At 64.5% G+C, this 42,565-nt stretch carries 42 protein-coding genes and 1 tRNA gene; 32 read left to right on the forward strand and 11 right to left on the reverse strand.

Annotation, left to right across the window (positions count from 1 at the left end):
* Window positions 1-94 precede the first annotated feature (94 nt).
* Window positions 95-1,639, forward strand: coding sequence for a 2-isopropylmalate synthase (locus tag O1Q03_RS22305; protein ID WP_269506159.1), 1,545 nt, complete (start codon window positions 95-97; stop codon window positions 1,637-1,639).
* Between the two features lie 73 nt (window positions 1,640-1,712).
* On the opposite strand, the gene O1Q03_RS22310 is transcribed toward O1Q03_RS22305, so the two are convergent.
* From O1Q03_RS22310 to O1Q03_RS22320, 3 genes are all read right to left on the reverse strand, one after another.
* Window positions 1,713-3,263 (reverse strand): SulP family inorganic anion transporter, encoded by a 1,551-nt coding sequence (locus tag O1Q03_RS22310; RefSeq protein ID WP_269506160.1) that lies wholly within the window; start codon window positions 3,261-3,263, stop codon window positions 1,713-1,715.
* 39 nt (window positions 3,264-3,302) lie between these two features.
* Entirely contained in the window at window positions 3,303-3,950 is a 648-nt protein-coding gene (locus O1Q03_RS22315) for a carbonic anhydrase (RefSeq protein ID WP_269506162.1), read from the reverse strand.
* 371 nt (window positions 3,951-4,321) lie between these two features.
* Window positions 4,322-4,834, reverse strand: coding sequence for a hypothetical protein (locus O1Q03_RS22320; RefSeq protein ID WP_269506164.1), 513 nt, complete (start codon window positions 4,832-4,834; stop codon window positions 4,322-4,324).
* Between the two features lie 190 nt (window positions 4,835-5,024).
* On the opposite strand from O1Q03_RS22320, the gene O1Q03_RS22325 reads away from it, so the two are divergent.
* The 28 genes from O1Q03_RS22325 (at window position 5,025) to O1Q03_RS22460 (ending at window position 31,784) form a co-directional block, all read left to right on the forward strand.
* On the forward strand, window positions 5,025-6,284 hold the full coding sequence (locus tag O1Q03_RS22325) for a branched-chain amino acid ABC transporter substrate-binding protein (protein ID WP_269506166.1): 1,260 nt from the start codon (window positions 5,025-5,027) through the stop codon (window positions 6,282-6,284).
* A 117-nt stretch (window positions 6,285-6,401) separates the two neighbouring features.
* Window positions 6,402-6,671, forward strand: a complete 270-nt coding sequence (gene rpsO, locus O1Q03_RS22330; RefSeq protein WP_006398792.1) for a 30S ribosomal protein S15 — start codon at window positions 6,402-6,404, stop codon at window positions 6,669-6,671.
* 291 nt (window positions 6,672-6,962) lie between these two features.
* A complete protein-coding gene (pnp, locus tag O1Q03_RS22335; protein ID WP_269506167.1) occupies window positions 6,963-9,110 on the forward strand; it encodes a polyribonucleotide nucleotidyltransferase in 2,148 nt (715 codons plus the stop codon).
* 142 nt (window positions 9,111-9,252) lie between these two features.
* A complete protein-coding gene (locus O1Q03_RS22340) occupies window positions 9,253-10,272 on the forward strand; it encodes an NAD(P)H-quinone oxidoreductase (protein WP_269506169.1) in 1,020 nt (339 codons plus the stop codon).
* Window positions 10,273-10,423: 151 nt separating this feature from the next.
* Window positions 10,424-11,179 (forward strand): triose-phosphate isomerase, encoded by a 756-nt coding sequence (gene tpiA, locus O1Q03_RS22345; protein WP_269506170.1) that lies wholly within the window; start codon window positions 10,424-10,426, stop codon window positions 11,177-11,179.
* 72 nt (window positions 11,180-11,251) lie between these two features.
* Entirely contained in the window at window positions 11,252-11,638 is a 387-nt protein-coding gene (gene secG / locus O1Q03_RS22350) for a preprotein translocase subunit SecG (protein WP_269506172.1), read from the forward strand.
* Window positions 11,639-11,748: 110 nt separating this feature from the next.
* Window positions 11,749-11,833 (forward strand) — tRNA-Leu (locus O1Q03_RS22355).
* 155 nt (window positions 11,834-11,988) lie between these two features.
* Window positions 11,989-12,348 carry an NADH-quinone oxidoreductase subunit A gene (locus O1Q03_RS22360; RefSeq protein ID WP_096507621.1) on the forward strand — a complete coding sequence of 120 codons (360 nt, stop codon included), beginning with the start codon at window positions 11,989-11,991 and terminating at the stop codon, window positions 12,346-12,348.
* 62 nt (window positions 12,349-12,410) lie between these two features.
* Window positions 12,411-12,890 (forward strand): NuoB/complex I 20 kDa subunit family protein, encoded by a 480-nt coding sequence (locus tag O1Q03_RS22365; RefSeq protein ID WP_004186402.1) that lies wholly within the window; start codon window positions 12,411-12,413, stop codon window positions 12,888-12,890.
* Window positions 12,891-12,911: 21 nt separating this feature from the next.
* Complete coding sequence (locus tag O1Q03_RS22370) at window positions 12,912-13,514, forward strand: NADH-quinone oxidoreductase subunit C (RefSeq protein WP_269506174.1); 603 nt, start codon at window positions 12,912-12,914, stop codon at window positions 13,512-13,514.
* 9 nt (window positions 13,515-13,523) lie between these two features.
* Window positions 13,524-14,777, forward strand: a complete 1,254-nt coding sequence (locus tag O1Q03_RS22375; protein WP_269506175.1) for an NADH-quinone oxidoreductase subunit D — start codon at window positions 13,524-13,526, stop codon at window positions 14,775-14,777.
* Between the two features lie 177 nt (window positions 14,778-14,954).
* Window positions 14,955-15,440 (forward strand): NADH-quinone oxidoreductase subunit NuoE, encoded by a 486-nt coding sequence (gene nuoE / locus O1Q03_RS22380; protein WP_269506177.1) that lies wholly within the window; start codon window positions 14,955-14,957, stop codon window positions 15,438-15,440.
* Window positions 15,437-16,747, forward strand: coding sequence for an NADH-quinone oxidoreductase subunit NuoF (nuoF, locus tag O1Q03_RS22385; RefSeq protein WP_269506179.1), 1,311 nt, complete (start codon window positions 15,437-15,439; stop codon window positions 16,745-16,747). Before nuoE ends, nuoF begins: the two co-directional genes overlap by 4 nt.
* An 85-nt stretch (window positions 16,748-16,832) precedes the next feature.
* Window positions 16,833-19,163, forward strand: a complete 2,331-nt coding sequence (nuoG, locus tag O1Q03_RS22390) for an NADH-quinone oxidoreductase subunit NuoG (protein ID WP_269506180.1) — start codon at window positions 16,833-16,835, stop codon at window positions 19,161-19,163.
* Window positions 19,164-20,231: an NADH-quinone oxidoreductase subunit NuoH gene (nuoH, locus tag O1Q03_RS22395; protein ID WP_269506182.1), complete on the forward strand. Its 1,068-nt coding sequence runs from the start codon at window positions 19,164-19,166 to the stop codon at window positions 20,229-20,231.
* A gap of 10 nt (window positions 20,232-20,241) precedes the next feature.
* On the forward strand, window positions 20,242-20,730 hold the full coding sequence (nuoI, locus tag O1Q03_RS22400) for an NADH-quinone oxidoreductase subunit NuoI (RefSeq protein ID WP_006478270.1): 489 nt from the start codon (window positions 20,242-20,244) through the stop codon (window positions 20,728-20,730).
* Window positions 20,731-20,834: 104 nt separating this feature from the next.
* A complete protein-coding gene (locus O1Q03_RS22405; RefSeq protein ID WP_269506184.1) occupies window positions 20,835-21,485 on the forward strand; it encodes an NADH-quinone oxidoreductase subunit J in 651 nt (216 codons plus the stop codon).
* Between the two features lie 19 nt (window positions 21,486-21,504).
* Window positions 21,505-21,810 (forward strand): NADH-quinone oxidoreductase subunit NuoK, encoded by a 306-nt coding sequence (gene nuoK / locus O1Q03_RS22410; protein ID WP_004185739.1) that lies wholly within the window; start codon window positions 21,505-21,507, stop codon window positions 21,808-21,810.
* 17 nt (window positions 21,811-21,827) lie between these two features.
* Window positions 21,828-23,882, forward strand: coding sequence for an NADH-quinone oxidoreductase subunit L (nuoL, locus tag O1Q03_RS22415; RefSeq protein ID WP_269506187.1), 2,055 nt, complete (start codon window positions 21,828-21,830; stop codon window positions 23,880-23,882).
* Between the two features lie 15 nt (window positions 23,883-23,897).
* Window positions 23,898-25,388: an NADH-quinone oxidoreductase subunit M gene (locus O1Q03_RS22420; RefSeq protein ID WP_269506189.1), complete on the forward strand. Its 1,491-nt coding sequence runs from the start codon at window positions 23,898-23,900 to the stop codon at window positions 25,386-25,388.
* Between the two features lie 36 nt (window positions 25,389-25,424).
* The gene (nuoN, locus tag O1Q03_RS22425) at window positions 25,425-26,879 is read left to right on the forward strand and encodes an NADH-quinone oxidoreductase subunit NuoN (RefSeq protein WP_269506220.1); all 1,455 of its coding nucleotides are present in this window, start codon (window positions 25,425-25,427) and stop codon (window positions 26,877-26,879) included.
* Window positions 26,879-27,175 (forward strand): DUF2818 family protein, encoded by a 297-nt coding sequence (locus O1Q03_RS22430; RefSeq protein WP_269506190.1) that lies wholly within the window; start codon window positions 26,879-26,881, stop codon window positions 27,173-27,175. The genes nuoN and O1Q03_RS22430 overlap by 1 nt, the downstream gene beginning before the upstream one ends.
* A gap of 43 nt (window positions 27,176-27,218) precedes the next feature.
* Window positions 27,219-27,809 carry an NUDIX domain-containing protein gene (locus tag O1Q03_RS22435; RefSeq protein WP_269506191.1) on the forward strand — a complete coding sequence of 197 codons (591 nt, stop codon included), beginning with the start codon at window positions 27,219-27,221 and terminating at the stop codon, window positions 27,807-27,809.
* A gap of 135 nt (window positions 27,810-27,944) precedes the next feature.
* Window positions 27,945-28,367: a DUF1178 family protein gene (locus O1Q03_RS22440; RefSeq protein ID WP_096507607.1), complete on the forward strand. Its 423-nt coding sequence runs from the start codon at window positions 27,945-27,947 to the stop codon at window positions 28,365-28,367.
* 54 nt (window positions 28,368-28,421) lie between these two features.
* Window positions 28,422-29,618, forward strand: a complete 1,197-nt coding sequence (locus O1Q03_RS22445; protein WP_269506194.1) for an acyl-CoA dehydrogenase family protein — start codon at window positions 28,422-28,424, stop codon at window positions 29,616-29,618.
* A 63-nt stretch (window positions 29,619-29,681) separates the two neighbouring features.
* On the forward strand, window positions 29,682-30,815 hold the full coding sequence (locus tag O1Q03_RS22450) for an acyl-CoA dehydrogenase family protein (RefSeq protein ID WP_269506195.1): 1,134 nt from the start codon (window positions 29,682-29,684) through the stop codon (window positions 30,813-30,815).
* Window positions 30,816-30,849: 34 nt separating this feature from the next.
* On the forward strand, window positions 30,850-31,311 hold the full coding sequence (locus O1Q03_RS22455; protein ID WP_269506196.1) for a MaoC family dehydratase: 462 nt from the start codon (window positions 30,850-30,852) through the stop codon (window positions 31,309-31,311).
* Entirely contained in the window at window positions 31,308-31,784 is a 477-nt protein-coding gene (locus tag O1Q03_RS22460) for a MaoC family dehydratase (RefSeq protein WP_269506197.1), read from the forward strand. Before O1Q03_RS22455 ends, O1Q03_RS22460 begins: the two co-directional genes overlap by 4 nt.
* Window positions 31,785-31,835: 51 nt before the next feature.
* Here the strand turns inward: O1Q03_RS22460 and O1Q03_RS22465 are convergent, their stop codons facing one another.
* Together O1Q03_RS22465 and O1Q03_RS22470 are read right to left on the reverse strand one after the other, a co-directional pair.
* Window positions 31,836-32,528, reverse strand: coding sequence for a glutathione binding-like protein (locus tag O1Q03_RS22465; RefSeq protein ID WP_269506198.1), 693 nt, complete (start codon window positions 32,526-32,528; stop codon window positions 31,836-31,838).
* Window positions 32,529-32,702: 174 nt separating this feature from the next.
* On the reverse strand, window positions 32,703-33,494 hold the full coding sequence (locus O1Q03_RS22470) for an oxepin-CoA hydrolase, alternative type (RefSeq protein ID WP_269506199.1): 792 nt from the start codon (window positions 33,492-33,494) through the stop codon (window positions 32,703-32,705).
* Window positions 33,495-33,704: 210 nt separating this feature from the next.
* On the opposite strand from O1Q03_RS22470, the gene O1Q03_RS22475 reads away from it, so the two are divergent.
* Window positions 33,705-34,361, forward strand: a complete 657-nt coding sequence (locus O1Q03_RS22475) for a glutathione S-transferase (RefSeq protein WP_269506200.1) — start codon at window positions 33,705-33,707, stop codon at window positions 34,359-34,361.
* A 40-nt stretch (window positions 34,362-34,401) separates the two neighbouring features.
* Here O1Q03_RS22475 and O1Q03_RS22480 read toward each other — a convergent pair whose 3' ends face one another.
* Together O1Q03_RS22480 and O1Q03_RS22485 are read right to left on the reverse strand one after the other, a co-directional pair.
* A complete protein-coding gene (locus O1Q03_RS22480) occupies window positions 34,402-35,574 on the reverse strand; it encodes a pyridoxal phosphate-dependent aminotransferase (protein ID WP_269506202.1) in 1,173 nt (390 codons plus the stop codon).
* A gap of 32 nt (window positions 35,575-35,606) precedes the next feature.
* Window positions 35,607-36,110, reverse strand: a complete 504-nt coding sequence (locus O1Q03_RS22485) for a putative toxin-antitoxin system toxin component, PIN family (protein WP_269506204.1) — start codon at window positions 36,108-36,110, stop codon at window positions 35,607-35,609.
* Window positions 36,111-36,167: 57 nt separating this feature from the next.
* On the opposite strand from O1Q03_RS22485, the gene yaaA reads away from it, so the two are divergent.
* Together yaaA and O1Q03_RS22495 are read left to right on the forward strand one after the other, a co-directional pair.
* The gene (gene yaaA / locus O1Q03_RS22490; protein ID WP_269506206.1) at window positions 36,168-36,950 is read left to right on the forward strand and encodes a peroxide stress protein YaaA; all 783 of its coding nucleotides are present in this window, start codon (window positions 36,168-36,170) and stop codon (window positions 36,948-36,950) included.
* Between the two features lie 133 nt (window positions 36,951-37,083).
* Window positions 37,084-38,238 carry a M14 family metallopeptidase gene (locus O1Q03_RS22495; RefSeq protein WP_269506208.1) on the forward strand — a complete coding sequence of 385 codons (1,155 nt, stop codon included), beginning with the start codon at window positions 37,084-37,086 and terminating at the stop codon, window positions 38,236-38,238.
* An 83-nt stretch (window positions 38,239-38,321) separates the two neighbouring features.
* Here the strand turns inward: O1Q03_RS22495 and O1Q03_RS22500 are convergent, their stop codons facing one another.
* The 4 genes from O1Q03_RS22500 to O1Q03_RS22515 all read right to left on the reverse strand — a co-directional run bounded on the left by O1Q03_RS22500 (window position 38,322) and on the right by O1Q03_RS22515 (window position 42,118).
* On the reverse strand, window positions 38,322-38,969 hold the full coding sequence (locus O1Q03_RS22500) for a BspC domain-containing protein (protein WP_269506209.1): 648 nt from the start codon (window positions 38,967-38,969) through the stop codon (window positions 38,322-38,324).
* Window positions 38,970-39,108: 139 nt separating this feature from the next.
* Window positions 39,109-39,783 (reverse strand): energy-coupling factor ABC transporter permease, encoded by a 675-nt coding sequence (locus O1Q03_RS22505; protein ID WP_269506211.1) that lies wholly within the window; start codon window positions 39,781-39,783, stop codon window positions 39,109-39,111.
* Between the two features lie 70 nt (window positions 39,784-39,853).
* A complete protein-coding gene (locus O1Q03_RS22510) occupies window positions 39,854-40,690 on the reverse strand; it encodes a LuxR C-terminal-related transcriptional regulator (protein WP_269506213.1) in 837 nt (278 codons plus the stop codon).
* Between the two features lie 210 nt (window positions 40,691-40,900).
* A complete protein-coding gene (locus tag O1Q03_RS22515) occupies window positions 40,901-42,118 on the reverse strand; it encodes a DUF2863 family protein (RefSeq protein ID WP_269506214.1) in 1,218 nt (405 codons plus the stop codon).
* Window positions 42,119-42,565 lie beyond the last annotated feature (447 nt).

Here is a 42,565-nt window from a genome sequence, read left to right on the forward strand (position 1 = left end):
GCCCTCCGTCAAGCCTCGTCTGTTGTTGAGCGTCGCCAGCGGTGGCGCGATCTCATTACGTTTGACTTCCATATAAAGCCCCCTGGAGCTCCCCATGACAGACAAGCTGATCATTTTCGATACGACGTTGCGTGACGGCGAACAATCGCCCGGCGCGTCGATGACGAAGGAAGAGAAAATCCGCATCGCGAAGCACCTCGAGCGGATGAAGGTCGACGTGATCGAGGCCGGCTTCGCGGCCAGCTCGAACGGCGACTTCGACGCGATCCACACGATCGCCGGTCTCGTGAAGGACAGCACGATCTGCTCGCTGGCGCGCGCCAACGACAAGGACATCCAGCGTGCGGCGGACGCATTGAAGCCGGCCAACAGCGCGCGGATCCACACGTTCATCGCGACGTCGCCGCTGCACATGGAGAAGAAGCTGCGGATGACGCCGGACCAGGTGTTCGAGCAGGCGCGTCTCGCGGTGCGCTTCGCGCGCAAGTTCACCGACAACGTCGAATTCTCGCCGGAAGACGGCAGCCGCTCGGATCTCGACTTCCTGTGCCGCGTGCTGGAAGCGGTGATCGCCGAAGGCGCGACGACGATCAACATCGCCGACACGGTCGGCTACGGCGTGCCGGAACTCTACGGCAACCTCGTGAAGACGCTGCGCGAGCGCATCCCGAATTCGGACAAGGCGATCTTCTCGGTGCACTGCCACAACGACCTCGGGATGGCGGTCGCGAACTCGCTCGCCGGCGTGAAGATCGGCGGCGCCCGGCAGGTCGAGTGCACGATCAACGGTCTCGGCGAGCGCGCGGGCAACACGTCGCTCGAGGAAATCGTGATGGCCGTGAAGACGCGCAAGGACTACTTCGGGCTCGACGTCGGCATCGACACCACGCAGATCGTGCCGACGTCGAAGCTCGTGTCGCAGATCACCGGGTTCGTCGTGCAGCCGAACAAGGCCGTGGTCGGCGCGAACGCGTTCGCGCACGCGTCGGGCATTCACCAGGACGGCGTGCTGAAGGCGCGCGACACCTACGAGATCATGCGCGCGGAAGACGTGGGCTGGACCGCGAACAAGATCGTGCTCGGCAAGCTGTCGGGCCGCAACGCGTTCAAGCAGCGCCTGCAGGAGCTCGGCGTGTCGCTCGACAGCGAAGCCGAATTGAATGCCGCGTTCATGCGCTTCAAGGATCTGGCCGACCGCAAGGCCGAGATCTTCGACGAAGACATCATCGCGATCGTGTCCGAGGAATCGGCGCTCGCGCACGAGCAGGAGCACTTCAAGTTCGTGTCGCTGTCGCAGCGTTCGGAGACGGGCGAGCAGCCGCAGGCGAAAATCGTGTTCGCGGTCGAAGGCAAGGAAGTGACCGGTGAAGCGCGCGGCAACGGCCCGGTCGACGCGACGTTCAATGCGATCGAAGGCGAAGTCGGCAGCGGGTCCGAACTGCTGCTGTACTCGGTGAACGCGATCACGACCGGCACGCAGGCGCAGGGCGAAGTGACCGTCCGGCTGTCGAAGAGCGGGCGGATCGTCAACGGCGTCGGCACCGATCCGGATATCGTCGCCGCATCCGCGAAGGCGTACATTTCCGCGCTGAACAAGCTGCACTCGAAGGACGACAAGGTCAACCCGCAGCGCTCGTAAGCGCCGCGCGTCAAGCAGCCCCGAAACGCCCCGTGCGGCCCTGCGCCGCCCGGGGCGTTTTTTCATTGGCCGCTCATTCCGCGGCCGGCGCGCGGAACAGCCAGCGACGCGCCGCCGCGCGTGGCGCCGGATTGCGCCGGCGGAACTCGACCGCGATCCCGCGCCGCGGCGCATCGGCGACGAATGCATCGAGCAGTTCGAGCACGTCGTGATCGATGTAGTCGGCGCGCGTCGCGTCGATGATCACCGCCGCCCGGTCCGGAATGTGCCGCAGGTGGTGCTTGACCTGCACCTTGCCGATGAACGACACGTCCTTGCGGAACGACAGCAGGAAGTGGTCGTCGTGCTGCGCGAGTGTGACGGGGCTCTTCAGGTTGGCAACGGCGACCGCGAGCACGCTGCACGCAAGGCCCAGCGCGATGCCGAACAGCAGGTCGACGGCGAGCACGCCGACGATCGTCGCGGCGAACGGCACGAACGCGGCCGGCCCCTGTTGCATCACCGAGCGGAACAGCGCCGGTTTCGCGAGTTTCAGGCCGGTGTGGATCAGGATCGCGGCCAGGCTCGCGAGCGGGATCAGGTTGATCAGGCCGGTGAGCGCGAACACGCTCGCGAGCAGCAGGATGCCGTGCACGATCGCGGACATCCGGCTTTGCGCGCCGGCGTTGACGTTGGCCGAACTGCGCACGATCACCGACGTGATCGGCAGGCCGCCGACGGCGCCCGCGACGAGGTTGCCGACCCCCTGTGCCTTCAGCTCCCGATCGGGTTGCGTCGGCCGCCGCTTCGGATCGATCTGCTCGACCGCTTCGAGGCACAGCAGCGTCTCGAGGCTCGCGACGACCGCAAGCGTGATCGCAACGCGCCATACGTCGGGGTTGACCAGTTGCGCGAGGTTCGGGCCGAGCTCCGCATGCTTGAGCGATGCCGCGAGCGCCGCGAACGAGTCGAATTCGGGCAGCGTGACGCGATGCGCGGCGCCCGGTGCAGCTGCCGGTGCGATCACGCCGAGCACGAGCGTCGCGCCGATGCCGAGCACGACGACCGCGAGCGGCGCGGGTACCGAACGTACCCACGCGAAGCGCTTGAGTGCCGGCATGTCCCACGCGATCAGCAGCGCCAGCGACACCAGCGCGATGGCCGTGGCGGCCCATGCGGTCGGCAGCGCCGGCCAGTTCGCAAACGATTGCGAGGCCTGGCCGCCAATGCCGAAGGCGAATGGGATCTGCTTGACGATCAGCAGCAGGCCGATCGCGGCGAGCATGCCCTTGATGACGGGCGACGGCACGTACGCGGCGAAGCGGCCGGCGCGCAGCATGCCGAAGCCGAACTGCAGCACGCCGGACAGCAGCACCGCGAGCAGGAATGCGGAGAAGCTGCCGAGTTGCGCGATCCCTTCGACGACGATCACGACGAGGCCGGCCGCCGGCCCGCTCACGGACAGCGACGAGCCGCTCAGCAGCGCGACGACGATGCCGCCGACGATGCCGGATACCAGCCCGGCAAACGGCTCGACGCCGGATGCATTGGCGATGCCTAGGCATAGCGGCAGCGCGACGAGGAAAACGACGATGCCGGCGACGATGTCGCGCGGCAGGGTGGACAGGCGCTCGTTCAGTTTCATGGTTGGGGCGATTTCATGGGCGTTGGGGTAGGGCGCGGGTCAGCCGAATGCGACGGCCGCGGCGGCGTGCTCGGGGTCGGCCGCGGCTGCGGCGGGTGGCGCCGTATAGCCGGAATCGAGCTCCGTCAGGCGGCCGTCGGCGACGGAGAAGATCCAGCCGTGTACGAGGGGCGGCCGCGGTCGGCCCTGCACGATCGGCGACGCGCGCAGCAGTTTCACTTGTTCGAGCACGTTCAACTCCGCGAGGCGGTCGGCCGCGGCCGCGTCGTCGAGTTCGCCCAGCGTGTCGCGATGGCGCCGTGCCAGCGCGCACAGCGGTGCGATGCGGCGCGCGACGTGCGGCAGGTCGGTCGGCGGCGGCAGCAGCGATGCGCGTACGCCGCCGCAACCGTAGTGGCCGCACACGATGACGTGATCGACCTCGAGCACGCGCACCGCGTACTCGAGCACGCTCGCCGCGTTGTCGTCGTCGGGATGGAACAGGTTCGCGATGTTGCGATGGACGAACAGTTCACCCGGCGCGCAGTGCGTGATGGTTTCGGCCGGCACGCGGCTGTCGGCGCAGCCGATCCACAGCACGCGCGGATTCTGGCCGCGCGCGAGCGCGTCGAAGAAGCCGGGCGTGTGTTCGCGTGTCTCGCGGGCCCAGGCGATGTTGGCGACCAGCATGCTCTTGGGGCGGTTCATGAGGACTCCTTTTAAATAAGGACGGACAACGATCGCTCGAAATGGCGTCGTCGAATACTTTCTGAATTGAAAGGTTTATTCCGCCCGATATTAGGGGTATGCCCTAGCGCCCGGTGCCACTGATACAAATTGTTTCAACTGGGAATATCGAGGTGCAGCGCATGCACCAATGCGACGCATGACATGCATCGCGCATGCCGGTTACCCGTCCGGTAAGGGATTCCGCGCGACAGCGTCGTGACGGGCACGGATCGGAACGAATTGCCGCCCGCTTTCCGGATCAGCCGAATAGGGCGGCAAAAACGAAATGGCCATTCACGCGCTTATTCGTGAATGGCCATTGAGAAATTGCGCGGAAATCGCGCAATCGGTCAGAACAGGTTCCGGCGGTCGGGGTCGTGCAGCGGGTCCGGCGTCTTCTGCGTGGTGCGCAGGATCCCCTGCGGATCGAAGTAGAAGCTGTACATCATGTACCAGACGTTGTCTTCCAGATACCGGTAGGTCCACACCTCGCGCTTCATCAGCGGGAAGTAGGACGTCTCGACCGGCCGGCCGAAATTGACCAGCACGTCGGTCTTCGTCCACGTGCCGATCTCCGCGCGATAGAACTCGCTCGGCTGCAGCACCTGGCGCACGTTGACGATCCTGTGCGCTGCATCGACATCGGCCGCGATGGTGATCTCGCCCATTGGCTGGGTCGGCCACATCAGGCGCTTGCCGCCGCCGGGCAGATCGTAGATCTCGCGCGGCGGGCCCATGCGCGCGACGATCGCCGACTCGTCCTGGCCGGCCTGGTATTGCTGCCACGGTTGTGCGCAACCGGCGAGCAGCGCCGCCGCACTGGCGACCAGCACCGGCAGGCGCACGGGAATGCGAATGCGCATGGGATCCTCCAGAACTCTCTGACTGTTCAGTTGTATCACGGACGGCGCACGGCAGCGCATCGCGCCGAAAAAATCGGTGCGGATCGCAGCCGGCGGGTCGCGTATGTGTCGTGTGTCGCCATGCTTGCGGGCGGCGGGGCCGGCGGCCTATGATCCGCGCTTCTCGAACGAATCGAAGGGCAGGTAGCCGATGCAGCTGTGGAAGCGATGCGCGCTCGCGTTGAGCGCGGGGTGGATGCTGGCGTCGTCCGCGTACGCGGCAGGCGAGCCGGTGCGGATCGCGCTCATCGAGGGCATGTCCGGCCCGTTCGCGAACGCGGGCGCGGCCGTCGAGCGCAACCTGCGCTTCGGCGTCGAACAGGTCAACGCGGCGGGCGGCGTGAAGCTGCGCGACGGCGCGCATCCGCTGGAGCTGGTCGTGCTCGACAGCAAGGGCAGCCCGGAAGAGGCGCTCGTGCAATTGCGCATCGCCGCGGACCGGCACATCGGATTCGTCGCGCAGGGCAACAGTTCGGCGGTCGCGGCGGCGCTCGTCGCGGCGCTCGACAAGCTGAACGCGCGCAATCCCGACAGTCGGATGCTGTTCCTCAACTATTCGGCCGACGACCCGGCGCTGACCGGCGCGCATTGCAGCTTCTGGCATTTCCGTTTCGACGCGCACGCGGGGATGCGGATGGCCGCGCTGGCCGACGTGATGGCGCGCGATCGTACCTTGCACAAGGTCTATCTGCTGAACCAGGACTACAGCTTCGGCCACGACGTCAGCGCGCTGGCGCGGCAGGCGCTGGCCGAGCGGCGCCCCGACGTGGCGATCGCCGGCGACGAATTCCATCCGATCGGCCGGATCAAGGATTTCTCGCCGTATATCGCGAAGATCCGCGCGAGCGGCGCGGACGCGGTCGTGACCGGCAACTGGGGCAACGATCTCACGCTGCTCGTGAAGGCGGCGCGCGAGCAGGGGCTCAACGCGAAGTTCTATACGTTCTACGGCAACAGCCTCGGCGCGCCGGCGGCGCTGGGCGACGCGGGCGTCGGGCGGGTCGTCGCCGTCGCGGACTGGCATCCGAATGCGGGCGGCGCGAAATCCGACGCGTTCTATCGTGCGTTCCGAACCCGTTTCCCGGCGCCGCAGGACGACTATCCGGTGCGCCGCATGAGCCTGATGGTCGAGATGCTCGCGGCCGCGATGAACCGGGCCGGCTCGGCCGACCCCGTCGCGGTGGCGCGCGCGCTGGAGGGGCTGTCGTTCGACGACGGTTTCCATGCGTCTACCCTGCGCGCGCAGGATCACCAGCTGTTCCAGCCCCTTTACGTGATGGAAATGGACAAGGTCGGCACGGCGGGCGTGCGTTTCGACAACGAGGGCTCGGGCTTTGGCTTCCGGACGGTTCTCGCGGTTCCGGCGCAGCGCACGCAGATGCCGTCGACCTGTTCGATGACGCGCCCGTGACAGGGACGGTAGGAACGCCGTGCAGTTGTGCTACAATGCCCGCCGGTTGTAAGTCACGGCACGGCCATTCTTCCGTGTCCGCCTGTTAGCTAGCAATTAGGAAACCAAGGAAATCACATGTCTGTTGCAGATATCAAGAAGTCGGAAGTCGTTGCTCAGTTCGCCCGCGGTACCAACGACACGGGTTCGCCCGAAGTCCAGGTCGCGCTGCTGACCGCACGTATCGTCGAACTGACGGGTCACTTCAAGACCCACGCGAAGGATCACCACAGCCGCCGCGGCCTGCTGCGCATGGTGAGCCGCCGCCGCAAGCTGCTCGACTACCTCAAGGGCAAGGATGCCGACCGTTACCGCGCATTGATCGAGAAGCTGGGTCTGCGTAAGTAATCGAGGCGATTGCCGCCAGCAAGATGCCTGTGTCAGTCCGCTGATGCAGGCATTTTGTTTTTGCGCGGTGCGTAGCGTCACGCGCACCGCAGGTCGTTCGGCACGTGGATGCCGGACTGCCGGAACGGCTGATGCCGGGGTCGGGATTTGTGTCATTCCAGCGCGCTGCTCGGCGAGCGACGCACTGGAATGGCATAAAAAACACACCTTGCTCCGGGTGATTCAGTCGGGACGCCGCCGCGCGGGATGGCCCGGGCGGCGAATGAAATGAATGAATTCAAAGGAGCAACCATGTCCATGTTCAACAAGGTCGTGAAGGAATTCCAGTGGGGCCAGCACAAGGTGCGCCTCGAAACCGGTGAAGTCGCCCGTCAGGCGAGCGGTGCCGTGATCGTCGACGTGGAAGATACCGTCGTGCTGGCAACCGTCGTCGGCGCGAAGTCGGCGAAGCCGGGTCAGGATTTCTTCCCGCTGACCGTCGACTACCTCGAAAAGACCTACTCGGCCGGCAAGATCCCGGGCGGCTTCTTCCGTCGCGAAGGCCGTCCGTCGGAGCACGAGACGCTGACGTCGCGCCTGATCGACCGTCCGCTGCGCCCGCTGTTCCCGGAAGGCTTCTACAACGAAGTGCAGGTCGTGATCCACGTGCTGTCCGTGAACCCGGAAATCCCGGCGGACATCCCCGCGCTGATCGGCGCATCGGCTGCGCTCGCCGTGTCGGGCCTGCCGTTCAACGGTCCGGTCGGTGCCGCGCGCGTCGCATACATCAACAACGCATACGTGCTGAACCCGACGCGTGACCAGATCAAGGCATCGAGCCTCGACCTCGTCGTCGCCGGTACGGAGCGCGCGGTGCTGATGGTCGAATCGGAAGCCGACCAGCTGCCGGAAGACGTGATGCTGGGCGCCGTGGTGTTCGGCCACGAGCAGATGCAGATCGCGATCGACGCGATCCACGAACTGGTGCGCGAAGGCGGCAAGCCCGAGTGGGACTGGCAGCCGGCCCCGAAGAACGAAGCGCTGATCGCGCGCGTGACGGAACTGGCGCACGGCGACCTGCTCGCCGCTTACCAGCTGCGCGACAAGCAGGCACGTTCGACGAAGCTGAAGGAAGTCTACGCAGCGACCTCGGCGAAGCTCGAGGAAGACGCACTGGCGGCCGGCACGGTCGCGGCCGACAAGGCCACGGTCGGCAACATCCTGTTCGACATCGAAGCGAAGATCGTCCGTTCGCAGATCCTGAACGGCGAGCCGCGCATCGACGGTCGCGACACGCGCACCGTGCGTCCGATCGAGATCCGCACGGGCGTGCTGCCGCGCACCCACGGTTCGGCGCTGTTCACGCGTGGCGAGACGCAGGCGCTGGTCGTCGCGACGCTCGGCACGAAGGGTGACGAGCAGATCATCGATGCGCTCGAAGGCGAATACCGCGAGCGCTTCATGCTCCACTACAACATGCCCCCGTTCGCGACCGGCGAAACGGGCCGCGTCGGCTCGCCGAAGCGCCGCGAAATCGGCCACGGCCGGCTGGCCAAGCGCGCGCTGGTCAAGTGCCTGCCGAGCGCCGACGAATTCGGCTACTCGATCCGCGTCGTGTCGGAAATCACCGAGTCGAACGGTTCGTCGTCGATGGCATCGGTGTGCGGCGGCTGCCTCGCGCTGATGGACGCCGGCGTGCCGATGAAGGCACACGTCGCGGGCATCGCGATGGGCCTGATCCTCGAAGGCAACAAGTTCGCGGTGCTGACCGACATCCTCGGCGACGAAGATCACCTCGGCGACATGGACTTCAAGGTGGCCGGCACGGAGCAAGGCGTGACGGCACTGCAGATGGACATCAAGATCCAGGGCATCACGAAGGAAATCATGCAGGTCGCGCTCGCGCAGGCGAAGGAAGGCCGCATGCACATCCTCGGCAAGATGACGTCGGCGGTCTCGGGTGCGAACACGCAGCTGTCGGAATTCGCGCCGCGCATGATCACGATCAAGATCAACCCGGAAAAGATCCGCGACGTGATCGGCAAGGGCGGTTCGGTGATCCGCGCGCTGACCGAAGAAACGGGCACGACCATCGACATCTCGGACGACGGCGTCGTGACGATCGCGAGCACGAACAGCGAAGGCATGGCCGAAGCGAAGAAGCGCATCGAGCAGATCACGGCCGAGATCGAAGTCGGCCAGGTGTACGAAGGCACGGTGCTCAAGCTGCTCGATTTCGGTGCGATCGTGAACCTGCTGCCGGGCAAGGACGGCCTGCTGCACATCTCGGAAATCGTCAACGAGCGCGTGAAGGACATCAACGACTACCTGAAGGAAGGTCAGCAGGTCAAGGTCAAGGTGATCCAGACGGACGAGAAGGGTCGCGTGCGCCTGTCGGCGAAGGCACTGCTGAACGAAGCCGCTGCCGCGTCGCAGTCCGATACGCCGCCGCAGCAGTAAGCGGACAGACATGAAAACGGCCGGCAGTGCGAAAGCGTGCCGGCCGTTTTTTCTGTAGCATCGTTGTGCGGCGCAGCAGCGCCGGCGAATTGCCCGTGCCGCGCACGGGTTCGTCCCCGATTCCGATCCTGGAGCGACTGCCATGAAAGCCATCGAAATCACCGAATTCGGCGCGCCCGACGTGCTGAAGCTCGCGGAGCGTCCGCGCCCCGAACCGAAGCGCGGCGAGGTGCTGATCAAGGTGTCGGCTTCCGGCGTGAACCGGCCCGACGTATTCCAGCGCAAGGGCGCATATGCGCCGCCGCCGGGTGCGTCGGACCTGCCCGGCCTCGAAGTGGCGGGCGAGATCGTCGGCGGCGACCTGTCGGATGCCGCGTCGAATCCGTTCGGCCTGAAGCTCGGCGATCGCGTCTGTGCGCTGCTCGCGGGCGGCGGCTATGCCGAGTATGCGGTAGCGCCGCTGCCGCAATGCCTGCCGGTGCCCGAAGGGCTCACCGACATCGAAGCCGCATCGTTGCCGGAAACGTTCTTCACGGTGTGGAGCAACGTGTTCGATCGCGCGCAGCTCGGCGCGGGCGAGGGCGGCGAGCAGGAAACGCTGCTCGTGCAGGGCGGCTCGAGCGGCATCGGCGTGACGGCGATCCAGATCGCGCACGCGCTAGGTTTTCGCGTGTTCGCGACGGCCGGCAACGCCGACAAATGCCGGGCATGCGAGGCACTCGGCGCCGAACGTGCGATCAACTACAAGACCGAGGACTTCGTCGGGGTCGTGAAGTCGCTGACGCACGATCGCGGCGTCGACGTGATCCTCGACATGGTGGCGGGCTCATACGTGCCGCGCGAATTGTCCGCGCTCGCGGACGGCGGCCGGCTCGTGCTGATCGCGCTGCTCGGCGGTGCGAAGGCCGAGGTGAATCTCAACGAGATCCTGCGCCGCCGGCTGACGGTGACGGGTTCGACGCTGCGTCCGCGTCCGGTCGAGTTCAAGGCACGGATCGCTGCGCAGTTGAACGCGCGCGTGTGGCCGCTGCTCGCCGACGGGCGCATCAAGCCGGTCATCTACCGCGTGCTGCCGGCCGGCGAGGCCGCGCAGGCGCATGCGCTGATGGAAAGCGGCGAGCACATCGGCAAGATCGTGCTCGATTGGGGCGCGAACGCGTGAGGGCCCGTGCAGCGGGCTTGACATGCGCGGTTTGACCGGTTCAAGCCGTGCGCAGTAAAATCGCGGGTTTGCTTCGCCAGATCAAACCTGACGGCCGTTGAGCGGCGCGTTAATGACACGTTAGTGACACGATAGTGACGAGACAGACACGATGTCGAAACAAAGAACAAAGCGAGTGATCGGCAACTGGAAGATGCACGGCCGGCTGGCCGGCAACCAGGCATTGCTGAACGAAGTGGTGCAGGGTGCGGGCGCGGTGGTGGCGGAAACGTCGATCGGCGTGTGCGTGCCGTTCCCTTACCTCGCGCAGGTTCAGGCGCAACTCGGCGATGGCCGTGTCGTGTTCGGCGCGCAGGACGTGTCCGCGCACGAGCAGGGCGCGTTCACCGGTGAAGTGGCGGCTGCCATGGTTGCGGAGTTCGGCGCGCGTTATGCGATCGTCGGTCACTCGGAGCGTCGTGCGTATCACGGCGAAAGCAGCGAGACGGTTGCGGCGAAGGCGCAACGCGCGCTCGCGGCGGGCCTCACGCCTGTCGTGTGCGTCGGCGAGACGCTCGACGAGCGCGAAGCGGGCGCGACCGAGCAGGTGGTCGGTGCGCAGCTCGACGCCGTGCTGGCCGTGCTGACGGCCGACGAAGCGGCGCGCATCGTCGTCGCATACGAGCCGGTCTGGGCGATCGGCACTGGCAAGAGCGCGACGTCGGCGCAGGCGCAGGACGTCCACGCATTCCTGCGTGCGCGTCTGGCGGCGAAGGGCGCGGCCGACGTGTCGGTGCTGTACGGCGGCAGCGTGAAGCCGGACAACGCGGAAGAGCTGTTCGCGCAGCCGGACATCGACGGCGGCCTGATCGGCGGCGCGTCGCTGAAGGCGGAAGATTTCCTGGCGATCTGCCGGGCTGCACGTTGAGCGGCTCGGGATCGAATTGAACCATGATGGCGGCCGGTCGGTCCGGTTGCCTGATCCAATCGGATGGATGTGATGCTGTTATTCAAGACGCTGATTATTGTGGTGCAGGTGCTGTCTGCACTCGGTGTGATTGGTCTCGTGCTGCTGCAGCACGGCAAGGGCGCCGACATGGGCGCCGCATTCGGCAGCGGCGCGTCGGGCAGCCTGTTCGGTGCGACGGGCTCGGCGAACTTCCTGTCGCGCACGACGGGCATTCTCGCGACGATCTTCTTCGTTGCGACGCTCGCGCTGACGTATCTCGGCTCGTACAAGTCGACGCCGTCGGCGGGCGTGCTGGGTGCGGTCGCGACCGCACCCGCATCGGCGTCTGCCGCGTCGGCACCGGCTGTCGCCGCGTCCGCCGCTGCGTCGTCGGGTGCTTCGGCCGCGAGCGCGCCGGGCCAGGACGTCCCGAAATAAAAGCTGAAATATTTCCCGTTGTGCGTTGAACAATTCTGAAAGACAGGTTAGAATTTAATTCTTGAAGCGATTCGCGGGAAACAGGCAGTACGACCCGAGTTGCATGCAGTGCCGACGTGGTGAAATTGGTAGACACGCTATCTTGAGGGGGTAGTGGCGAAAGCTGTGCGAGTTCGAGTCTCGCCGTCGGCACCAAAGTTACTCAATGCCAGCCGCTTCCGAGTGGCTGGCATTTTTCATTTCTGGGGTGTGTCTTGCGATTGTCTTGTGATCGCAGGCACTCCGAAATGATTCCTTTCGCCGGAAGTGGTATTCTCCGGACGCTCAGAACTAACCGATAGAGGATTGCCTTGAACCTCGCAGCCTATTACCCCGTCTTGTTGTTCCTCCTCGTGGGCACTGGTTTAGGTATAGCGCTGATCAGCATCGGCAAGCTTCTTGGTCCCAACAAGCCGGACGTCGAGAAGAACGCACCATACGAGTGCGGCTTCGAAGCCTTTGAAGACGCCCGGATGAAATTCGACGTCCGGTACTACCTCGTCGCCATCCTGTTCATCATCTTCGATCTCGAAACCGCATTTCTGTTTCCGTGGGGCGTCGCGCTGCGGGACATCGGCTGGCCCGGTTTCATCGCAATGATGATTTTCCTGCTCGAATTCCTGTTGGGCTTTGCCTACATCTGGAAGAAGGGCGGCCTCGACTGGGAGTGATGGGCTAATCGCCGGTTTGCATGGGCGGCCACGCTGGGTCGCCCGTCTGGAGTGGAAAGCAAATGAGTATCGAAGGGGTCTTGAAGGAAGGGTTTGTCACCACGACGGCTGACAAGCTGATCAACTGGACGCGTACCGGCTCGCTGTGGCCGATGACGTTCGGACTCGCATGTTGCGCCGTCGAGATGATGCATGCGGGCGCCGCCCGTTATGACCTGGACCGGTTCGGTGTCGTGTTCCGTCCGAGTCCGCGTCAGTCCGACGTGATGATCGTTGCCGGCACGCTCTGCAACAAGATGGCGCCCGCACTGCGCCGCGTGTACGACCAGATGGCCGAGCCGCGCTGGGTGATCTCGATGGGGTCGTGCGCGAATGGCGGCGGCTACTACCACTACTCGTACTCGGTGGTCCGCGGCTGTGACCGGATCGTGCCGGTCGACGTCTACGTGCCGGGTTGTCCGCCCACCGCCGAGGCGCTCGTGTACGGCGTGATCCAGCTTCAGGCGAAGATCCGCCGCACCAGCACCATCGCCCGTCAATAAAGCCCCGAGCGTCCCCTCAATATGGCAAGCAAAATCGAGACCCTCAAGGCAAACCTCGAAGCCGCGCTCGGCGCGCGCGTGGTGAGCCTCACCGAAGCGATCGGTGAACTGACGCTCGTCGTGAAGGCGAGCGATTACCTCGAAGTCGCAAAGACGCTGCGCGACGATCCGAAGCTCCGTTTCGAGCAGCTGATCGACCTCTGCGGCGTGGACTACCAGACCTACGGCGACGGCGCCTACGACGGCCCGCGTTTCGCTGCCGTGTCGCACCTGCTGTCGGTCACGAACAATTGGCGCCTGCGCGTTCGCGTATTCGCGCCGGACGACGATCTGCCGATCGTGGCATCGGTCGTCGACATCTGGACCTCCGCAAACTGGTATGAACGCGAAGCGTTCGACCTGTACGGCCTGGTGTTCGAAGGGCACCCCGATCTGCGCCGCATCCTCACCGACTACGGCTTCATCGGTCACCCGTTCCGCAAGGACTTCCCGGTGTCGGGCTACGTCGAAATGCGCTACGACCCGGAAGAGAAGCGGGTGGTCTACCAGCCGGTGACGATCGAGCCGCGCGAAATCACGCCGCGCGTGATCCGCGAGGATCGCTATGGCGGTCTGAAACATTAAGGGGGCGTCATGGCAGAAATCAAGAACTACACCCTCAACTTCGGCCCGCAACACCCGGCAGCGCACGGTGTGCTGCGCCTGGTGCTCGAGCTCGACGGCGAAGTCATCCAGCGCGCCGATCCGCACATCGGCCTGCTGCATCGCGCGACCGAGAAGCTCGCGGAAAACAAGACCTTCATCCAGTCCGTGCCGTACATGGATCGTCTCGACTACGTGTCGATGATGATCAACGAGCACGGCTACGTGCTCGCGATCGAAAAACTGCTCGGCATCGACGTGCCGGAGCGCGCGCAGTACATCCGCGTGCTGTTCGACGAGATCACGCGCGTGCTGAACCACCTGATGTGGATCGGTGCTCACGGGCTCGACGTCGGCGCGATGGCGGTGTTCCTGTACGCATTCCGCGAGCGCGAAGACCTGATGGACGTGTACGAAGCGGTGTCCGGCGCACGGATGCACGCGGCGTACTACCGTCCGGGCGGCGTCTATCGCGACCTGCCTGACGCAATGCCGCAATACAAGGCGTCGAAGATCCGCAACGAGAAGGCGCTCGCGAAGATGAACGAAGCGCGCAGCGGCTCGGTGCTCGACTTCATCGACGACTTCTTCACGCGCTTCCCGAAGTGCATCGACGAATACGAAACGCTGCTGACCGACAACCGGATCTGGAAGCAGCGTCTGGTCGGGATCGGTGTCGTCAGCCCGGAACGTGCACTGCAGATGGGCATGACGGGCCCGATGCTGCGCGGCTCGGGTATCGCGTGGGACCTGCGCAAGAAGCAGCCGTACGAAGTGTACGATCGCCTCGACTTCGACGTGCCGGTCGGCGTGAACGGCGACTGCTACGACCGCTATCTGGTGCGCGTCGAAGAAATGCGCCAGTCTGTCCGTATCGCGAAACAGTGTATTGAGTGGCTCCGCAAGAATCCGGGCCCGGTGATGACCGACAATCACAAGATCGCGCCGCCGTCGCGGGTCGGCATGAAGACCAACATGGAAGACTTGATTCACCACTTCAAGCTCTTCACCGAAGGTTTTCACGTGCCGGAAGGCGAAGCGTACGCGGCAGTCGAGCATCCGAAGGGCGAATTCGGCATCTACCTCGTGTCGGACGGTGCCAACAAGCCGTATCGCCTCAAGATCCGCGCACCGGGCTTCGCGCATCTCGCGTCGCTCGACGAAATGGCGCGGGGTCACATGATTGCCGACGCCGTCACGATCATCGGTACGCAGGACATCGTGTTCGGCGAAATCGATCGCTAAAGGTCGCGCCGCCTGCGCGAGCGGGCGGCGAGCAGCAAGTCACGCGAAGTCACATGCGGTTGCGCTGAACCGGCGCGGCTTCGCAAGCTGTCAACAGTGAGCGCCAGGTCTGCCGTGCATGCACCGCAGTGCGGCAGGTTGTTCGTTCGGTAGGAATTGAAAGAGTCGTGTCTGAAAATGATCTCAGCTGAAGGCCTGAAGGAAATCGATCGCGCGTTGACGAAGTATCCCGCCGATCAGAAACAGTCCGCCGTGATGTCGGCGTTGGCCGTCGCTCAGGAAGAGCACGGCTGGCTGTCGCCCGAACTGATGCAGTTCGTCGCGAACTATCTCGGCATGCCGGCCGTCGCGGTGCAGGAAGTCGCGACGTTCTACACGATGTACGAGCTCAAACCGGTCGGCAAGCACAAGATCACGCTCTGTACGAACCTCCCGTGCCAGTTGGGGCCGCACGGCGGCGCCGAAGCGACGGCCGACTACCTGAAACAGAAGCTGGGCATCGACTTCGGCGAGACCACGCCCGATGGCAAGTTCACGCTGAAGGAAGGCGAATGCATGGGCTCGTGCGGCGATGCGCCGGTGCTGCTGGTGAACAATCACAGAATGTGCAGCTTCATGAGCCGCGACAAGATCGACCAGCTGCTTGAGGAGCTTTCGAAATGACGTCCCTCCACGACCGTCACATCAAACCGCTGATCCTCGCTGGTCTGAACGGCGAGAACTGGCACCTCGAAGACTACGTTGCGCGCGGCGGCTACAAGCAGCTGCGTCGCATTCTCGAAGAAAAGATCACCCCTGAGCAGGTCATTGCCGACGTGAAGGCGTCGGGCCTGCGTGGCCGTGGCGGTGCGGGCTTCCCGACCGGCCTGAAGTGGAGCTTCATGCCGCGTCAGTTCCCGGGGCAGAAGTACCTCGTCTGCAACTCGGACGAAGGCGAGCCGGGCACGTTCAAGGATCGCGACATCCTGCGCTGGAACCCGCATGCGCTGATCGAAGGCATGGCCATCGGCGCGTACGCGATGGGCATCACCGTCGGCTACAACTACATCCACGGCGAAATCTTCGAAGTGTATCGACGCTTCGAGGCAGCGCTCGAGGAAGCGCGCGCCGCGGGCTTCCTCGGCGACAACATCATGGGCTCGGAATTCTCGTTCCAGCTGCACGCGCACCACGGTTACGGCGCGTACATCTGCGGCGAGGAAACGGCGCTGCTCGAATCGCTCGAAGGCAAGAAGGGCCAGCCGCGCTTCAAGCCGCCGTTCCCGGCGAGCTTCGGCGTGTACGGCAAGCCGACCACGATCAACAACACCGAGACGTTCGCCGCGGTGCCGTTCCTGCTGTCCATCGGGCCGCAGAATTACCTCGAGATCGGCAAGCCGAACAACGGCGGCACGAAGATTTTCTCGGTGTCGGGCGACGTCGAGCGTCCGGGCAACTACGAAGTGCCGCTCGGCACGCCGTTCGCGACGCTGATGGAGCTCGCCGGCGGGATGCGCGGCGGCAAGAAGATCAAGGCCGTGATTCCGGGCGGCTCGTCGGCGCCGGTGATTCCGGGCGACATCATGATGCAGACGGATCTCGACTACGACTCGATCGCGAAGGCGGGCTCGATGCTCGGTTCCGGCGCGGTGATCGTGATGGACGAGACGCGCTGCATGGTGCGTTCGCTGCTGCGCCTGTCGTACTTCTACTACGAGGAATCGTGCGGCCAGTGCACGCCGTGCCGTGAAGGCACCGGCTGGCTGTATCGCGTCGTGAATCGTATCGAGCACGGCGAAGGGCGCCAGGAAGATCTGGACCTGCTGAATTCGGTGGCGGAGAACATCATGGGCCGCACGATCTGCGCGCTCGGCGATGCAGCGGCGATGCCGGTGCGCGGGATGCTCAAGCACTACTGGGACGAATTCGCATACCACGTCGAGCACAAGCATTGCATGGTCGGCGGTCACGCACACGCGGCAGCGGCCTGAAGCGAAGCACCGGGTTGCGGAATTTGAGCGCACGGTCGGGCCACGGCGCGAGCGGGCGAAAATAGGTTAAGGACCATTCACCATCATGGTTGAACTTGAAATAGACGGCAAGAAGGTCGAGGTGCCCGAAGGCAGCATGGTGATCCAGGCTGCACACAAGGCTGACACGTACATTCCTCACTTCTGCTATCACAAGAAACTGTCGGTTGCGGCCAACTGCCGGATGTGTCTCGTCGAAGTCGAGAAGATGCCGAAGGCCGTGCCTGCCTGCGCGACGCCCGTGTCGGCCGGCATGATCGTTCGCACGCAGTCCGAGAAGGCCGTGAAGGGTCAGCAGGCGGTGATGGAATTCCTCCTCATCAACCACCCGCTCGACTGCCCGATCTGCGATCAGGGCGGTGAATGTCAGCTGCAGGATCTGGCGGTCGGCTACGGCAAGTCGTCGTCGCGCTACTCGGAAGAAAAGCGCGTGGTGTTCCACAAGAACGTCGGCCCGTTGATCTCGATGGAAGAAATGTCGCGTTGCATCCACTGCACGCGCTGCGTCCGCTTCGGCCAGGAAATCGCCGGCGTGATGGAGCTCGGCATGCTGGGCCGCGGCGAGCACTCGGAAATCACGACGTTCGTCGGCAAGACGGTCGATTCCGAACTGTCGGGCAACATGATCGATCTGTGCCCGGTCGGCGCGCTGACCAGCAAGCCGTTCCGCTACAGCGCCCGGACGTGGGAACTGTCGCGTCGCAAGTCGGTGAGCCCGCACGATTCCGTCGGCGCGAACCTCGTCGTGCAGGTGAAGAACAACCGCGTGATGCGCGTGCTGCCGTTCGAGAACGAAGCGATCAACGAATGCTGGATCTCGGACAAGGATCGTTTCTCGTACGAAGGCCTGAACAGCGAAGAGCGCCTGACCAAGCCGATGCTGAAGCAGGGCGGCCAGTGGCTCGAAACCGACTGGCAGACCGCGCTGGAATACGTCGCGAAGGGGCTCAAGGGTATCGCCGCGGATCACGGCGCGAACGCGCTGGCGATGCTCGCGAGCGCGCACAGCACCGCTGAAGAGCTGTTCCTCGTGAAGCAGCTCGCCAACGAACTGAAGACGCCGAACGTCGACTTCCGTCTGCGTCAGCAGGATTTCTCGGCGCCGGTCCAGGGCGCACCGTGGCTCGGCATGCCGATCGCCGATCTGTCGAACGTGGATGCCGCGTTCATCGTCGGTTCGTTCCTGCGCCGCGACCATCCGCTGTTCGCCGCACGCCTGCGTCAGGCCGCGAAGAACGGCGCGAAGCTGCATTTCCTGCACGCGACCGCCGACGACTCGCTGATCCGTACCGCGAAGCGCATCGTTGCCGCGCCGTCGGCATGGCTCGACGAACTGGCCGGCATCGCTGCAGCCGTCGCGCAGCTGCGCGGCGTCGCGCTGCCCGACACGCTCGCGGGCGTCACGGCATCGGCGGCGGCGCAGGCTGTCGCGCAGTCGCTCGCGAACGGCGAGCGCCGCGCGGTGCTGCTCGGCAACGTGGCCGTCCGTCATCCGGAATTCGCGAAGCTGCACGCCGTCGCTCAGTGGATCGCCGAGAACACCGGCGCCACGTTCGGTTTCCTGACGGAAGCGGCGAACACGGTCGGCGCGCACGTCGTCGGCGCGCTGCCGGGCGATGGCGGCCTGAACGCTCGCGAAGCGTTCGCGCAGCCGCGCAAGGGCTACGTGCTGCTGAACGTCGAGCCCGAATTCGACACGGCCGATCCGGCGCAGGCGCTTGCCGCGCTGAACCAGGCTGAAATGGTCGTCGTGATGTCGCCGTTCAAGCACGGCCTCGATTACGCGGACGTATTGCTGCCCGTCGCGCCGTTCACCGAAACGGCCGGCACGTACGTCAACGCCGAAGGCTCGGTGCAGAGCTTCAACGGCGTCGTGCGCCCGCTCGGCGACACGCGTCCGGCGTGGAAGGTGCTGCGCGTGCTCGGCAGTCTCCTCGACCTGCCGAACTTCGAATACGAGACCGCGGAAGACGTGCGTGTCGCGGCGCTCGGCGACGCGGGCGTCGCGAGCCGTCTGTCGAACGCGACGTCGGTCGCGCCGGTGCGCGTCGCGGCGAATGCCGCAAACGGCAGCTTCGAGCGCCTCGCCGATGTGCCGATCTATCATGCCGACGCACTCGTGCGCCGCGCCGGTGCGCTGCACCTGACGGCTGCCGCGAAGGCGGCGAACGTCGCAGCCCTGCCGGCCGCGCTGTTCGACAAGCTGGGCTTGAAGGAAGGCGACGCGGTGCGCGTGCGCCAGGGCGAGCGTGCGGTGCAGTTGCCGGCCGTGCGCGACGCGAATCTTGCGGAGACGGTCGTTCGCGTGTCGGCGGCAACGCCTGCCGGCGCAGCGCTCGGCAGCCTGTTCGGTGAACTGGTGGTGGAGAAGGCGTAAATGAGCTTGTTCGATACGATCAACGCGGGCGGGACCCAGCTTCTTGGCTTCGCGTGGCCGACGGTGTGGGCACTCGTGCGCATCCTCGTCGTCGCCGTCGTCATCCTGCTGTGCGTCGCGTACCTGATTCTGTGGGAACGCAAGCTGATCGGCTGGATGCACGTGCGTCTCGGCCCGAACCGCGTCGGCCCCGGCGGCCTGCTGCAGCCGATCGCCGACGTGCTGAAGCTGCTGCTGAAGGAAGTCATTCAGCCGACCGCCGCGAGCCGCTGGCTCTACCTGGTCGCGCCGATTATGACCGTCGTGCCGGCGTTCGCCGTGTGGGCAGTGATCCCGTTCCAGGCCGAAGCCGTGCTCGCGAACGTGAACGCCGGCCTGCTGTACGCGATGGCGATTTCGTCGATCGGCGTGTACGCGGTGATTCTCGCCGGCTGGGCGTCGAACTCGAAATACGCGTTCCTCGGTGCGATGCGTGCCGCGGCGCAGATGGTTTCGTACGAAATCTCGATGGGCTTCGCGCTGGTGCTCGTGCTGATGACGGCCGGCAGCCTGAACCTGTCGGAAATCGTCGGCTCGCAACAGCACGGCTTCTTCGCCGGCCACGGCGTGAATTTCCTGTCGTGGAACTGGCTGCCGCTGCTGCCGGCGTTCGTCGTCTACTTCGTGTCGGGCATCGCCGAAACGAACCGTCACCCGTTCGACGTGGTGGAAGGCGAGTCGGAAATCGTCGCGGGTCACATGATCGATTACTCGGGTATGGCGTTCGCGCTGTTCTTCCTCGCCGAGTACATCAACATGATCGTGATCTCGGCGCTGGCTGCGACGCTGTTCCTCGGCGGCTGGGATGCGCCGTTCGAATTCCTGTCGTTCATTCCGGGCATCTTCTGGCTGGTGCTGAAGGTATTCGCGCTGCTGTCGGTGTTCATCTGGGTCCGCGCGACGTTCCCGCGCTACCGTTACGACCAGATCATGCGCCTGGGCTGGAAGGTGTTCCTGCCCGTCACGGTGATCTGGGTGGTCGTGGTCGGCTTCTGGATGATGTCGCCGCTGAACATCTGGGTGAAGTAAGGACGAAATCATGACGGCAATCCAACACTTCTTTAAGACTTTCTTCCTGACCGAGCTGCTGAAGGGGCTCGCGCTGACCGGCCGTTACACGTTCAAGCGCAAGTTCACCGTGCAGTTCCCGGAAGAGAAGACCCCGATTTCGCCGCGTTTCCGCGGGCTGCATGCACTGCGCCGCTACGAGAACGGCGAAGAGCGCTGCATCGCGTGCAAGCTCTGCGAGGCCGTGTGTCCCGCACTGGCGATCACGATCGAATCGGAAACGCGCGCCGACAACACGCGCCGCACGACGCGCTACGACATCGACCTGACGAAGTGCATCTTCTGCGGTTTCTGCGAAGAGAGCTGCCCGGTCGATTCGATCGTCGAGACGCAGATTCTCGAATACCACGGCGAAAAGCGCGGCGACCTGTATTTCACGAAGGAAATGCTGCTCGCAGTGGGCGATCGTTACGAGAAGGACATCGCAGCGGCGAAGGCTGCCGACGCGCCGTATCGTTGATTGTGTTTGCAGTGCCGGCCCGGCATCGACGGGCCAGCCGCCGCGACGGGTGCGGGCGTCCCGCAAGCCGCGCCTGACTATGGCCTAACGATGAACCGGTAATCATGGAATTCACGACCGTACTGTTCTACATCTTCGCGCTGCTCCTGGTGGTATCAGGGCTGAAGGTGATCACTTCGCGCAACCCGGTGGCGTCTGCGCTTTTCCTTGTGCTGGCGTTCTTCAACGCCGCCGCGATCTGGATGCTGCTGGAAGCGGAGTTCCTCGCGATCCTGCTGGTTCTGGTCTACGTGGGCGCGGTGATGGTGCTGTTCCTGTTCGTCGTGATGATGCTGGACATCAACATCGACTACCTGCGTCGCGACTTCAAGCGCTTCGTGCCGATGGCAACGGTGGTCGGCGCGATCATCGTGGTCGAGACCGCGCTGATCCTGTGGCGCGGCTACGGCGATACGCAATCGGCGCACGCGATGGCGACGGGCGCGATGGCCGACTGGTCGAACACGCGACTGATCGGCAAGGTGATCTACACCGACTACATCTTCGCGTTTGAAATCGCCGGCCTCGTGCTGCTGGTCGCGATCATCGCCGCGATCGGGCTGACCGAGCGCAAGGGCAAGGACAGCAAGCGCCAGCGCGTGTCGGATCAGGTCAAGGTGCGTCGCGCCGACCGCGTGCGCCTCGTGAAGATGGAAGCGGAAAAGCCGCAGCCGGAAACGGCGCAGAGCGAAGCCGATACGAGCACCAACGGCTAAGCGGAGGAAAAAGAAAACCATGTTGACTCTTGCTCACTACCTCGTGCTCGGCGCGATCCTCTTTGCGATCGCGATCGTCGGGATCTTTCTCAACCGCCGCAACATCATCATCATCCTGATGGCGATCGAACTGATGCTGCTGGCGGTGAACACCAACTTCGTCGCGTTTTCTCATTACCTCGGCGATGTGCACGGCCAGATCTTCGTGTTCTTCGTGCTGACCGTCGCAGCAGCGGAAGCGGCGATCGGTCTGGCGATTCTGGTGACCCTGTTCCGTAAGCTCGACACGATCAATGTCGAGGATCTCGATCAGCTCAAGGGCTAATTTCAGGTAACGCTGTTATGTCAACGACACTCAATGAAAACCTGCTGCTGGCGATTCCGCTCGCTCCGCTGGCCGGCTCGCTGATTGCGGGGCTGTTCGGGAACGCCGTGGGGCGTAAGGGCGCACACCGGATCACGATCCTCGGCGTATTGATCGCGTTTCTGCTGTCGGCGAAAGTCTTCGTCGACGTGATGGGGGGCGCGAGCTTCAACGCGACCGTCTATCAGTGGATGAACGTCGGCTCGCTGAAACTTGAAATTGGTTTCCTCGTCGATTCGCTGACCGCGATGATGATGGTCGTCGTGACCTTCGTCTCGCTGATGGTGCACATCTACACGATCGGCTACATGTCGGAAGAGGACGGCTACCAGCGCTTCTTCTCGTACATCTCGCTGTTCACGTTCTCGATGCTGATGCTCGTGATGAGCAACAACTTCCTGCAGCTGTTCTTCGGCTGGGAAGCGGTGGGCCTCGTGTCGTACCTGCTGATCGGCTTCTACTTCACGCGTGAAAGCGCGATCTACGCGAACATGAAGGCGTTCCTCGTGAACCGCGTGGGCGACTTCGGCTTCCTGCTGGGCATCGGCCTGCTGCTCGCGTTCGCGGGTTCGATGAACTACGGCGAAGTGTTCGCGAAGCGTGCGGAGCTCGCGAGCCTGCACTTCCCGGGCACCGACTGGGGCCTGCTGACCGTCGCGTGTATCTGCCTGTTCATCGGCGCGATGGGCAAGTCGGCGCAGTTCCCGCTGCACGTGTGGCTGCCTGACTCGATGGAAGGCCCGACGCCGATCTCCGCGCTGATTCACGCGGCGACGATGGTGACGGCCGGCATCTTCATGGTGTCGCGCATGTCGCCGCTGTTCGAGCTGTCGGACGCCGCGCTGTCGTTCATCACGGTGATCGGCGCGATCACGGCGCTGTTCATGGGCTTCCTCGGGATTGTCCAGAACGACATCAAGCGTGTCGTCGCGTACTCGACGCTGTCGCAGCTCGGTTACATGACGGTGGCGCTCGGCGTGTCCGCTTACCCGGTCGCCGTGTTCCACCTGATGACGCACGCGTTCTTCAAGGCACTGCTGTTCCTCGGCGCCGGTTCGGTGATCATCGGCATGCACCACGACCAGGACATGCGCAACATGGGTGGCCTGCGCAAGTACATGCCGATCACGTGGATCACGTCGCTCGTCGGTTCGCTGGCGCTGATCGGTACGCCGTTCTTCTCGGGCTTCTACTCGAAGGACTCGATCATCGACGCGGTGAAGCTGTCGCACCTGCCGGGTTCGGGCTTCGCGTACTTCGCGGTGGTCGCGAGCGTGTTCGTCACGGCGCTGTACTCGTTCCGCATGTACTTCCTGGTGTTCCACGGCGAAGAGCGCTTCCGCAAGCCGAAGCATCCGGAATCGCCGATGGGCATGGCGGCCGCTCACGGTCACGACGATCACGGCCATGGCCACGGTCATGACGATCACGCGCACGAGCCGCACGAGACCCCGTGGGTCGTGTGGGTGCCGCTCGTCCTGCTGGCGATCCCGTCGGTGATCATCGGTGCGATCGCGGTCGGCCCGATGCTGTTCGGCGACTTCTTCCAGCATGGTGTCGCGTTCGACAAGGTGATCTTCGTCGGCGCGAATCATCCGGCACTGGCCGAGATGGCGGAGGAGTTCCACGGCTGGGTCGGCATGGGTCTGCACTCGGTGTCGGGCCTGCCGGTGTGGCTGGCGCTCGCCGGCGTGGTCGTCGCGTGGTTCCTGTACCTGAAGCGTCCGGAGCTGCCGGCTTCGATCCGCCGCACGTTCGGCCCGATCTACACGCTGCTCGACAACAAGTACTACATGGACAAGATCAACGAGGTGGTGTTCGCCCGTGGTTCGGTGGCGATCGGCCGAGGCCTGTGGAAGGAGGGTGACGTCGTGGTGATCGACGGCCTCGTGAACGGCAGCGCCCGGTTCATCGGCTGGTTCGCCAGCGTGATCCGCTTCCTGCAATCCGGTTACATCTACCACTACGCGTTCGCCATGATCATCGGCATGCTGGGGCTCCTGACCCTGTTTGTGACGCTGGGCGGCAAATAAGACGGGGAATAACTAATGCACGCTTTTCCGATTCTCAGTACCGCGATCTGGCTGCCTATCGTTTTCGGCCTCCTCGTGCTCGTGGTAGGTAACGATAGAAAGCCGGCGACGGCCCGCTGGGTCGCACTGATCGGTTCGCTGCTCGGGCTCGCGGTCACGATTCCGCTGATCACGGGCTTCGACTCGAGCACGGCAGCGCTGCAGTTCGTCGAGCATTCGGTCTGGATCGAACGCTTCGACATCTCGTATCACCTTGGCGTCGACGGCCTGTCGATGTGGTTCGTGGTGCTGACCGCGCTGATCACGGTCATCGTCGTGATTGCCGCGTGGGAAGTGATTACGGAGAACGTCGCGCAGTACCTCGCGGCGTTCCTGATCCTCTCGGGGATCATGGTCGGCGTGTTCTCGTCGGCCGACGGCCTGCTGTTCTACGTGTTCTTCGAAGCGACCCTGATCCCGATGTACATCATCATCGGTGTGTGGGGCGGTCCGAATCGCGTGTATGCGGCATTCAAGTTCTTCCTGTACACGCTGGCCGGCTCGCTGCTGATGCTGGTTGCGCTGATCTACCTGTACACGCAGACGCATTCGTTCGACCTCGCGACGTGGCAGGACGCGAAGATCGCGATGACGCCGCAGATCCTGCTGTTCATTGCATTCTTCCTCGCGTTCGCGGTGAAGGTGCCGATGTGGCCGGTGCACACCTGGCTGCCGGACGCGCACGTGGAAGCGCCGACGGGCGGCTCGGTCGTGCTGGCCGCGATCATGCTGAAGCTCGGTGCGTACGGTTTCCTGCGTTTCTCGCTGCCGATCACGCCTGACGCAAGCCACTTCCTGGCGCCGGTCGTGATCACGCTGTCGCTGATCGCGGTGATCTACATCGGCCTCGTCGCGATGGTGCAGTCCGACATGAAGAAGCTGGTCGCGTATTCGTCGATCGCGCACATGGGCTTCGTCACGCTCGGCTTCTTCATCTTCAACCAGCTCGGCGTCGAAGGCGCGATCATCCAGATGATCTCGCACGGCTTCGTGTCGGGCGCGATGTTCCTGTGTATCGGCGTGCTGTACGACCGCCTGCACTCGCGCCAGATCGCCGACTACGGTGGCGTCGTGAACGTGATGCCGAAGTTCGCGGCGTTCGCGATGCTGTTCTCGATGGCGAACTGCGGCCTGCCGGGCACGTCGGGTTTCGTCGGCGAGTTCATGGTGATTCTCGCAGCCGTCCAGTACAACTTCTGGATCGCGTTCGGTGCAGCGTTCACGCTGATCCTCGGCGCCGCCTACACGCTGTGGATGTACAAGCGCGTGTACTTCGGCGCGGTTGCAAACGATCACGTTGCCAAGCTGAAGGACATCGGTAACCGCGAGTTCCTGATGCTGGCCGTGCTTGCCGCGTTCACGCTGCTGATGGGCCTGTATCCGAAGCCTTTCACCGACGTGATGCACGTTTCCGTGGAAAACCTCCTCTCCCACGTCGCGCAGTCGAAGCTGCCGCTGGCGCAGTAATCGCGAGCGGAGGAAATCAAAATCATGAATGCTCCTATGAATGTCCTGTTGCCTGACGCGCTGGTGATGGTCGCCATCGTCGTCGCATGGCTGAACGACACCTTTACGGGTGCCGCCGGCCGCCGCCTCACTTATCTGATCGCGGTGGTTTCGTCGGTCGTCGCCGGCGTATGGTTCGCCGTGCAGGCGCTGGATCCGCAGCAGTACTACTTCTTCTCGCGGATGGTCGTCGTCGACTCGTTCGCGAGCATGATGAAGGCCGTCGTGTCGATCGGCTTCGCGGTCTCGCTCGTTTATTCGCGCAAGTACCTCGAAGACCGCGACATGTTCCGCGGCGACGTGTTCCTGCTCGGCATGTTCTCGCTGCTCGGTCAGCTGGTGATGGTGTCGGGCAACAACTTCCTGACGCTGTACCTCGGCCTCGAACTGATGTCGCTGTCGCTGTACGCGATCATCGCGCTGCGTCCCGACGCGCCGCAGTCGAGCGAAGCCGCAATGAAGTACTACGTGCTGGGCGCGCTCGCGTCGGGCTTCGTGCTGTACGGCATCTCGATGCTCTACGGCGCGACCGGCTCGCTCGAGCTGGGCGAGGTGTACAAGGCGGTCGGCGGCAACACCGACGCCGCCGTGCTGATGTTCGGCGTGATCTTCATCGTCGCCGGTATCGCGTTCAAGCTCGGCGCCGTGCCGTTCCACATGTGGGTGCCGGACGTCTATCAGGGCGCACCGACCGCGATGACGCTGTTCGTCGGCGGCGGCCCGAAGGTTGCCGCGTTCGCGTGGGGCCTGCGCTTCCTGGTGATGGGCCTGCTGCCGCTCGCGCAGAACTGGCAGACCGCGCTCGTGATCCTCGCCGCGCTGTCGCTGATCGTCGGTAACATCACCGGTATCGTCCAGCGCAACATCAAGCGGATGCTCGCGTACTCGGCGATCTCGAACATGGGCTTCGTGCTGCTCGGCCTGCTCGCAGGCATCGTGAAGGGCGACGCGGCCGCACCGGCGAGCGCGTACAGCTCGGCGATGTTCTACGCGATCGTCTATCTGATCACGACGCTCGGCTCGTTCGGCGTGGTGATGCTGCTCGCACGCCGCGATTTCGAAGCGGACACGATCGACGACTTCAAGGGCCTCAACAAGCGCAGCCCGGTGTTCGCGTTCGTGATGATGGTCATGATGTTCTCGCTGGCCGGCATTCCGCCGACCGTCGGCTTCTACGCGAAGCTCGCGGTGCTCGAGGCGACCGTCAACGCAGGCCTGACTTGGCTGGCCGTGCTGGCCGTGATCACGTCGCTGTTCGGCGCGTTCTACTACCTGCGTATCGTCAAGCTGATGTACTTCGATGCACCGCAGGACACGGCTCCGATCACCGGCGACTTCTGCAAGCGCACGCTGCTCGTGGCGAACGGCCTTGCGGTCGTCGTGCTCGGCCTGATCCCGAGCCCGCTGCTGACGGCCTGCCTGCAGGCGATCCGTCACACGCTGCCGCTGTAATGTCGGCAGCCGGCTGGTTCATTGTGCTGTTGGCGTTCGTCTGCGCCAACGTGCCGTTCCTGAACCAACGCGTGTTCGCCGTCGTGCCGATCGGCGCGACGAAGAAGAACGCGTGGGTTCGGATCGGCGAGCTGATCGTGCTGTATTTCGTCGTCGGCGCACTCGGCTTCTGGCTCGAGTCGCGCGCCGGCAACCGCTTCGAACAAGGCTGGCAGTTTTACGCGATCACGTTCAGTCTGTTCGTCGTGTTCGCGTTTCCCGGCTTCACGTTCCAGTATCTAGTCAAACGACGCTGACGCGCCTTCGGCCGTCGCGTGCCCATTTCCCCGGAGCAGCCCGATGGCCGAACTACCCAATCACGATGCCGCACTGACCGAAACCTGCGTCGAGAGCGAGGCGATTTTCGAAGGCTCGTTCCTCAAGCTCAAGCGCGATACCGTCCGCCTGCCTGACGGCAAGCAGGCCACGCGCGAATACGTCCAGCACCCGGGCGCGGTGATGGTGATCCCGCTGTTCGACGACGGCCGCGTGCTGATGGAAAGCCAGTATCGCTATCCGATCGGCAAGGTCATGGCCGAATTTCCGGCCGGCAAGCTCGACCCGAACGAAGGCGCGCTCGCCTGTGCGGTGCGCGAGCTGCGCGAAGAAACCGGCTACACGGCCAACGAATACGTATTCCTGGCCCGGATTCACCCGATCATTTCCTATTCGACCGAATTCATCGACCTGTACCTCGCACGCGGGCTGACCGCCGGCGAGCGCAAGCTCGACGAAGGCGAATTTCTCGAAACCTTCACGGCGACGCAGGCCGACCTGCAGGAATGGGTGCGCACGGGCCAGATCACCGACGTGAAGACGATCATCGGCGCGATGTGGCTCGACAAGGTGCTGTCCGGCACGTGGCCGCTCGGCCCGGTCCAGAACCCCTGACCGCGCGTCAGCGGCGGGCGGGGCGCCGCGTTACAATCGTGTGACGCGGCCGCTTCCGGCCGCGCAATCCTGGTTTAGCACGATCGTTCACAAAAGCGTTTTTTGCGCTACACTCGTCACACGCCCTGATTCAGCATGAAGGTCCTCGATTTACAGTGCCCGCACGGTCATCGGTTCGAAGGCTGGTTCGCTTCCGCCGATGAGTTCGAAGCGCAGTTGTCTCGCAAGCTGGTCGAATGCCCGGTGTGCGGGACGACCGAGATCAACCGGATGCCGTCCGCGCCGCGCCTGAACCTGTCGGGCGCGACGCAGGCGAAGCCGGCCGATCCGCGTGCGCTCCAGGCGCAGGCGATGCGTGCGCTGCGCGAGGTGCTGGAGAAGACTGAAAACGTGGGCGAGCGCTTCGCCGAGGAAGCGCGGCGCATCCATTACAACGAGGCGCCCGCGCGCAGCATTCGTGGCGTCACGACGCCGGAGGATGCGCAATCCCTCGCCGAAGAAGGCATCGAAGTGATGCCGTTGCCGATTCCTGCCGCGCTGAAAGAACCGCTGCAATGACATACGCAGCGTGTCCTCGCCGGGCCGGACGGCCGCGGCCAGGAGACACTGCGCATGGATCTGGATTATTCCCCCGCCGACGACGCATTCCGCGTTGACGTCCGCGTCTGGCTCGAGGCGAATCTGCCTCACGCGCTGCGCGCCAAAGTACTCGATCACAAACGACTCGACCGCGAGGACTTCGCGAGCTGGCACCGGATTCTCGGCCAGCGCGGCTGGTCCGCGCCTGCGTGGCCGACCGAATACGGCGGCCCGGGCTGGAATGCGACGCAGCGGCACATCTGGGATGAGGAGTGCGCGCGCATCGGCGCGCCGACCGTCTTGCCGTTCGGCGTGTCGATGGTCGCACCGGTGCTGATGAAATACGGCAGCGAAGCGCAGAAGCGCCATTACCTGCCGCGCATTCTCGACGGTACCGACTGGTGGTGCCAGGGCTACTCCGAGCCGGGCTCCGGGTCGGACCTCGCGTCGCTGCGCACGCGCGCCGAGCGCCACGGCGACCACTACATCGTCAACGGCCAGAAGACCTGGACGACGCTCGGCCAGTATGCGGACATGATGTTCTGCCTCGTACGTACCGACCCGGCGGCGAAGAAGCAGGAGGGCATCTCGTTCCTGCTGATCGACATGAAGACGCCCGGCATCACGGTGCGCCCGATCATCACGCTCGACGAAGACCACGAGGTCAACGAAGTGTTCTTCGAGGACGTGAAGGTGCCCGTCGAGAACCTCGTCGGCGACGAAAACCGCGGCTGGACCTACGCGAAGTACCTGCTGGGTCACGAGCGCACCGGCATCGCGCGCGTCGGCGCGTCCAAGCGGGAGCTCGTGTTCCTGAAGCGGGTGGCGTCGAACCAGCGCAAGAACGGCAAGCCGTTGCTCGCTGACCCGGTGTTTGCCGCGAAGGTCGCGGCGCTCGAAGTCGAGCTGATGGCGCTCGAGGTGACGGTGCTGCGCGTCGTGAGCCGCGAGACGAGCGGCAAGGGCCCGGGCCCCGAGGCGTCGATGCTGAAGATCAAGGGTACCGAAGTGCAGCAGGCGCTCACCGAGCTGATGTTCGAGGCAATCGGGCCGCTCGCCGCACCGTTCGACGTGCCGTTCCTCGAAGCCGAGCGCGAGCACAGCATCGCGGGCGACGACGATGCGGCGCCGCTCGCCGCGTACTACTTCAACTATCGGAAGACCTCGATCTACGGCGGTTCGAACGAGATTCAGAAGAACATCATCGCGCAGATGATTCTGGGGCTGTGAGCCGCGACGCATCGGGCGAGAGCCGGGCGCGGAAACGCCCGCTCGGGCCAACAGGAGACAACGATGGATTTCAGCTTTACCGATGAGCAGCAGCAATTCGCCGACGCGCTGCGTCGTTATCTCGGCGAGCAATACGGGTTCGACGCGCGCCAGGCTATCGTGCGCAGCGACGCGGGCGTGTCGGACGCGCAATGGAGCGCGTTCGCGGAGCTCGGGCTGACCGCGCTGCCGGTACCGGACGCGCAAGGCGGCTTCGGCGGCGGCCCGGTCGACATGCTGGTCGCGATGCAGGAGCTCGGCCGCGCACTCGTCGTCGAGCCGTACTGGGCGACGGCGGTCGGCATCGAGGCGCTGCGTGTCGCGGGCACGGGCGCGGGCGACGATGCCGCGCTGCTGGAGGCCGTCGCGCAAGGGCAGAAGCGGCTGGCGGTCGCGTTCCACGAGCCGCGCGCACGCTACGACCTGTACGAACTCGAGACGCACGCACGTGAACAGGGCGGCACCTACCGGCTGACCGGCACCAAATCGATCGTTCAGCATGGCGCACAGGCGCATGCGTGGATCGTACCCGCGCGCGTCGAAGGCGGCGGCATCGGCCTGTTCGTCGTCGAGCGCGATGCAGCGGGTGCGAAGGCGACCGACTACCGGACCATCGACGGGCAGCGCGCCGCGACCGTCGAACTGAACGAAACGGCTGCGCGGCTGCTCGCGGGCGGTGTGCGCGATGCGGCCGCACTCGAGCAGATCGCCGACTATGCGACCTTCCTGCTATGCGCGGAAGCGGTCGGCGCGCTCGACGAACTGAATCGCGCGACGGTCGAATACACGAAGACGCGCGAGCAGTTCGGCGTACCGATCGCGCGTTTCCAGGCACTGCAGCACCGGATGGTCGACATGCTGATCCATGCGGAGCAGGCGCGCTCTCTGACTTACCTGGCCGCGGTGCGCTACGCGGCCGGCGACGCCGATGCACGCCGCAAGGCGGTGTCGGCCGCGAAGGCGCGAGTGGGTGCGGCAGCGCGCTTCGTCGGCCAGCAGGCCGTGCAATTGCACGGCGGCATGGGCGTGACCAACGAAGTCGCTGCCGCGCATCTGTTCAAGCGACTGTCGATCATCGAGACGACCCTCGGCGACACCGATCATCACCTTGCGCGCATCGCGGCACTGCCGGATTTCGCGCAAGCCGACGCGGCATGACGGCGACGCGCGAGCGCGCCACAGGAGACCTACGGTGGGTATCAGTTACGAAGATCTGGTGGTAGGCAGCAACACGGAGATCGGCAGCTACACGTTCGAGGCCGACGACATCAAGGCGTTCGCGCAACGCTACGATCCGCAGCCGTTCCACGTCGACGAGGAAGCCGCCAAGGCATCGCCGTTCGGCGGGCTGATCGCGAGCGGCTGGCATACGTGTTCGGTGTTCATGAGCCTGCTCATCAAGAAGCTGGGGCCGGATTCGACCAGCATGGGTTCGCCCGGCATCGACTCGATTCGCTGGCTCAAACCCGTGCGCGCGGGCGACACGATCACGATGTACCAGAAGATCCACGACAAGCGCGTGTCCGCGAGCAAGCCCGATCGCGGCATCGTGTCGGCGGAGTGGATCGGCATCAACGCCGACGGCGAGACGGTGATCACCGTGCATACCAACGTGATCTTCGGCTTGCGTCATCCTGCAGGGGCGAACGCATGACGGACGTGACATTGCCGCTGATCGCGTCGATCGACGCGCTGCATGCGCGGGTGGGCGCGGAGCCGCTCGCGAGCGGCTGGGTCGAGATCGATCAGCAGCGCGTGGACCGCTTCGCCGATGCGACCGGCGATCACCAGTGGATTCACGTCGATCCCGAGCGCGCACGCAAAGAATCGCCGTTCGGCGGTCCGATCGCGCATGGGTTCCTGACGCTGTCGCTGATTCCGGCGCTGATGGTCGACGCGATGCGCTTCGAGCAGAAGATGGGCGTGAACTACGGACTCAATCGCGTGCGGTTCCTGAAGCCGGTGCCGGTCGGCGCACGCGTGCGCGCGTTGTTCGCGGTGAAGGAAACCGCCGAGGCGGCGCGGGGCGGCGTACAGGTGACGTGGTCGGTGTCGGTGCAGGCCGAGCGCGCCGATGCACCATTGCTCGTGTGTGCAGCGGAGTTCATCACGCTGCATTACTTCTGACGCACGCAGCGGCATCCACGGATGCCGCTGCATCGTGCGGCGCGTGGTCGGTCAGTGCTTCGCGTATTGCGTCGCGCCGAACAGCACCTCGCGCGCCTTGTCGTCCTGCAACGCCTTGCGCAACGACGCGAGCACTTCGACGCCGCGCTGCACGGCCGGTCGCGCGGCGATCGCCTCGTGCCAGCGCTTCACGTTCGGCAGTTCGTCGAGCACGATGCCCTGGTTCTGCCATGAGCGCGTCCACGGGAACGTCGCGATGTCGGCGATCGTGTACGCGTCGCCGGCGAGATATTCGGATTCGCCGAGGCGTTTCTCCATCACGTTGTACAGGCGCTTCGCTTCGTTTGTGTAGCGATTGACCGCATAGTCGATCTTCTCCGGCGCGTACATGCGGAAGTGGTGCGCTTGTCCGAGCATCGGGCCGACGCCGCCCATCTGGAACATCAGCCATTCGAGTGTCGCGTAGCGCGCGGCCGGATCGGCCGGCAGGAACTTGCCGGTCTTTTCCGCAAGGTAGACGAGGATCGCGCCCGATTCGAACAGCGAGATCGGCTTGCCGCCGGGGCCATCCGGATCGACGATCGCGGGGATCTTGTTGTTCGGGCTGATTTTCAGGAATTCGGGCTTGAACTGGTCGCCGGCGCCGATATCGACCGGATGTGCACGATACGCGAGGCCGGTTTCCTCGAGCATGATGTGCACCTTGTGGCCGTTCGGGGTCGCCCAGCTGTAGACGTCGATCATCGTCAACTCCTTCATTGCATGCGCGAAAACGGCGCCGACGGGGCGCCGCAACAGGCGGTCATTAGAGCATGGATCGACGCGCGCTGCAGACGGCGCGAGCGTGCGGCCGCCCGGCTGCGCGTGCATGCCGCTGCGGCAGCGCCGACGCCGTTCGAACGGCGTCGGCGTGCCGGGTCAGCGCTTGTAGCGCGGCTGGCGTTTCTCGAGAAATGCGGTGATGCCTTCGAACGCGTCCGCGTGATGCAGCGATGCGACGAAGTGATCGCGCTCGGTACCGAGATGCGCGTCGAGCGGCTGCGCGGTTGCATCGTCGAGCAGCGACTTGATACGCGTGAGTGCGTTCGGCGAGATGCCGGCGAGCGAGTCGGCCCATGCGAGCGCGTCGGACAGCGCCGCGCCGGGCACGGCGAGGCGATTGACGACGCCGAGCGCATGCAGGCGTTCGGCGGCGACCGGCTTGCCCTCGAACAGGATTTCGGCCGCAAGCGCGCGCGGCAACGCACGGGCGACGAACCACGAACCGCCGCCATCGGGCGTGAGGCCGACGCGCGCATACGACATCACGAACTTCGCGTCATGCGCGGCAACGATCAAGTCGCATGCGAGTGCGAGCGAGAAGCCGGCGCCGGCAGCCGCGCCTTCGACGGCCGCGATCACGGGCTTCGTCGATGCACGGATCGCGCTGATCCACGCAGCGAGCTGGTCGATGCTGTCGGCCTGATAGGACGGGTCCTTCGAGCGGTTGTCGAGCAGCCGGTTCAGGTTGCCGCCCGCGCAAAAGAAACGATCGGCCCCTGTGAGCACGACTGCGCGAATCGCGGGATCGCGCTCGGCGGTCGCGAGCGCTTCGACGCCGGTCGCGTACATGTCGGGATGCAGCGCGTTGCGCGCACCGGGATTGGACAGCGTGAGGACGAGCGTCGATTCGCTCCCGTGCGGACGTGAGGCCAGCAGTTCAGCGCTCATGCGAGTGTGTCTCCATCGAATGGTGCGGCTGCGGTGCCGTGCATGGCACGCGTGTTCGCGCATGCACGTGACGGTGGTGCTGCAGCGGATGCAATGTTGTCATGGCGGATACGAAACTGCTTTAGACTAGCACGAACGTGCTTTTCAGCGTGACACATCCCGATGCGGCCGGTATCGCGGCGGCCGCGCTTCGCAACGAAGGAGACTCCGATGCTACAGCTGTGCGGTATTCCGTTGTCCAACTACTACAACAAGGTGAAGTTCGTTCTGCTCGAGCACGATATCCCGTTCGAGGAAGTGACATGCGGTCTGCCGATCAGCGATCCGGCGCTCCTCGTCGATTCGCCGCTCGGCAAGATCCCGTTCGTGAAGACTGAAGAGGGCCCGCTGTTCGAATCGCAGGTGATCGTCGAGTACCTGGCCGCGCGTCATCCCGAGAAGGCCATCTTTCCGTCGAGCCCGTTTGCCGCCGCGAAGGTGCGCGAGCTCGTCGAGACGCTCGAGCTGTATCTCGAATGGACCGCACGCGAGATCTACACGGAAGCGTTTTTCGGCGGCAAGGTCAGCGACGGAATGAAGGCGCATGTCGAGAAGCGCCTGCCGCGCGCGATCGATGCGTTCAAGCGGATGGCGCGGTTCTCGCCTTACGTACTCGGCGATTCGTTCAGCGTCGCCGACATCGCCGCCGCGATGCATCTGCCGGTGATCGGGATGGCGACGAAGGCGATATACGACCGCGATTTCCTGGTCGACGCGGGTATCGACTGGAAGGCGCACGTGAAGATGGTCGGCGAGCGATCGGCCGCGCAGCGCGTGGCGGCCGATCGCAAGGCGTATATGGACGCGATGAACGCCGCGCGTTCGTAAGCGCGGCCCGCGCGCGGCGCAGTGCAGCGCCGCGCCGCACTTACAGGCGCGCGAGGCGTTCGAGTGCGGACGCGAGCGTGCTTTCCCGCTTGGCGAAGCAGAAGCGCACGACGCCCGATTCGTGCGGCTCGTGATAGAACGCCGACACCGGAATCGCGGCCACGCCGATCTCCGACGTGAGCCACTTCGAGAACTCGGCTTCGGGCAGGTCGCTGATCGCCGAATAGTCGACACACTGGAAGTACGTGCCCGTGCACGGCAGCAGCTTGAAGCGCGTGCGCTCGAGGCCGGCGCGGAAGAAGTCGCGCTTCTTCTGGTAGAAGTCGGGCAGCGTCAGGTACGGCGCCGGGTCGCGCAGATAGTCGGCGAGCCCGATCTGCATCGGCGTGTTCACCGTGAACACGTTGAATTGATGGACCTTGCGGAACTCCGCGGTCAGTGCGGCAGGCGCCGCGACATAGCCGACCTTCCAGCCCGTCACGTGGTAGGTCTTCCCGAAGCTCGACACGATGAAGCTGCGCGCGGCGAGTTCGGGGTAGCGCGCGACGCTCTCGTGCCGTGCGCCGTCGTAGACCATGTGCTCGTAGACCTCGTCCGACAGGATCAATACGTTGGTGCCGCGCACGATCTCCTCGAGCTTGCGCATGTCGGCCTCGCGCCACACGGTGCCGGTGGGGTTGTGCGGCGTGTTGATCATGATCATTCGCGTCTTCGGCGTGATCGCGGCGGCGAGCCGGTCGAACAGGATCGCGTAGTCGGGCGCCTCGAGCGTAACGAATACCGGCGTGCCGCCCGCGAGTTCGATCGACGGCAGGTAGCTGTCGTAGGTCGGCTCGACGACGATCACTTCATCGCCCGGGTGCACCGCGCACAGGATGGCCGTCAGCAGCGCCTGCGTCGCACCGGCCGTCACCGTGATCTCGGTGGCCGGATCGTAGCGCCGGCCGTAGACCTGCGCGATCTTGTCCGCGATCGCGTCGCGCAACGGTGCGACCCCGGCCATCGGCGGATACTGGTTGTGACCGTTGCGCATCGCGGTCGCGACCGCGTCGACGATGCGCGGATCGCAGTCGAAATCGGGAAAGCCCTGGCCGAGGTTCACGGCGCCTTTCTCGGCGGCGAGCGCGCTCATGACCGTGAAGATCGTCGTGCCGACGTTCGGCAGGCGCGAGGGAAAAACGGGAGTCGTAGGCATGTCGGAAGGAGCGTTCATCGATACGGTCGCAATCGGTGGCGCCAGGCGCGTCAGGCCGGCGTGGTGGTGTTGGTGTCGGCCGGCGCGTCGTCGAGCGCGCAGGCTTCGGTAAACGGGCCGGGTTGTGCGATCCGGAAGCCGAAGTCGCGGGCGGTGCGCTTCGCGAGCTTGAGCAGCGCACGGTCCTTCGATACGAGCCATTCGGCCTGTGCGGCGCGCGCAAGCTCGAGGAACTTCTGATCGTCGCGATCCTTGCACTTCGGCAGCGGCGGCGCGTCGGCGCCGACGGGCGGCGGCTCGACGAGGCTCGCCAGGCGGGCGACGGTCGCGAGTGCCGAGGCCTTGTCGACAGCGCGCGACTGGAACTGCGGATAGTCGAGCACGAGTTCGAGTTCGTTCAGGCAGCGGCCGTCGATCACGGCGGCCAGCGTGCCGCGTTCGAGTGCCGCCCGGATCGGGCGTGTGGCAGGGTCGTCGAATACGAGTATGTCGATCCAGACGTTCGAGTCGAGTACGACGCGATGTGCGGCGTGCGGGGCGAGGGAGCGGGTCATTCGTTACAATCGGTGGTTTTCGTCTGACCGCAAGGCACGGCGTGCCAGCGAGCCTCTATGATAATCGTTCTCTCTCCAGCCAAATCCCTCGACTACGATACGCCCGCGCACGTGCCGTCTTACACGAAGCCTGCATTCGTCGACGACGCGTCGGAATTGATCGACGGCCTGCGCAAGCTGTCGCCGCAGGACATCGCGACGCTGATGGATATTTCCGATCCGCTCGCACGCCTGAACTTCCAGCGCTACGCCGACTGGTCGCCGGTCTTCACGCCGGCGAATGCGAAGCAGGCGGTGCTCGCATTCAACGGCGACGTGTACGAAGGGTTCGACGCGAAATCGCTGTCGGCCGCCGATCTCGACTACGCGCAGCAGCACGTGCGCGTGCTGTCGGGCCTGTACGGGCTGCTGCGTCCGCTCGACCTGCTGCAGCCGTACCGGCTCGAGATGGGCACCCGTTTCGCGAATGCGCGCGGCAAGGATCTGTATGCGTTCTGGGGCGACCGGATCACGCGCGCGCTCAACGAGCAGCTCGACGCGCGCACCGGTGCCGCGCGCGTGCTGATCAACTGTGCGTCGACCGAGTACTTCAAGTCGGTCAAGCCGAAACTGCTGGCCGCGCCCGTCGTTACGCCGGTATTCGAGGACTGGAAGGGCGGCCGCTACAAGATCATCAGCTTTCACGCGAAGCGCGCACGCGGCCTGATGGCGCGCTATATCGTCGAGCATCGCATCGCCGACCCGGCGGCGCTGAAGGATTTCGCGGTGGAAGGGTACGCGTTCGATGCAGCTGCATCGAACGATTCGACTTACGTATATCGCCGGCGAATCGGCGAGTGACCGTGCCGGCCGTTCACGAGACGGCCGGCGCATGCATGCGGCCGGACAGGCGGCAAACAGTCCGTTGCGGTCGCGCTTTGCGGGCCCAGAGTAAGTGCTGAAGCACTCACTCTGGTCTCAACTGGAGAGACAGATGACCCTTTCTATCACCAGCAATTTCGACGCGGGCGCAATCGACGTCGTGTCGTGCGACAGCCCGGACGCGATCCGACTGCGCGTGCGCGGCGACAGCCGCTCGGAATTCGCGCAGTGGTTCTACTATCGTGTGACGGGCGCGCGCGGCGAGCGCTGCGTGATGTCGTTCGAGAATGCGGCCGAGTGCGCGTATCCGTCCGGATGGCGCAACTACAGCGCAGTCGCGAGCTACGACCGGGTCGACTGGTTCCGCGTGCCGACGACGTTCGACGGCAAGACGATGACCATCGACCATACGCCCGAATTCGACAGCATCTACTACGCGTATTTCGAGCCGTATTCGGAAGAGCGTCATGCGGCGTTTCTCGGCGCGGTTCAGCAGTTGCCGCAGGCGAGCGTCGTCGAACTGGGGCGCACGGTCGAAGGCCGTCCGATGTCGCTGCTGACGCTCGGCACGCCGGAGGTCGACGTCGCGCCGAAGAAGAAGGTGTGGATCATCGCACGGCAGCATCCCGGCGAGACGATGGCCGAGTGGTTCGTCGAAGGGCTCGTCAAGCGCCTGGCCGGGTGGGGCGACTGGGCGGGCGATCCGGTGGCGCGCAAGCTCTACGACCGCGCGACGTTCTACATCGTCCCGAACATGAATCCGGACGGCAGCGTGCATGGCAACCTGCGCACCAATGCGGCGGGTGCGAACCTGAACCGCGAGTGGATGGAGCCCGACGCCGAGCGCAGTCCCGAGGTGCTGGCCGTGCGCGACGCAATCCATGCGATCGGCTGCGACATGTTCTTCGACATTCACGGCGACGAGGATCTGCCGTATGTGTTCGTCGCCGGTTCGGAGATGCTGCCGAGTTTCACCGAGCAGCAACGCAAGGAGCAGACCGCATTCATCGAAGCATTCAAGGTCGCGAGCCCGGACTTCCAGACCGAGCATGGTTATGCGGCGAGCAAGTACAAGGAAGATGCGCTCAAGCTCGCATCGAAGTACATCGGTCATCAGTTCGGCTGCCTGTCGCTGACGCTCGAAATGCCGTTCAAGGACAACGCGAACCTGCCCGACGAACGCGTCGGCTGGAACGGCGAGCGTAGCGCCGCGCTCGGTGCGGCCATGCTGGCGGCGATCCTCGTGCACATCGAGAAGTTCGCGTAAGCGCGCTGTCGTCGAAATGAAAAAGGCCGGGGCATCATCCGATGCCCCGGCCTTTGTGCTTCTGTCGTTGCCGCTTCGTCGTATCAGGCGCTCTTCGCGGTTCTCTTCTTCACGACTTTCTTCTGGCCGCCTGACTTCTTCGTTGCAACGGCCTTCTTGCCGGTGCGGCCGGTTGCCTTGACCTTGCCGCGGTGCGATTTACCCTTGAATTTCTTCGTCGACGACGACGGGCGTTCAACGCGCGGCTTCAGCGGCGGAACGGGGTCGTTCCAGCTGAACGCGAGCATTTGCTGGCCCACATAGCCGCAGCGGAACTTCAGCGGTGTCGGATCGCTGCCGTCGCTATGGATGCCGAGGCCATTCACGGTAACGATGTTGTCCACCTTCACGCGCTGCTTGCCCTGATCGAACGAGTCGTTCCACGGCGTGATCGTTGCGTTGCCGCTTTCGAATGCGTTCGGCGCGAAGTCGACACGATCGAAGGCCGACGACGTGCTGGCGATGAAGCTGCCGTGCGCCGCACAATCGGCGACGATCGGGTCGGCATGCATCTCGTTGACGAATTTGTTGATCAGTTCGGAGCGCTGGTCGAGGAGGTCGGCGAATACCGGTGCCGGAAGCGCAAGCGACAGGCCCGCGACACAGGCCGCCAGCTTGCCGAGCGCTCGGAAAAACCGGAGCGAGGCAGGAGAGCTGTCCATCTGGTTATTGGTGAGGAGCGAATGAGGCATCGGGCAGGTATAGATGCCCGATGGAGAACAGGAGTTCAATCTTAGCGTAAAAAAGATGTGCGGCAGTAGACGCCGCACTCTGCCGCACTGCGGGAGACGGGCGCAGCACGTGTTGCTCGCACTGCGACACGTAGCGCACTCACGCGCGCGGACCGCCGAGACGATAGCGCCGAACGTCGAACGTCGTGACCCATGCCGGGCGATATACCGCGATGAGCGCGGTCGCCATGCCGGTGAACCAGGCTTCGCCCAGCGCGAGCAGCGCAGTGTTCAGCAGATAGCCGGACGGAATCACGACGGGCACGCCGTCCGCGAGCGCGAGTTGCACGCCGGCGGCGGCCGCGGCGACCGCGATGATCGCGATGGCCGGCGACAGAAATCCCTGGCCGGTAATGAACGACGCGAGGTTATGCGGCAGCCATGCGATGGCAGCGCGCTGCAGCAGTGCGGACACGCCGACCGGTAGCGCGCCGTAGACCAGATAAGTGAGCCCGATGCCCTGCCACGGCGCATCGAAGACGATCGCGGCGACGGCCGTGACCGCAGCCATCCCGAGCAGCGCGAGCGTCCAGTCGAACAGTGTGACGAGCAGCGTCGCGCCGAGCAGATGCATGACGATGCCGTCCTCGAGCCACGCATTCGAGGCCCAGAGAACCGTGATCGCGGTGACGAGCGCGAGCCACACGTGCTGGAGCGTTGCGTCCTGCAGTCGGACGAACGGGCGCTTCCAGATCGCGAGCGCGAGCAGCGCCACGGCGACGATCCAGCCACCGACGCCAACCCAGAACGGAAGCGGTGTGAAGAGAAAACCCATGCGTTCATATTACTCGTTGAGCATCAAAGGTGGGAATCCGGACACGCCGACCGTCGCAATATCGATACGACTAGCGTTCGCGCCGGAACCGTGGCGTGGGCTCGGCCGCGAGCGGCAAATCCGGCGCGCCTGCGCTCGCCGCAGGCAACGGGTACGGACGATTCTTCCGTTGCGCACGCAGCGGAACCGGGCCGCGCTCGCCGATGACGGGCTTGCATGCGCGATCGCGGTTCGCCAGCAGTACCTCGAGGTGCGGCGACAGCCAGCCGTTGTAGATCGCGACCGCGGCCGCGCGGTTTGCCGCACCGAGCTGCTGGAAGATGCTGGCGAGGTGGATTTTCACCGTGCCTTCGCTGATGCCGAGCGTACGGGCGATCATCTTGTTGGTACTGCCCATATGAACAAAGCGCATGATCTGCGCCTGCCTTGGCGACAGCAGGCCGGTTGGCGGGCGGCGCGGCAGCGATCCGGCGAGCGTCTGGAAATGGGCGTCGTGGCGTGCTGCCGCTGCGGACGGCAACAGGCTGAGCGCGATGGGCGGAATGTAATGACCGCCCAGCATCACCATTTCGAGGGCGCGCACGATCAGGTGCGGTCGGGTCGAGTGCGGGATCACGCCCGCGACGCCATAGTTGAAGAAGCGCTGGATGGCTTCCGGCGTGGATTCGTCGATCAGTACCGCGGCCGGCGTCGGCGAGCAGGCGCTGCAGAGCGCCTGGATTTCGCTGAGCCGGCCGACGTCCGGCCAGTTGATCGCCACGAGGTCGAAACGCTGGGTACGCAGCAGCCGGCGCGCCTGGAAACCGTCGGGTGCATCGTTGATGCTGGCGTGACGGTCGATTTGCCGCAGCAAGGCCTTCAGTCCGTCACGCCGCTCGGCGTCTGAGTTCAACACCAGGAACCGCATATTCAACCTCCTAAGATGAGTCATTGAGATGCCGTCGGCATGCCGTGGGCCCCGATAATGACAAAGACCTTACACGATGTCTCCTTGGCTGAAAGGCTTAGGAAAAGTCTGAAAAACTGCGACGCCGGAAATCCGGGCGAGAAAAAAGCCGCTCCGGATGGAACCGGGAGCGGCTTCGTGCGGGCAGGCGGTGCAGGCCTGCGGGGTCGATCAGTGAAAGTGCGGCTGCGCGGGGGACGCGTCTTCCGGCATTTCCGCGTGGACGATTTCACCGAGCGGATCGGCGTAGAGCGGCACGCCGCAGTCGTCGCAGTACTCGGGTTCGAAGCGGCCAGCGTGCCGCCGGACGTCGGTTACACCGCATTCCTTCAGCAGACTCACGATTTCTTCGAGCGGCCCTTCGATCGGTGCTTCGCCTTCGAGCGTTGCGCTGTCGATCGACACGTCGCCGTTCTCGCGGCCGTAGAGCGGCCACACGACACCGTAGATCACGTCGTTGCTGGCGCGGCGCGTGAAGCCGACGCGATACTCGTCGATCCGCCGTTCACCGAAGCCGGCGACCACGGCGCGCAGTTCCTGCGGCGCTGCACCAAGTGTGTCGAAAAGATAACGGATGGCCGTTTTGACGGTGTGCGGACGAATCCGTTCGTCCGCATCGCGGCAGGCCGAATAGTACGCGTCCGGAAGCAGGCATTCGAACTCGCAGCCGGGGAGGGCGACCGACAGGTTCGGGCCGCCCTGGGCGGTCCACTGCTCGAGGCACTGGCCGCGTTCGATCCGGTTGCCGTGCTCTTCTTCCTGCCAGCGGAACAGCGGCGCGCCGGCCGGTGCGGCGACGACGGCGAGCAGAAAGCGCGGGTCGGCCAGAATCGGCGACGTTTCGGGCAGGTCGCCGAAGCTCAGCTTCGCGGCATGCTGACCGATCGCCGCATGCGCGAGCTGCTGCGCGAGCCGGTAAGTTTCGACGTGGTGCCGCGGCAACTGGTCGATGCTGTACAGGAACGGAGCGAGTCCGACGAGCGTGCCGTCGGCGAGCACGTGCGCCTGCAGCTGGGTGCGCAGCGCATCGGCGACGTCGCCCTTCAGCGGGCCCGACGGAATCATGTAGCGCGTCCAGGCGAGCACGGGGACAGCGACCAGCAGCGCATCGTACGGTTGGCCGTCGTGCTCGATCACCATCGATTCGCTGTGCGTTTCCGCCATATCGGCAAGCGCGCCGTAGGCATCGGGATGATTCTGCTGCAGATGGTCGAGTGCGGCATCGAGCGTGGTCTGGTTGCCGTTGCGCACGATCTTGGCAAGCAGCGCGTCGAGTTTCGCTTCCCAGAAGCGATCCTCGATGCGGCTGCCCGAGGCGAAGAGCGCGAGCGACAGGCCGACCAGTTTGTCGGCGTCGGGGGGGAGGCGTTTGGCGATTCGCTGGCGCATATTAAATACGTATAGAAAGAGGCGAAGAACCTCACATTCTAGTCCGTTCTTTGCACCATAAGCGCTGTCGTGCGCGGGCATGGCCGGAAGGCCGAAACGAGGGTCATTGAAAAAAATGCAGCGAAACCCCTTGCGCGATCAGCGGGCGGTGCTTAGAATCACGCCTCTTTCGCGCTAACGGAAACGCAGCGCGGGAGAGAAGAAGGGAAGCGGTGCGGTCGAGGTTGCTGTCGAGCCTTGGCGCACAAGGTGTTGAACCCCAACCGTCGCAACGAAGTAGTTCAAAAAGTTGTTGACGAGTTGAAAAAGACGGTTCATAATCTCGCTTCTCTGCTGCTGAAAACGCAGCGCTGCTGAGAAACGCGAAGTTTCTCGCAGACATGTTCTTTAAAAATTAACAGCCGATAAGTGTGGGCGCTTGATGGCAGCGAGCTGATCCTCGGATCA

Source organism: Burkholderia sp. IMCC1007 (genome assembly GCF_027257875.1).
Lineage (GTDB): Bacteria > Pseudomonadota > Gammaproteobacteria > Burkholderiales > Burkholderiaceae > Burkholderia.

What these genes read in the sequence shown, in the direction of transcription:
- O1Q03_RS22485 (WP_269506204.1), bottom strand. Translation starts at nt 36,110, where the DNA reads ATGACCCGCTCCCTCGCCCCGCACGCCGCACATCGCGTCGTACTCGAC.
- O1Q03_RS22315 (WP_269506162.1), bottom strand. Translation starts at nt 3,950, where the DNA reads ATGAACCGCCCCAAGAGCATGCTGGTCGCCAACATCGCCTGGGCCCGC.
- tpiA (WP_269506170.1), top strand. Translation starts at nt 10,424, where the DNA reads ATGTCGAAACAAAGAACAAAGCGAGTGATCGGCAACTGGAAGATGCAC.
- pnp (WP_269506167.1), top strand. Translation starts at nt 6,963, where the DNA reads ATGTCCATGTTCAACAAGGTCGTGAAGGAATTCCAGTGGGGCCAGCAC.
- O1Q03_RS22500 (WP_269506209.1), bottom strand. Translation starts at nt 38,969, where the DNA reads ATGCCTCATTCGCTCCTCACCAATAACCAGATGGACAGCTCTCCTGCC.
- nuoK (WP_004185739.1), top strand. Translation starts at nt 21,505, where the DNA reads ATGTTGACTCTTGCTCACTACCTCGTGCTCGGCGCGATCCTCTTTGCG.
- O1Q03_RS22320 (WP_269506164.1), bottom strand. Translation starts at nt 4,834, where the DNA reads ATGCGCATTCGCATTCCCGTGCGCCTGCCGGTGCTGGTCGCCAGTGCG.
- O1Q03_RS22440 (WP_096507607.1), top strand. Translation starts at nt 27,945, where the DNA reads ATGAAGGTCCTCGATTTACAGTGCCCGCACGGTCATCGGTTCGAAGGC.
- nuoL (WP_269506187.1), top strand. Translation starts at nt 21,828, where the DNA reads ATGTCAACGACACTCAATGAAAACCTGCTGCTGGCGATTCCGCTCGCT.
- O1Q03_RS22375 (WP_269506175.1), top strand. Translation starts at nt 13,524, where the DNA reads ATGGCAGAAATCAAGAACTACACCCTCAACTTCGGCCCGCAACACCCG.
- nuoG (WP_269506180.1), top strand. Translation starts at nt 16,833, where the DNA reads ATGGTTGAACTTGAAATAGACGGCAAGAAGGTCGAGGTGCCCGAAGGC.
- O1Q03_RS22305 (WP_269506159.1), top strand. Translation starts at nt 95, where the DNA reads ATGACAGACAAGCTGATCATTTTCGATACGACGTTGCGTGACGGCGAA.
- O1Q03_RS22370 (WP_269506174.1), top strand. Translation starts at nt 12,912, where the DNA reads ATGGCAAGCAAAATCGAGACCCTCAAGGCAAACCTCGAAGCCGCGCTC.
- nuoI (WP_006478270.1), top strand. Translation starts at nt 20,242, where the DNA reads ATGACGGCAATCCAACACTTCTTTAAGACTTTCTTCCTGACCGAGCTG.
- O1Q03_RS22310 (WP_269506160.1), bottom strand. Translation starts at nt 3,263, where the DNA reads ATGAAACTGAACGAGCGCCTGTCCACCCTGCCGCGCGACATCGTCGCC.
- nuoF (WP_269506179.1), top strand. Translation starts at nt 15,437, where the DNA reads ATGACGTCCCTCCACGACCGTCACATCAAACCGCTGATCCTCGCTGGT.
- O1Q03_RS22460 (WP_269506197.1), top strand. Translation starts at nt 31,308, where the DNA reads ATGACGGACGTGACATTGCCGCTGATCGCGTCGATCGACGCGCTGCAT.
- O1Q03_RS22405 (WP_269506184.1), top strand. Translation starts at nt 20,835, where the DNA reads ATGGAATTCACGACCGTACTGTTCTACATCTTCGCGCTGCTCCTGGTG.
- nuoH (WP_269506182.1), top strand. Translation starts at nt 19,164, where the DNA reads ATGAGCTTGTTCGATACGATCAACGCGGGCGGGACCCAGCTTCTTGGC.
- secG (WP_269506172.1), top strand. Translation starts at nt 11,252, where the DNA reads ATGCTGTTATTCAAGACGCTGATTATTGTGGTGCAGGTGCTGTCTGCA.
- O1Q03_RS22325 (WP_269506166.1), top strand. Translation starts at nt 5,025, where the DNA reads ATGCAGCTGTGGAAGCGATGCGCGCTCGCGTTGAGCGCGGGGTGGATG.
- O1Q03_RS22470 (WP_269506199.1), bottom strand. Translation starts at nt 33,494, where the DNA reads ATGAGCGCTGAACTGCTGGCCTCACGTCCGCACGGGAGCGAATCGACG.
- O1Q03_RS22515 (WP_269506214.1), bottom strand. Translation starts at nt 42,118, where the DNA reads ATGCGCCAGCGAATCGCCAAACGCCTCCCCCCCGACGCCGACAAACTG.
- nuoN (WP_269506220.1), top strand. Translation starts at nt 25,425, where the DNA reads ATGAATGTCCTGTTGCCTGACGCGCTGGTGATGGTCGCCATCGTCGTC.
- O1Q03_RS22495 (WP_269506208.1), top strand. Translation starts at nt 37,084, where the DNA reads ATGACCCTTTCTATCACCAGCAATTTCGACGCGGGCGCAATCGACGTC.
- O1Q03_RS22435 (WP_269506191.1), top strand. Translation starts at nt 27,219, where the DNA reads ATGGCCGAACTACCCAATCACGATGCCGCACTGACCGAAACCTGCGTC.
- O1Q03_RS22465 (WP_269506198.1), bottom strand. Translation starts at nt 32,528, where the DNA reads ATGATCGACGTCTACAGCTGGGCGACCCCGAACGGCCACAAGGTGCAC.
- O1Q03_RS22480 (WP_269506202.1), bottom strand. Translation starts at nt 35,574, where the DNA reads ATGAACGCTCCTTCCGACATGCCTACGACTCCCGTTTTTCCCTCGCGC.
- O1Q03_RS22430 (WP_269506190.1), top strand. Translation starts at nt 26,879, where the DNA reads ATGTCGGCAGCCGGCTGGTTCATTGTGCTGTTGGCGTTCGTCTGCGCC.
- yaaA (WP_269506206.1), top strand. Translation starts at nt 36,168, where the DNA reads ATGATAATCGTTCTCTCTCCAGCCAAATCCCTCGACTACGATACGCCC.
- O1Q03_RS22505 (WP_269506211.1), bottom strand. Translation starts at nt 39,783, where the DNA reads ATGGGTTTTCTCTTCACACCGCTTCCGTTCTGGGTTGGCGTCGGTGGC.
- O1Q03_RS22475 (WP_269506200.1), top strand. Translation starts at nt 33,705, where the DNA reads ATGCTACAGCTGTGCGGTATTCCGTTGTCCAACTACTACAACAAGGTG.
- O1Q03_RS22445 (WP_269506194.1), top strand. Translation starts at nt 28,422, where the DNA reads ATGGATCTGGATTATTCCCCCGCCGACGACGCATTCCGCGTTGACGTC.
- nuoE (WP_269506177.1), top strand. Translation starts at nt 14,955, where the DNA reads ATGATCTCAGCTGAAGGCCTGAAGGAAATCGATCGCGCGTTGACGAAG.
- rpsO (WP_006398792.1), top strand. Translation starts at nt 6,402, where the DNA reads ATGTCTGTTGCAGATATCAAGAAGTCGGAAGTCGTTGCTCAGTTCGCC.
- O1Q03_RS22365 (WP_004186402.1), top strand. Translation starts at nt 12,411, where the DNA reads ATGAGTATCGAAGGGGTCTTGAAGGAAGGGTTTGTCACCACGACGGCT.
- O1Q03_RS22420 (WP_269506189.1), top strand. Translation starts at nt 23,898, where the DNA reads ATGCACGCTTTTCCGATTCTCAGTACCGCGATCTGGCTGCCTATCGTT.
- O1Q03_RS22510 (WP_269506213.1), bottom strand. Translation starts at nt 40,690, where the DNA reads ATGCGGTTCCTGGTGTTGAACTCAGACGCCGAGCGGCGTGACGGACTG.
- O1Q03_RS22340 (WP_269506169.1), top strand. Translation starts at nt 9,253, where the DNA reads ATGAAAGCCATCGAAATCACCGAATTCGGCGCGCCCGACGTGCTGAAG.
- O1Q03_RS22450 (WP_269506195.1), top strand. Translation starts at nt 29,682, where the DNA reads ATGGATTTCAGCTTTACCGATGAGCAGCAGCAATTCGCCGACGCGCTG.